The organism is Microbacterium sp. PRF11 (assembly GCF_031844085.1).
Classification (GTDB): Bacteria; Actinomycetota; Actinomycetes; order Actinomycetales; family Microbacteriaceae; genus Microbacterium.
In genome coordinates this window covers 1-57,204 of record NZ_JAUZUP010000006.1, presented here as the reverse complement: position 1 = coordinate 57,204, position 57,204 = coordinate 1, and the positions used below count along the sequence as shown (strand labels likewise).

The 57,204-nt window shown below is 71.4% G+C and carries 49 protein-coding genes and 1 pseudogene (1 of these 50 only partly in view); 33 read left to right on the top strand and 17 right to left on the bottom strand.

Translation table 11 applies throughout. The features are described from left to right. The 3 genes and pseudogenes from Q9R20_RS15215 to Q9R20_RS15995 form a co-directional block, all read left to right on the top strand. Window positions 1–689, top strand: partial view of a ThuA domain-containing protein gene (locus Q9R20_RS15215; protein ID WP_311250129.1) — the 3' portion only. It extends 184 nt beyond the left edge of the window; only the last 689 of its 873 coding nucleotides appear in the window; the start codon falls outside the window, past its left edge; it ends in the stop codon at window positions 687–689. Window positions 690–910: 221 nt separating this feature from the next. Then, window positions 911–1,213 (top strand): annotated as a pseudogene (locus tag Q9R20_RS16000) (Gfo/Idh/MocA family protein); the annotation flags it as partial. Then, a complete protein-coding gene (locus tag Q9R20_RS15995; RefSeq protein ID WP_396653701.1) occupies window positions 1,144–1,896 on the top strand; it encodes a Gfo/Idh/MocA family oxidoreductase in 753 nt (250 codons plus the stop codon). The pseudogene Q9R20_RS16000 and the gene Q9R20_RS15995, both read left to right, overlap by 70 nt. A gap of 107 nt (window positions 1,897–2,003) precedes the next feature. Here Q9R20_RS15995 and Q9R20_RS15200 read toward each other — a convergent pair whose 3' ends face one another. The 5 genes from Q9R20_RS15200 to Q9R20_RS15180 form a co-directional block, all read right to left on the bottom strand. Then, window positions 2,004–2,993, bottom strand: coding sequence for a sugar phosphate isomerase/epimerase (locus Q9R20_RS15200; RefSeq protein WP_311250126.1), 990 nt, complete (start codon window positions 2,991–2,993; stop codon window positions 2,004–2,006). Next, a complete protein-coding gene (locus tag Q9R20_RS15195) occupies window positions 2,990–3,952 on the bottom strand; it encodes a sugar phosphate isomerase/epimerase family protein (protein WP_311250125.1) in 963 nt (320 codons plus the stop codon). Before Q9R20_RS15195 ends, Q9R20_RS15200 begins: the two co-directional genes overlap by 4 nt. After that, the gene (locus tag Q9R20_RS15190) at window positions 3,949–4,959 is read right to left on the bottom strand and encodes a restriction endonuclease subunit R (RefSeq protein ID WP_311250124.1); all 1,011 of its coding nucleotides are present in this window, start codon (window positions 4,957–4,959) and stop codon (window positions 3,949–3,951) included. Before Q9R20_RS15190 ends, Q9R20_RS15195 begins: the two co-directional genes overlap by 4 nt. Continuing rightward, window positions 4,956–5,369, bottom strand: a complete 414-nt coding sequence (locus Q9R20_RS15185) for a hypothetical protein (RefSeq protein ID WP_311250123.1) — start codon at window positions 5,367–5,369, stop codon at window positions 4,956–4,958. Before Q9R20_RS15185 ends, Q9R20_RS15190 begins: the two co-directional genes overlap by 4 nt. Before the next feature lie 73 nt (window positions 5,370–5,442). Then, window positions 5,443–6,723: an ROK family protein gene (locus Q9R20_RS15180; RefSeq protein ID WP_311250122.1), complete on the bottom strand. Its 1,281-nt coding sequence runs from the start codon at window positions 6,721–6,723 to the stop codon at window positions 5,443–5,445. Window positions 6,724–6,834: 111 nt separating this feature from the next. On the opposite strand from Q9R20_RS15180, the gene Q9R20_RS15175 reads away from it, so the two are divergent. The 10 genes from Q9R20_RS15175 (at window position 6,835) to Q9R20_RS15130 (ending at window position 18,224) form a co-directional block, all read left to right on the top strand. Continuing rightward, window positions 6,835–7,881: a Gfo/Idh/MocA family oxidoreductase gene (locus Q9R20_RS15175; RefSeq protein ID WP_311250121.1), complete on the top strand. Its 1,047-nt coding sequence runs from the start codon at window positions 6,835–6,837 to the stop codon at window positions 7,879–7,881. 5 nt (window positions 7,882–7,886) lie between these two features. Further along, window positions 7,887–8,600 carry a hypothetical protein gene (locus Q9R20_RS15170; protein WP_311250120.1) on the top strand — a complete coding sequence of 238 codons (714 nt, stop codon included), beginning with the start codon at window positions 7,887–7,889 and terminating at the stop codon, window positions 8,598–8,600. A gap of 223 nt (window positions 8,601–8,823) precedes the next feature. Next, on the top strand, window positions 8,824–9,840 hold the full coding sequence (locus Q9R20_RS15165; RefSeq protein ID WP_311250119.1) for a VOC family protein: 1,017 nt from the start codon (window positions 8,824–8,826) through the stop codon (window positions 9,838–9,840). Window positions 9,841–9,874: 34 nt separating this feature from the next. Next, window positions 9,875–10,819 carry a fumarylacetoacetate hydrolase family protein gene (locus tag Q9R20_RS15160; RefSeq protein ID WP_311250118.1) on the top strand — a complete coding sequence of 315 codons (945 nt, stop codon included), beginning with the start codon at window positions 9,875–9,877 and terminating at the stop codon, window positions 10,817–10,819. Continuing rightward, window positions 10,816–11,808, top strand: a complete 993-nt coding sequence (locus Q9R20_RS15155) for a cyclase family protein (protein WP_311250117.1) — start codon at window positions 10,816–10,818, stop codon at window positions 11,806–11,808. The genes Q9R20_RS15160 and Q9R20_RS15155 overlap by 4 nt, the downstream gene beginning before the upstream one ends. A gap of 30 nt (window positions 11,809–11,838) precedes the next feature. Continuing rightward, window positions 11,839–12,972, top strand: a complete 1,134-nt coding sequence (locus Q9R20_RS15150; RefSeq protein WP_311250116.1) for an FAD-dependent monooxygenase — start codon at window positions 11,839–11,841, stop codon at window positions 12,970–12,972. After that, window positions 12,969–13,994, top strand: coding sequence for an amidohydrolase family protein (locus tag Q9R20_RS15145; protein WP_311250115.1), 1,026 nt, complete (start codon window positions 12,969–12,971; stop codon window positions 13,992–13,994). The genes Q9R20_RS15150 and Q9R20_RS15145 overlap by 4 nt, the downstream gene beginning before the upstream one ends. Continuing rightward, window positions 13,991–14,965 (top strand): fumarylacetoacetate hydrolase family protein, encoded by a 975-nt coding sequence (locus Q9R20_RS15140; RefSeq protein WP_311250114.1) that lies wholly within the window; start codon window positions 13,991–13,993, stop codon window positions 14,963–14,965. Before Q9R20_RS15145 ends, Q9R20_RS15140 begins: the two co-directional genes overlap by 4 nt. 128 nt (window positions 14,966–15,093) lie before the next feature. Continuing rightward, window positions 15,094–16,599 carry an MFS transporter gene (locus Q9R20_RS15135; RefSeq protein WP_311250113.1) on the top strand — a complete coding sequence of 502 codons (1,506 nt, stop codon included), beginning with the start codon at window positions 15,094–15,096 and terminating at the stop codon, window positions 16,597–16,599. A 17-nt stretch (window positions 16,600–16,616) separates the two neighbouring features. Beyond that, complete coding sequence (locus Q9R20_RS15130; RefSeq protein WP_311250112.1) at window positions 16,617–18,224, top strand: GMC oxidoreductase; 1,608 nt, start codon at window positions 16,617–16,619, stop codon at window positions 18,222–18,224. Between the two features lie 65 nt (window positions 18,225–18,289). Here Q9R20_RS15130 and Q9R20_RS15125 read toward each other — a convergent pair whose 3' ends face one another. From Q9R20_RS15125 to Q9R20_RS15110, 4 genes are all read right to left on the bottom strand, one after another. After that, on the bottom strand, window positions 18,290–18,841 hold the full coding sequence (locus tag Q9R20_RS15125; protein WP_311250111.1) for a hypothetical protein: 552 nt from the start codon (window positions 18,839–18,841) through the stop codon (window positions 18,290–18,292). A 63-nt stretch (window positions 18,842–18,904) separates the two neighbouring features. Continuing rightward, window positions 18,905–20,008 carry a methyltransferase gene (locus Q9R20_RS15120; RefSeq protein ID WP_311250110.1) on the bottom strand — a complete coding sequence of 368 codons (1,104 nt, stop codon included), beginning with the start codon at window positions 20,006–20,008 and terminating at the stop codon, window positions 18,905–18,907. A 34-nt stretch (window positions 20,009–20,042) separates the two neighbouring features. Further along, the gene (locus tag Q9R20_RS15115; protein ID WP_013585971.1) at window positions 20,043–20,192 is read right to left on the bottom strand and encodes a hypothetical protein; all 150 of its coding nucleotides are present in this window, start codon (window positions 20,190–20,192) and stop codon (window positions 20,043–20,045) included. A gap of 24 nt (window positions 20,193–20,216) precedes the next feature. After that, window positions 20,217–21,011: an EI24 domain-containing protein gene (locus Q9R20_RS15110; protein ID WP_311250109.1), complete on the bottom strand. Its 795-nt coding sequence runs from the start codon at window positions 21,009–21,011 to the stop codon at window positions 20,217–20,219. Between the two features lie 92 nt (window positions 21,012–21,103). Between Q9R20_RS15110 and Q9R20_RS15105 the strand changes: the two genes are divergently transcribed. The 4 genes from Q9R20_RS15105 (at window position 21,104) to Q9R20_RS15090 (ending at window position 26,670) form a co-directional block, all read left to right on the top strand. Beyond that, window positions 21,104–21,955: a hypothetical protein gene (locus tag Q9R20_RS15105; RefSeq protein ID WP_311250108.1), complete on the top strand. Its 852-nt coding sequence runs from the start codon at window positions 21,104–21,106 to the stop codon at window positions 21,953–21,955. A 74-nt stretch (window positions 21,956–22,029) separates the two neighbouring features. Next, window positions 22,030–24,546, top strand: coding sequence for an ATP-dependent Clp protease ATP-binding subunit (locus tag Q9R20_RS15100; RefSeq protein WP_311250107.1), 2,517 nt, complete (start codon window positions 22,030–22,032; stop codon window positions 24,544–24,546). 469 nt (window positions 24,547–25,015) lie between these two features. Next, window positions 25,016–25,897 carry an LLM class flavin-dependent oxidoreductase gene (locus tag Q9R20_RS15095; protein WP_311250106.1) on the top strand — a complete coding sequence of 294 codons (882 nt, stop codon included), beginning with the start codon at window positions 25,016–25,018 and terminating at the stop codon, window positions 25,895–25,897. Next, window positions 25,897–26,670 carry an LLM class flavin-dependent oxidoreductase gene (locus Q9R20_RS15090; protein ID WP_295836461.1) on the top strand — a complete coding sequence of 258 codons (774 nt, stop codon included), beginning with the start codon at window positions 25,897–25,899 and terminating at the stop codon, window positions 26,668–26,670. Before Q9R20_RS15095 ends, Q9R20_RS15090 begins: the two co-directional genes overlap by 1 nt. Window positions 26,671–26,686: 16 nt before the next feature. Here Q9R20_RS15090 and Q9R20_RS15085 read toward each other — a convergent pair whose 3' ends face one another. Then, complete coding sequence (locus tag Q9R20_RS15085) at window positions 26,687–27,181, bottom strand: GNAT family N-acetyltransferase (protein ID WP_311250105.1); 495 nt, start codon at window positions 27,179–27,181, stop codon at window positions 26,687–26,689. Between the two features lie 51 nt (window positions 27,182–27,232). Between Q9R20_RS15085 and Q9R20_RS15080 the strand changes: the two genes are divergently transcribed. Beyond that, entirely contained in the window at window positions 27,233–27,640 is a 408-nt protein-coding gene (locus Q9R20_RS15080) for a hypothetical protein (RefSeq protein ID WP_311250104.1), read from the top strand. Window positions 27,641–27,762: 122 nt separating this feature from the next. On the opposite strand, the gene Q9R20_RS15075 is transcribed toward Q9R20_RS15080, so the two are convergent. After that, a complete protein-coding gene (locus Q9R20_RS15075; protein ID WP_311250103.1) occupies window positions 27,763–29,418 on the bottom strand; it encodes a RecQ family ATP-dependent DNA helicase in 1,656 nt (551 codons plus the stop codon). Window positions 29,419–29,635: 217 nt separating this feature from the next. Here Q9R20_RS15075 and Q9R20_RS15070 point away from each other — a divergent pair, with 217 nt between their 5' ends. Together Q9R20_RS15070 and Q9R20_RS15065 are read left to right on the top strand one after the other, a co-directional pair. Next, a complete protein-coding gene (locus Q9R20_RS15070) occupies window positions 29,636–31,180 on the top strand; it encodes an ATP-dependent DNA ligase (protein WP_311250102.1) in 1,545 nt (514 codons plus the stop codon). A 4-nt stretch (window positions 31,181–31,184) separates the two neighbouring features. Further along, on the top strand, window positions 31,185–31,811 hold the full coding sequence (locus Q9R20_RS15065) for a hypothetical protein (RefSeq protein WP_311250101.1): 627 nt from the start codon (window positions 31,185–31,187) through the stop codon (window positions 31,809–31,811). Between the two features lie 238 nt (window positions 31,812–32,049). Here the strand turns inward: Q9R20_RS15065 and Q9R20_RS15060 are convergent, their stop codons facing one another. Together Q9R20_RS15060 and Q9R20_RS15055 are read right to left on the bottom strand one after the other, a co-directional pair. Next, window positions 32,050–32,910, bottom strand: coding sequence for an NYN domain-containing protein (locus tag Q9R20_RS15060; RefSeq protein WP_311250100.1), 861 nt, complete (start codon window positions 32,908–32,910; stop codon window positions 32,050–32,052). A 107-nt stretch (window positions 32,911–33,017) separates the two neighbouring features. Continuing rightward, window positions 33,018–34,001: a Gfo/Idh/MocA family oxidoreductase gene (locus tag Q9R20_RS15055; protein ID WP_311250099.1), complete on the bottom strand. Its 984-nt coding sequence runs from the start codon at window positions 33,999–34,001 to the stop codon at window positions 33,018–33,020. A gap of 116 nt (window positions 34,002–34,117) precedes the next feature. On the opposite strand from Q9R20_RS15055, the gene Q9R20_RS15050 reads away from it, so the two are divergent. From Q9R20_RS15050 to Q9R20_RS15015, 8 genes are all read left to right on the top strand, one after another. After that, on the top strand, window positions 34,118–35,440 hold the full coding sequence (locus Q9R20_RS15050; protein WP_311250098.1) for a M20/M25/M40 family metallo-hydrolase: 1,323 nt from the start codon (window positions 34,118–34,120) through the stop codon (window positions 35,438–35,440). 106 nt (window positions 35,441–35,546) lie between these two features. Further along, the gene (locus Q9R20_RS15045) at window positions 35,547–36,572 is read left to right on the top strand and encodes a LacI family DNA-binding transcriptional regulator (protein ID WP_311250097.1); all 1,026 of its coding nucleotides are present in this window, start codon (window positions 35,547–35,549) and stop codon (window positions 36,570–36,572) included. 313 nt (window positions 36,573–36,885) lie between these two features. Continuing rightward, on the top strand, window positions 36,886–37,989 hold the full coding sequence (gene chvE / locus Q9R20_RS15040) for a multiple monosaccharide ABC transporter substrate-binding protein (RefSeq protein WP_295836531.1): 1,104 nt from the start codon (window positions 36,886–36,888) through the stop codon (window positions 37,987–37,989). 158 nt (window positions 37,990–38,147) lie between these two features. Then, window positions 38,148–39,674 (top strand): multiple monosaccharide ABC transporter ATP-binding protein, encoded by a 1,527-nt coding sequence (gene mmsA, locus Q9R20_RS15035; protein ID WP_295836534.1) that lies wholly within the window; start codon window positions 38,148–38,150, stop codon window positions 39,672–39,674. Further along, window positions 39,661–40,926, top strand: coding sequence for a multiple monosaccharide ABC transporter permease (gene mmsB / locus Q9R20_RS15030; RefSeq protein ID WP_311250096.1), 1,266 nt, complete (start codon window positions 39,661–39,663; stop codon window positions 40,924–40,926). Before mmsA ends, mmsB begins: the two co-directional genes overlap by 14 nt. A gap of 225 nt (window positions 40,927–41,151) precedes the next feature. Then, window positions 41,152–42,567: a sensor histidine kinase gene (locus tag Q9R20_RS15025; RefSeq protein ID WP_311250095.1), complete on the top strand. Its 1,416-nt coding sequence runs from the start codon at window positions 41,152–41,154 to the stop codon at window positions 42,565–42,567. After that, the gene (locus tag Q9R20_RS15020; RefSeq protein ID WP_311250094.1) at window positions 42,555–43,220 is read left to right on the top strand and encodes a response regulator transcription factor; all 666 of its coding nucleotides are present in this window, start codon (window positions 42,555–42,557) and stop codon (window positions 43,218–43,220) included. Before Q9R20_RS15025 ends, Q9R20_RS15020 begins: the two co-directional genes overlap by 13 nt. Further along, window positions 43,217–44,062, top strand: coding sequence for a hypothetical protein (locus tag Q9R20_RS15015; protein WP_311250093.1), 846 nt, complete (start codon window positions 43,217–43,219; stop codon window positions 44,060–44,062). Before Q9R20_RS15020 ends, Q9R20_RS15015 begins: the two co-directional genes overlap by 4 nt. Before the next feature lie 75 nt (window positions 44,063–44,137). Here Q9R20_RS15015 and Q9R20_RS15010 read toward each other — a convergent pair whose 3' ends face one another. Next, on the bottom strand, window positions 44,138–44,998 hold the full coding sequence (locus Q9R20_RS15010; protein ID WP_311250092.1) for a DMT family transporter: 861 nt from the start codon (window positions 44,996–44,998) through the stop codon (window positions 44,138–44,140). 39 nt (window positions 44,999–45,037) lie between these two features. Here Q9R20_RS15010 and Q9R20_RS15005 point away from each other — a divergent pair, with 39 nt between their 5' ends. Further along, window positions 45,038–45,529, top strand: a complete 492-nt coding sequence (locus Q9R20_RS15005) for a MarR family transcriptional regulator (RefSeq protein ID WP_311250091.1) — start codon at window positions 45,038–45,040, stop codon at window positions 45,527–45,529. 64 nt (window positions 45,530–45,593) lie between these two features. Here Q9R20_RS15005 and Q9R20_RS15000 read toward each other — a convergent pair whose 3' ends face one another. Further along, entirely contained in the window at window positions 45,594–49,808 is a 4,215-nt protein-coding gene (locus tag Q9R20_RS15000) for a DUF3418 domain-containing protein (RefSeq protein WP_311250090.1), read from the bottom strand. Between the two features lie 188 nt (window positions 49,809–49,996). Between Q9R20_RS15000 and Q9R20_RS14995 the strand changes: the two genes are divergently transcribed. Both Q9R20_RS14995 and Q9R20_RS14990 read left to right on the top strand, forming a co-directional pair. Beyond that, complete coding sequence (locus tag Q9R20_RS14995; RefSeq protein WP_311250089.1) at window positions 49,997–50,590, top strand: sigma-70 family RNA polymerase sigma factor; 594 nt, start codon at window positions 49,997–49,999, stop codon at window positions 50,588–50,590. Next, window positions 50,556–51,539: a CU044_5270 family protein gene (locus Q9R20_RS14990; protein ID WP_311250088.1), complete on the top strand. Its 984-nt coding sequence runs from the start codon at window positions 50,556–50,558 to the stop codon at window positions 51,537–51,539. Before Q9R20_RS14995 ends, Q9R20_RS14990 begins: the two co-directional genes overlap by 35 nt. An 85-nt stretch (window positions 51,540–51,624) precedes the next feature. On the opposite strand, the gene Q9R20_RS14985 is transcribed toward Q9R20_RS14990, so the two are convergent. After that, window positions 51,625–52,788, bottom strand: a complete 1,164-nt coding sequence (locus Q9R20_RS14985) for a glycoside hydrolase family 3 N-terminal domain-containing protein (RefSeq protein WP_311250087.1) — start codon at window positions 52,786–52,788, stop codon at window positions 51,625–51,627. A gap of 122 nt (window positions 52,789–52,910) precedes the next feature. Next, window positions 52,911–54,155 carry an LCP family protein gene (locus Q9R20_RS14980; protein ID WP_311250086.1) on the bottom strand — a complete coding sequence of 415 codons (1,245 nt, stop codon included), beginning with the start codon at window positions 54,153–54,155 and terminating at the stop codon, window positions 52,911–52,913. Between the two features lie 91 nt (window positions 54,156–54,246). On the opposite strand from Q9R20_RS14980, the gene Q9R20_RS14975 reads away from it, so the two are divergent. Beyond that, a complete protein-coding gene (locus tag Q9R20_RS14975; RefSeq protein ID WP_311250085.1) occupies window positions 54,247–55,083 on the top strand; it encodes an aldo/keto reductase in 837 nt (278 codons plus the stop codon). Between the two features lie 13 nt (window positions 55,084–55,096). After that, a complete protein-coding gene (locus tag Q9R20_RS14970) occupies window positions 55,097–56,914 on the top strand; it encodes a DUF255 domain-containing protein (RefSeq protein ID WP_311250084.1) in 1,818 nt (605 codons plus the stop codon). Window positions 56,915–57,204 lie beyond the last annotated feature (290 nt).

The following is a 57,204-nucleotide window of genomic DNA, read 5'->3' as shown; positions in this document are numbered from 1 at the left end:
ACGTGCTCATCGTCGTCTTCGAGGGCCGCGACGGCTACCACGACATGGCGACCGGCTTCGGCGAGGAGACGGATGCCGCGATCATGCGCTTCGTGCACGACGAGGGCAAGGGGATCGTCTGGTTCCACGGTTCCGCCGCGCAGGAGGACCGCTGGGGTTACCCCGAGGAGTACAACGTCATGCGCGGCGCCAAGCTCAGCGCCTGGGAGACGGGCCTGCGCCCCCGCCCGTGGGGCGAGGCGCAGCTGCACACGGCCGAGCCGCGGCATCCGATCACCGAGGGCATCAACGCCACGTGGACCGTCACCGGCGACGACATCCTCGTCGGCGTGCAGATGTACGAGGGCGCTCAGGTGCTGCTGACGACCTTCGACGACCTCGAGGCCTACGAGAAGGCGCCGGTCTGGCCGATGTCGCACTACCCGGTGGACATCCCGCCGGAGGGCATCGCCGCCCTGCCGGGCATCAACACGGAGCAACCGCTCGCGTGGATCAACGAGTACGGCGCGGGTCGGTCGTTCACGATCACGATCGGCCACGACATCGACACGTTCCGCCGCATCGAGTTCATCCGCATGTTCCCGCGCGGCGTGGAGTGGGCCGCGACCGGCGAGGTCACGCTCACCGGCCCCGACCGCCGCGGGGACCGCCGCATCAACCCCTGGCCGTACTACAACGGCGAGGGGTGAGCTCGGGCGTCGTCGCGCCGGCGCCGTCGGGTGGTGTCGCGGTCGGCCGGGTTGGTCCGGCGCGCGAAGGCGCGGGCGGCGCGCGAGCGTAACGGTGGCCGGGGTTCCGCGCGTCGCTGGGGACCGCCGCACAGACACGCATAAACGCCATCCGTGCGTGTAAACGCGACGAGAGCGTGTTTATGGGCACGGATGGCGTTTATGCATGAGGGAGGACGGGCATGATCCGGATCGGGATCCTCGGGGCGGGCGGTATCGCGGAACGCGCGATGGTCGAGCCCGCGCGCGGCGTCGACGGGGTCGAGGTCGTGGCGATCGGCGCGCGCGACCCGGAGCGGGCGCGGGCGTTCGCCTCGCGGCTGGGGCTCGAGGCGTGGGGAGACTACGACGCGGTGCTGTCGGACCCGCGTGTCGACCTCGTGTATCTCGCGCTTCCGCCGATCGTGCACGCCGAGTGGGCGACGCGGGCGCTCGCCGCGGGCAAGCATGTGCTGTGCGAGAAGCCGCTGTCGGCCAACGGCACGACCGCCGAGCAGATCGCGGATGCAGCGGATGCCGCGGGCCGCCGCGCCTTCGTCGGCTTCCACTTCCGGCTGCACGCGTTCATCCGCGAGCTCCTCGACACGATCGGTTCGGGCGTGCTCGGCGACGTGAAGCTCGTCGAGATCGACTTCAGCATCCCGCACTTCGTCGTGCAGCGGGCAACATCCGCCTCGACGGCGATCTCGCCGGCGGCGCCGTGATGGATGTGGGCTGCTACGCCGTCGACCTGCTGCGCGCGGCCTTCGGCGAGCCCGAGGTCGTGTCGGCGACGGCGCAGACCTACGATGCGGATCCTCGGATCGACCTGCAGACCGACGCGGAGCTGCGTCTGCCGGGCGGGATTACCGCGCTCGTGCGCGCGTCGTTCCTGGGTGACGACAAGGGTGCGATGTGGGTGCGCGTCGACGGTGGTGACGCTTCTCTGCTCGCGACGAGCGTGATCGTCCCGCAGTGGGGAGCGACCCTCACGGTGACGGATGCCGAGGGCGCGCAGCTGCGAGACGTCACCGCCGAGCCGGGCGAGAACAGCTACGCGCGCCAGCTCGAACACGTGCGGGACGTGCTGGCCGACGGGTCGCCCAGCGTCCTCGACGCCCGTCGCGCCGTCGGGACGATGCGCGTGGTCGACGCGATCTACCGCACCGCGGGGTTACAGCCGCGCTGACGGCGTGTCGCCCCGGTGACGGGTGCGCGCCAACGCGTGAGGGGTCAGTCTCTGTCGCTTCCGAGCTCCGAAAGCGACAGAAACTGACCCCTTACGCGTCAGGAGCGTCAGGCCGGGACCCGCGCCCCCTCGAGGATGGGCCGCAGCACCTTCTGCACGTACCAGCCGGCGACCATCGTGCTCTCGGCGGGGTGCGGGCTCTGGTCGGACTCGACGACGATCCAGCCGCGGTAGCCGTGCTCGGCCAGCGCGCCGACGAAGCCCTCGAAGTCGACCAGCGCGCGCTCGTCGCTCGGCTCGTAGAACCAGCGGAGGATCTTCCGCGAACCGCCCTCGGTGCGGATGAACTGCTCCGCATGCGGGGTGCTCGCCTCGGCGTCGTCGACGGTCTCGCGCGCGTCCTTCAGCTGCACGTGCACGACGCGGTCGGCGTGCCGGCGGTAGAACGCGACCGGGTCGATGCCCGCGACGGCGTACTCGGCGGTGTCGATGGCGAGGCCCACCGTTTCGGCATCCGTCGCCTCGAGAAGACGCGAGATGCCGTCGTCGAGCCGGAGCGCCGAGAGGAAGTCGACGTGCAGGCCCAGCGCGACACCGTCGGCCGCGATGGCCGCGCCGACGCTGTTCCACAGGGTCGCGAGCACCTCGATCTGCTCGGCCGACAGCGCACCGGTCTGCCACGCCGACGGCGCGGCCCGCACGACCAGGACGCTGCCGCCCAGGCGGCGGATGGCATCCGCGAACCACCGCGCGGTGCGCACGATCTGCTCGACCGAGGCCGGGTCGAGCGGGTCGGGGCCACGTCCCATCTCGACCTCGAAGCCGACCGAGGGGTCGTAGACGTAGCTGCTCACGGCGTCGATCGCGCACGAGGCGAGGAATTCCCCGAAGCTCTCGACCGAGCCGTAGAGGTCGGCGAGCTGCTGCGGCGTTCCGAGCGGCTCCCAGGCCCCGAAGCTCTCGGCCGTCAACTCGACGCCGGAGAACCCGCTGATGGATGCCGTCTTGAAAGCCCGCTCGTGCTCGCGCTTGCGCACGAACGAGTCGATGTTGGTGTCCCACTGGTTGATGGCATAGGCCCAGCGCACGTCGCTCATCGCGCGACCTCCTCGTTGTAGATCCCGTCGAGCACGTTCTTCGCGTACCACCGGGAGATCGCGGTGCTCTCGGCGTAGTCGCCGCCGAGCTTGTCGGCCTTGTCGTGCTCGACGCTGATCCAGCCGGTGTAGCCGTTGTCGCGCACGGAGCGCATCATGGCCTCGAAGTCGACGAGCCCCTCGTCGGTGCCCATCTCGTAGAACCACTTCTCGGTCGTCTTGGCCGAGACCTCGGCGTCCGGGAACATCCGGTAGTCGTCGTTGACGTCTTTGTGGCGGGTGTCCTTGAAGTGGAAGCCCGTCACGCGCTCGTGGTGCTTCTCGTACACGTCGACCGGGTCGACATCGGCGATGCAGTGCTGCGCGGTGTCGACGAAGAACTTCACGTAGCGCGGGTCGGCGTAGGAGTAGAAGCGGTCGATCTGATCGCGCGTGCGGATGCCGGCGTAGAACTCGTGGTGGCAGGTGAGGTTGACGCCGTACTGCTGCGTGAGCTCGCCGACCTTGCCCCAGATGTCGGCCGCGTGTTTCAGGCCGTCGTCGGGCACGCCCGCCTCGTCGAAGTAGCGCGAGCCGGGCATGACGATGATGTTGTCGAGCTGGATGCCCGACCACATGTCGAGCGTTCGCTTGAAGTCGTCGAGGATCGTCGGGTGCGTCGCCGGCACCTCGGGCGCGTAGCGGTCGGGGGAGTAGTAGACGCCGTGGAACGTGTTCACGATGCGCTCCAGGCCCTGCTCCTGTACGAACTCCTGGTAGTTGGCGACCGAGCCGTACTGCTCGAAGATCTGCCAGATGCGGAAGTCGAACGTGTCGATGGCGTCGAAGCCGACGGCGGCGATCTGCTGCAGGAAGCGCTTCATCGCCAGCTTGGACTGCCACTGGTCGTAGGGTCCGGCAGGACCCTGGGCCCGCCAGTGGTCCATGTAACTCCACTTGATGGGAGGTCGTTCGGTCATCGGGTGCTCTCTTTCTGAAGAGGTGCGGGTAACGGACGGTCGGAGAGGATGCCGGCGGCCAGCGCGAGATGACGGGACGTCATCTCCCACGGGTCGTCGTCGAGCCACTCCTGGCCGCCCCACTCACTGCAGAGCGTGCCGGTGAAACCCGTCGCGGCGAGGGCGGCGCCCACGTCGCGAAGGGGGTCGGAAAGTCGGTGGTCGGCGTCGTCGAGGTCCCAGAACTTCAGATGGATGCCGCCGAGAAGAGGGAGGACGGATGCCAGGTCCTGAACCCGCGATCGCCCGAATCGCACGAGCAGGTTCATGTAGAGGGTGTGCACCGGCCCGGGTACCCTGCCGGTGCGCAGCAGATCGACGACGGCGTCGTGGGTGGCGGGGTCGCGCCACTCCTCGCGGAGGCGACCGACGAGGTCGCCCGGAATGCCGCCGCGCTCGAGCCGCTGCAGGTAGGTGACCGGGAGGGCGGGCATGAGCATGCTGATGTCGAGCAGCAGACGCACGTGCGGGGTGTCGAGGTCGGCGATGCGATCGTAGGCCGCGGGGCGCGCGGCGGGTGTCTCGTGGCCCTGGGCCTCCTCGTAGAGCACGAGGTCGAGCTCTTCGAGCAGGGGCACGAGGTCGTCGAGGATCGCTCCGGCCTGGCCGATCGGCAGGCGCACGCCCGCGGCTCCCACCGAAGCCGCCGCGCGCAGCTGCGGTTCGAGGAACGCCCGGCGCTCGGCATCCGTCCGCCGTCGTCCGCGGTCGTATTCGTCGATGCTCACGCCGACGATGCTGACGCGCCCGCCCGCGGTGGCGAGCCGGTCGCGGAACGCCTCGACCTCGCGTGTCGGCGGCGCCGGGAATCCGCGCCACATCTGACCGAGCTCGATCTCGATGGCCGACGCGATGCCCCGGTCGACGAGGGTGAGCGCGAGATCGGGGGCGGTGCGCTCGGCGCGGATCACCGCGGGGGTGAGGTTGAAGGCGCTGGCGGACAGGGTCCAACCGTCGGTCACGCTCACGCGGCTTCTCCGACGTCGCGCGAGACGGTCGCGGCGGTGGCGCCCGTCTCCAGGGTCCGCGTGACGGCGAACGGCAGACGCAGGGGTGCGTCGGGGCCCGCGGGCAGGTACGGGATCTCGAGCCGGAACGACACCGACACCTCATGGATGCCGGGGGCGACGGCATCCGGGATCTCCAGGACCACGCGGTCCTGCAGGTACCACCAGGCGTGCTCGTCGGGGAGCGCTGCGGCGAGCACCCGGCGCTCACCGAGGGCGACGGCGGGTTCGTGCCGCTCGCCGTCGAGGTGCACGACAGGGTCGAGCAGGCTCGCGAGGGGGAGCGAGCGGATCCAGGGCAGCGAGAGGCGCACCTCGGTCGTACCGTCGCCGACGCGCAGCGCGTCGTCGCGGAGAGCGGAAAGGGTCATGGCGGGCACGTCCTCGTGTCACGGCGCACCCCACGGCGCGCTTCCGCTCACAACATACCGACTAATGTCGAAATTAGGAAGAAGGGGAGCCGCCCAAGCCGTGGACCGCGGCGACCGTCGGACGGCCCTCGCCGAACCACCGGGGAAGGCTCACCTCGAACAGCTGCTCGAGGGCGAGGTCGACGCCGCCGCGCACCGGCTCGCGCGTGTCGTTCTCGCTCGTCTTGATCAGAAGATCGCGTGTCGCCAGGGGGAGCGACAGCTCGTAGACGCGGTGGCGCACCTCGGCGAGGAACAGTTCGCCCGTGGAGGCGACGGCTCCGCCGATGACGATGAGGCTCGGGTTGAACATGTTCACGAGCGCGGCGACGGCCTCGCCGACCTGCCGGGCCGACGCCTGAACGAGCGAGGTTGCGAGGGCGTCGCCTCGGCTGGCCGCGAGAGTGATCTTCTCGAGGCTCAGCATGTCGCCTTCGGCGAAGCTGTCGGCGAGGGTTCCGGTGGCGCCACCGTCGATCGCGGCGCGCGCGTCGCGCACGAGCGCCCATCCTCCGGCGACGGCCTCGAGGCAGCCGATCTTGCCGCAGCGGCAGACGTGCTCCGCTCCCGGAACGCGCACGTGGCCCATGTCGCCGGCCGCACCGTTCGCCCCGCGATGCAGGCGCCCGTGCGAGACGAGCCCGGCACCGATGCCCGTGCCCACCTTGCAGTAGATGAGGTCGACGCCCTCGTCGCGCCGTCGCGCGCGCTCGCCGGCGGCGAGGAGGTTCACGTCGTTGTCGACCCAGACGGGGGCGTCGTAGCGCGTCTCGAACGTGCCCCGTACGTCGAAGCCGTTCCACCCGGGCATGATCGGCGGGGCGACGGGGCGGCCCGTCTCGAAATCGACGGGGCCCGGCAGGCCCACCACGATCGCCCACACGGGGGTGCCGTCTCCCGTGGCCAGCAGGCCGTCGACCATCCCGGTCGCGGTCTTCAAGGTCTCTTCCGGGCCGCGCGAGATGTCCCAGGCGCGGTGGTCCTCATCGAGGATCTCGCCCTCGAGGTCGGTGACGCCGACGTGGATGTGCTGGCCGCCGAGCGCGCAGACGACGATGCGTCCGCGCTCGGCGCGGAAACGCAGGGTGCGCGGGGCGCGTCCGCCGGAGGAGGGGGCGTACTCGGCGTCTTCGAGGAACCCCATCTCGACGGCGCGGTCGACGCGCTGGGCGACGACGCCGCGGCCCAGGCCCGTGACGCGGCCGATCTCGGGGCGGGTCACGGCCTCACCGAGGCGCACCATGTTCACGATGCGCAGCAGACTCGTCACCTCGTCGGTCTGCGCGCCGAAGCGGAGGGTGGAGACGTTCGCCATGCGTTGATCTTCACACAAGGCAGAGCCGGACCAGGCGTTTTCCCCACATCTATGGTTCATTAGTCTCACACTTCAGCTGCATTCATGCTGAAGTTGCGCGAAGGAGCGAGTATGACGTGGGGTGTGGGCATCATCGGGTCCGGGCCGGGGGTCGCCGCACTGCACGCGCCGACTCTCACCCGCACGGGCGGCGACTTCCGTCTCGTCCACGTGAGCGATGCGGGCAGCGGGCGCGCCGCAACCATCGCCGAACGGTTCGGTGCGCGCTCCTCCGCGGGGATCGAGGCGCTCCTCGCCGATCCCGAGGTCGACGTGGTCGCGGTGTGCAGCCCGCCGGCCCTGCACGCGGCGCACGTGCGCGCGAGTCTCGCCGCCGGACGACGAGCGATCTTCTGCGAGAAGCCCCTGGCCGACACGGCCGAGGAGGCCGATCGGCTCGTGGCCGAGTGCGCGGCCGTCGGTGCGCTGCTGGTCGTCGGCACGAACCACCTCTTCGACCCTGCGTGGGTGCGCGCCACTCACCATCTCGCTGCCCTCGACGGGCGCATCTCCTCGGTCGCGGTGACCCTCTGCCTCTCGCCGAACGATCGCTACCACGCGCTCACGATGGGCGAGCCCCTCCCCGCGGGGAAGCCGCCGAAGCGCCCGCCGCTCGACCTCGACGACCCCGCGCAGAGCGCGGGCATCGTGCGCCAGCTCGTCGCCGGCCTCGGCGTGCACGACCTCCCTCTCGTGCGCGATCTCGCGCCCGAGACCCCCGAGCTCGTGTGGGCGCGACCCGTACCGCCCGTCGGCTTCGACCTGGGCTTCCAAGCCGGCGAAGCGCTCGTGCGGTTCACGGCCGTGATGCTCCCCGACGGCGCCGATTCGCTCTGGCGCGTGTGCGTCACCACCGCCGGCGCCCGGGTCGAGGTGGAGTTCCCGCCGCCGTTCGTGCACGTCGGCGGTGCTCGCACGACCGTCCGCGACGCGCAGGGAGTGCACACGGTGTACCCGAGCGACCGTCGCGACGGCTACGAGGTCGAGTGGCGCGCCCTCGCCGCCCTGCTGCGCGGTGAGGCGGCGATGGAGTACGACGAACTGCGCGCCGACGCGGCCTTCGTGCTGGCGATCGCCGACCAGGCGGCGGCGGTCGTGCGGGCGGGCGGGGAGCGATGAGCGCCGTGCGCACCGACCTGGCCGCCTATCGCGCGGCCGTGGCCGAGCTCGCCCCGCGGGCGCGGCCGGGTGAGGGGATCGACGCGATCCGCGTGGTCGAGGGGCGGGGCACCTGGTGGGAGCGGCTGGAGGGGGCGGCGGCGTTCATCGTCGACGAGCCCGACCCCGCTCCCGCTGCGGTGCACGAGCGCCTCGACGGACTCGCCGTGCCGGTCGTCGTCGTGCGCCGACGTCTTCGCCCCGACGTCGTCGCCGACGCGATCAGCGCGTTCGCGACTCCGCGGCACGTCGTCGTGGACGCGTGGGGCGGACGGACGGATGCCGCGACGGTGCTGCGTGACGCGGTGGGCTGGGCGCGCGTGCTCACCGGCGGCCCCGTGCGTGCCTTCGCGAGAGCCGACACCGAACGCGCGACGACCCTCGCCGTGTGGAGCGAGACCGGGGTGGGGGCGAGCATCACCCGCGCGGTCGGCGGCGGCGTGGGCGCGGCGCTCACCGCGACGGCGCTCGGACCGCGGCGCGTCGAGGTGCGCGTCGACAGCGGCTCGCCGCTGCACGAGGTCTCCGTCGACGACGAGGAGGGTCGCCGTACGGCCCGCGTGCGCCGCGAATCCCCGGAGCGTCTGGCCCTACGCCGCCTCCTGGACGCCCGAGAGGGTGTCGTGCTGGGCGACCTCTCCGATCTCGCCGCCGATGACGCCGCCGCAGCTCTCTCCTGACGTTGCCCGGGCGATGCATGTCCCACTTGTGGTGGGTCGGATGCCGCCCAGGTGACCACTTCTGGGACATGCACCGCCAAAAAGGGGACGAGGTACGCAGCGGGAGCGCGAGGAATAAGTGACGCCGATACCTGGCATCCACACAATCGGATTCCCTGATACCGACTTCGGTCGGATAGTGGAAGAAGAGTCGGAACGAGCCGATTCACCGAAAGGATCGAAGATGATCAAGCTTCTCTCTCATCTGTCGTTCGTCGCGATCACGACCCCGGATGTCGAGGCGTCGGTGGACTTCTACGTCAACCAGGTGGGGCTGACCGAGGTCGCTCGCGAAGACGGGCGCGTCTACTTGCGCTGTTGGGGCGACTACTACGCGTACTCCGTGGTCGTGGTCCCGGGCGACGAGCCCGGCATGGAGACCATGGCCTGGCGCACCTCGTCGGCCGAGGCGCTCGAGGAGGCCGCGAAGCGCGTGCAGGCCGCGGGCATCGAGGGCGAGTGGTTCGAGGGCCGCGGCATCGGCCGTGCGTTCCGCTTCACCGGACCCCAGGGCCACCACATGACCCTGCACTGGGACGTCGAGCGTCACCGCGCCGAGCCGCACACCGCCTCGATCTTTCCCGACCGCCCCGAGAAGCGCAGCGGCGTCGCCGGCGCCCCCCGCCAGCTCGACCACGTCACGATCGCCGCGAAGGACGTCGACGCGTTCGTGCAGTGGTACGTCCACACGCTCGGCTTCCGCTTCATGGCGCGCACCGTGCTCGACGAGGCGCCCATCTCGGTGTTCTCCGTGCTGACCACGAACGAGAAGTCGCACGACCTCGGTGTCGTCCTCGACGGCTCCAGCCGCGCCGGACGCATCAACCACTACGCCTTCTGGGTCGACACCCGCGAAGAGCTGCTCATCGCCGCCGACACCCTCATGGAGAATGGCGTGCCGATCGAGTACGGCCCCAACATCCACGGCATCGGCGAGCAGACCTTCCTCTACTACCGCGAGCCCTCGACGCTGCGCATCGAGCTGAACACCGGCGGGTACCGCAACTACGTGCCCGACTGGGAGGCCAACACCTGGAAGCCCTCGCTCGGCTCGAACAACATGTACCGCAACGGCGCCATGCCGATGTCGATGACAGAGTCGTTCCCGCCCGCCGACGGACCCAGCGCCACGGAAGAGGGCGTGCCCGACGAGATCAAGGACGCCCTGCTCAACCCCTACGCCGTCCAGGGCCGGGGCTGACGGACGATCCCGGTCGGGGAACGAGAGGAACACCATGACCACCGCACCGTACGCACTCGCCCGCTATCGCGACGGCGATGCCGTGCGCGTCGGCCTCGTGGCCGGCGACCGCATCCGCGCGCTCGACGGCGACGAGCTGGGCGGGGGTCTGAACGCCTTCCTCTCCGCCCCCGACTGGGATCGCATCGCCGCACTGGTGGAGGCGCCGGGGGAGTGGCATCCGGTCTCGGACGTCACCCTCACCGCTCCCGTCGAGCCGCGGCAGGTGCTGCAGACCGGCGCCAACTACCGCGAACACGTCATCCAGCTCGTGGCCGCCGGCCTGACGCAGAACACCGACCGCACCCCCGAGGAAGCGCACGCCTTCGCCGCCGAGATGATGGACGAGCGCGCCCGCAGCGGCGAGCCGTACTTCTTCATCGGGCTCACCGCGTGCGTGGTGGGCGATGACGTTCCCCTGGTGCTCCCCGCGTACAGCGAGGTGCACGACTGGGAACTCGAGCTCGCCGTCGTGATCGGCCGCGAGGCGTACCGCGTCTCGCGCGAGGACGCCCTCGACCACGTCGCCGGCTACACGATCGTCAACGACATCACCACGCGCGACCTCGTGTTCCGGAAGGACATGAAGGAGATCGGCACCGACTGGTACCGGGCCAAGAACGCGCCCGGATTCCTGCCGACGGGGCCTCTGCTCGTGCCCGCACGCTTCGTCGATCCGGCCGACACCGACGTGCGTCTCGAGCTGAACGGGCAGGTGATGCAGGATGCCAACACCTCCGACCTCCTGTTCGACGTGCCGGCGCTCGTCTCGGCGGCGTCGCAGACGCACCCCCTGCTCCCGGGCGACCTGCTGCTCACCGGCAGCCCCGCCGGCAACGGGCAGCACTGGAAGAGGTTCCTGCGCGACGGGGACGTCATGACCGGGACGATTGGCGCGCTTGGCACGCAGGTCGTGCGGTGCGTGGGGGAGGCGTCGTGAGCCTCCCCTCGGAGGACCCCGCCGACCTCGACCGCCACGACCCCGAGGCCGAGATCGCCGCTCGTGCCGAGGCCTTCCGCAACTGGGGACGCTGGGGCGAGGACGACGTGCTCGGCACCCTCAACTTCATCGACGCCGACAAGCGCCGCCAGGCCGCCGCCCTGGTGCGCGAGGGCGTCTCGATCTCGCTCTCGCAGCGCTTCGACACCGACGGTCCCCAGAAGGGCTGGCGCCGGCGCACCAACCCCGTGCACACGATGACCGACACGGGAACGGATGCCGAGCGCGGCAACCAGGGCTTCCCGCACGGCATCGGCGGGGCCGACGACGTCATCTCGATGCCGCTGCAGTGCTCCACGCAGTGGGACGGCCTGGGCCACATCTTCGACCACGGCTTCGCCTGGAACGGTCGTCGAGCAGGAGACGTCGTCACAAGCGACGGCGACCTGGTCACCGGCATCGAGCACGCGGCATCCGTCATCGTCTCGCGCGGCGTGCTGCTCGACCTCGGTCGTCACCTCGCTCCCGAGACGGGCGAGCTCGCCGACGGGTACGCCATCACCGTCGCCGACCTCGAGGCGTGCGCCGCCGCCGAGGGCGTCGAGGTCGGGCGCGGCGACATCGTGCTCGTGCGCACCGGCCACTACACGCGCGCTCACCGCGACGGCTGGGGCGACTATGCCGGCGGTCCCGCTCCCGGCCTCTCGCTCACGACGGCCGGGTGGCTGCACCGCACCGAGATCGCCGCGATCGCAACCGACACCTGGGGCTTCGAGGTGCGACCGAACGAGTTCGACGTGCCGGCCTTCCAGCCGCTGCACCAGGTCGTCATCCCCAATCTGGGGCTCACGATCGGTGAGATGTGGAATCTCGACGCCCTCGCCGCGGCCTGCGCCGATGCGGGACGCTGGGAGTTCTTACTCGCGGCGCCGCCGTTGCCCATCACGGGGGCCGTCGGGTCCCCGGTGAACCCCCTGGCCCTTCTCTAATCCCCGTCCCCAGAACAGAGAGGTTCTGACATGACCGCCGTTCAGAAAGTCGCGATCGCCGGTGCCGGCGTCGCGGGCCTGGCCACCGCCATCTTCCTCGCGAAGGCCGGTGTCGAGGTCGATCTCTACGACGCCCAGCCCGCGCTGACCACGCGCGGCTCGGGCATCACGTTGCAGGGCAACGCCCTGCGCGTCTTCGACGAGCTCGGCGTGTGGGACGAGGTGGCCGCCGCAGGCAAGGCGTTCGAGGGCCTCAACCTCCGTGCCCCCGGCCCGGGCGCCCCGGTCGTCGCGGCCCTCCCCGACCTCAAGACCGGCGGCCCCGACTACCCCTCCACGATGGGGATGTCGCGCCCCGACCTGGCCCGCATCCTGCTGGCCGAGGCCGAGCGGTCGGGCGCACGCGTGCACTTCGGCACGCGCGTCTCGGGCGTCTCGCCGTCCGACGACGCCGTCGCCGTCGAGGTCGACGGGGAGCCCGCGGGCACGTTCGACCTGCTCGTCGGCGCCGACGGCCTGCACTCGGCGGTGCGCGAGATGATCGGCATCCACGTCTCTCCCGAGCAGACCGGCATGGGCATCTGGCGCACCTTCGTGTCGCTGCCGCCCGAGGTCGACCGCAGCGAGCTGTACTACGGCGGACCCATGTACATCGCGGGCTACACCCCCACCGGCGACGACACCATGTACGCCTTCCTCGTCGAGGCGGCTCAAGACCGCTCGCACGTCTCACCCGAGGACGCCCGCCGCATCATGGTCGAGCAGTCGCGCGCGTACGACGGCCCCTGGAACCACATCCGCGCCGACATCGAGGCCGGAGCCGACGCCAACTACACGTGGTTCACGCGCCACCTCGTCGAGGCGCCGTGGAACCGCGGTCGCGTCGTCGTCATCGGCGACGCCGCGCACAGCTGCCCGCCCACGATCGCCCAGGGCGCAGCGCAGGGCCTCGAGGACGCGGCGGTGCTGAGCGAACTGCTCGTGGACCGGGATGCCGTGGACCAGGGGCTGTGGGCTGCCTTCCACGCCCGCCGGGTCGATCGTGCCAAGGCGATCGTCGACGCCTCCGTGCAGCTCGGGCAGTGGCAGCTCGACGGTGTCCGCGACGCCGACATGGGCGGACTGATGTTCGGTGTCGCGCAGCTGACGGCGGCCCGCGCATGACCGCCGGGGAGCGGCAGGACGTCGTCGACGTCCACGCGCACCTGCTCATGCCGGGCCTCCACGCCGAGGTGGAGCGCCGCGTGCCCGACGAGGTGCAGGCCGCGGCCGACCTCGAGCTGAAGCGCAACGGCCTCGCGAGCCTGCAGGCCTCGGGACGCATGATCGGCGAGCGCTTCCCGCGGCTGACCGACGTGCGCGCGCGCCTGGAGGCGATGGACGCGCAGGGCGTGGACCGACAGTGGGTCAGCCCTTCGCCGAACCACTTCTATCCGTGGGCGAACGAGGGACTCGCCACGTGGGTCACGGGCGAGGTCAACCGCCTCATCGCCGATCACGTCGCCCAGGCACCCGACCGTCTCGTCGGTCTCGGGGTCGTGCCCCTGCAGCACCCGCACCTGGCCGTCGACGCTCTCGACGACGCCGTTCTCGGCCGCGGTCTCGCGGGCGTGGAGATCTCGTCCTTCGCGGGTGACGTCGAGCTGAGCGACGCACGCCTCGAGCCTTTCTGGGCACGGGCGGCCGAGCTGCGCGCCGTGGTCTTCCTGCACCCCTTCGGGTGCTCGCTCGACGAGCGGCTCGACAGCTTCTACCTGTCGAACACCGTCGGACAGCCCACCGAGAACGCCGTCGCCCTCTCGCACGTCATCTTCGCGGGTGTGCTGGACCGGCATCCGGCACTCCGTCTCGTCGCCGCTCACGGCGGCGGGTACCTGCCCACGGCGATCGGTCGCTCCGACCGCGCGTGGACGGTGCGGCCGGAGGCCCGGGGCTGCGCGCACGCGCCCTCGTCCTACCTGTCGAGGATCTGGTTCGACACCGTCGTGCACGACGAGCGGGCCCTCCGCTGGCTCGTCGAGGCGGCGGGTGCGGACCGCGTGCTGCTCGGCAGCGACTTCCCCTTCGACATGGGTCTGGACGACCCCGTCACGTTCGTGCGGGGCGCGGGCCTTCCGGATGCCGAGGTCACCGGCATCCTGGGGGCCAACGCCGCCGAGCTGCTGCGCACGCGGGTGCACGCGTGAGGATCGCGCGCTGGGCCGACGGCGCCGACGTGGGTGAGGGGTTCGTCGACGGAGACGTCGTCGTGCCGTTCCCCGACGGGCTGCGGGTCGCCGAGGTCCTCGCCCAGGGCCTTGCGGCCGCGTCGGCGCTGTTCGAACGCCGCGACCGCGCTGCGGCCCGCCCTCTCGCCGAGGTCCGGCTGCTCGTCCCGCTCGTGCCCGCCTCGATCCGCGACTTCGTGGCCTTCGAGGAGCACGTCGAGGGCGTCAGCGCCTCGGTCGACGGCAAGAGCGAGGTCGTGCCCGAGTGGTACGAGGCCCCGACCTTCTACTTCACCAACCCCCACACCGTGCGGGCGACGGGTGAGGTCGTGACGATCCCCGAGACGCAGCGCCTCGACGTCGAGCTCGAGCTCGCGGTCGTCATCGGCGCGGTGCCCGGTTCCGACGGCGAGAATCTGGATGCCGAGACCGCGGCATCCCACATCTTCGGCTACACCGTCATGAACGACTGGTCGGCCCGCGACCTGCAGTCGCGGGAGATGAAGGTGCGGCTCGGGCCGGCGAAGGGCAAGGACTTCGCGATGACGCTCGGACCGTGGATCGTCACGGCCGACGAGCTCGAACCGTTCCTCGACGACGAGGGTTTCCTCGCGGTACGCGCCGAGCTCTTCGTCAACGGCGAGCTCATCGGCCACGACCTCGTGTCGAACATGGGCTGGCCCTTCCCCGAGCTGGTCGCCTACGCGGCCCGCAACTCGGTCGTGGTGCCGGGAGACGTGCTCGGATCGGGCACGGTCGGCAACGGCGGGTGCCTCGGCGAGCTGTGGGGCCGCCGCGGCGGTCTCGACCCGCGCCCGCTCGAACCCGGCGACGAGGTGCGTCTGGTGATCGAGGGCGTCGGCGAGGTCGTCAATGTCGTGGGGGAGCGGGTGGCCGCGCCGCCCGTCGTCCGGGCGCGGGTCCGGTCTCGCGCTCGCCACGCTCTTTAGTTGCTTTCCAACATAAGTTCGCTATGCTGGAGGGGACGTCGGGGCTCATCGAGTCCGTTCGCCCGGTGAGGACGCCGGAGCGGCACATCCGGTCGCGTCGATCGCCCGGTCGTACGGGCGCCCCACGCATGACACTCTCCCCCGCGCGGCTGCGCGTCCTGGTGGCCGCCCTCCTCTCCGTCTCGTTCCTCGGTGCGCTCGACCACACGGTCGTGAGCACTTCCCTCGCCACCATCGCCGGGGAGCTCGGCGCGCTCGAGCACATGAGCTGGATCATGGTCGGCTACACCATCGCCGCGACCGTCATGCTCCCCGTGCTCGGAAAGCTCGGCGACGTCATCGGTCCGCGCCGGGTCTTCGTCGTCTCGCTCGTGCTGTTCCTCGCGGCTTCGCTCGCGTGCGGCTTCGCGAGCGATCTCGGCTGGCTCATCGCCGCGCGCGTCGTGCAGGGACTGGGATCGGCGGGGCTGCAACTGATGTCGCAGACCATCGTGGCCCGCGTCACGAGTCCGCGCCAGCGTCCGCGGTACATGGCCGTCATCGGCGCCGCCTTCCCGATCGCGATCGTCGTGGGCCCCGTCGTGGGCGGACTCATCACCGATTACTGGAGCTGGCCCTGGGTGTTCTGGATCAACCTCCCGGTCGGCCTCGTCGCCCTGGTCCTCGCGCTCGCCGCGGTGCCGCGCCTGCCGGGCGGCGCGCATCCCCGGTTCGACGTTCCCGGGTCCGCCGTATTCACCGGATCGCTGCTGGCGCTCATCCTGGCCGTCACGTGGGTCGGAGACGACACCCTGCGTCCCGCGGCGATCGCGTGCGCGGCGGCGGCGGGCGCCGGCATCCTGGCCCTCGTCGTGATCGAGCGCCGAGCCGCGGCCCCCATCCTGCCGCCGCGCATCCTGCGCGATCGCACGATCCTCGTCTGCCTCGGCCTCTCGCTCGTCGTGGGGGCGGGGCTGTTCTCGGTCGTCGCCTACATGCCCACGTACGTGCAGATGGCCTACCGGACCACGGCGACCGTCTCGGGCCTCGTCCCCATCGCGACGGTGCTCGGCATGCTCGTGAGCAGTCTGCTGACCGGGTGGCTCGTCTCCCGTTCGGGTCGCTACCGCCTCTATCCGATCGCGGGGACGGCGCTCGCCGCCCTCGGCCTGATCACGATGGCCCTGCTGCCGGCCGGTGTGCCGTTGTGGGTGCCGATGGTCGGCATGGCCGCGGTCGGTATCGGCACCGGAGCGTTCACGAACCTCATCTTCGCGGTCGTGCAGAGCGCCGCCTCCCGGGATGACCTCGGCGCGGTGACCGCGGCGACGAACCTCGTCCGGCAGATCGGCGCGGCCGTGGGAACCGCGGTCGTCGGAGGCGTCGTCGGTTTCGCGGTGGCCGCGGGTCTGCCCGCCGGATTGGATGCCGCGACCCTCACGCCCGCGGTGGCGCGTGCGACCCCCGATGCCGTGCAGGACCGCATCGCCGTGGTGTATCACGACGTCTTCGCCCCCGTCTTCCTGGGCCTGGCGCTCGTGTACGTCTGCGGTGTCGCGATCGCCTCGCTGCTTCCGGCCGCTCGTCTCTCGGACGAGCCGCCCGCGCCCGAGAGGGCGCCCGCCGAGCCCGAGCCGGCGGCCGAGACCCGATGACCAACGAAGGAGAGACCATGTCCGACACCCTCACCGTCGCCATCGTCGGCAGCGGCCCCATCGGGTCCGCCTACGCGCGCGTGCTGCTGGAGGCACTCCCCGAGGCGCGTGTCGTGATGTTCGAGGCCGGACCCCAGGTGACCGAGCGCCCCGGCGAGAGCGTGCGCAACATCGCCGATCCCGACGAGAAGGCCCGCGCGCGCGAACGCTCGCAGGGGCCGCAGGCGGGGGAGTTCAGGGCCTCGCTCGGCCTCCCCGCGGGTGCCGTCGTGGAGGGGATGTTCACGGCGCGCCAGGGTACGCATCTGCTGGATTTCGGAGGAGAGGGATCCGCGCACGCGTCGCAGTTCCCCGCCGCCGCCGCCGCGACGAACGTCGGCGGGCAGGGCGCGCACTGGACCTGCGCGATCCCGCGGCCCGCCTTCAGCGAGAAGCTCCACTTCATCGCGGACGACGAATGGGAGGACCTCGTCTCGACGGCCGAGGAGCTGCTGCACAAGCAGAGCGCGGCGTTCTCGGACTCGCCGGTGGGCGCCGCGATCCGAACCCTGCTCGCGCGCGAATTCGGCGACGAGCTGCCCGAGGGGTACGGCGTCAGTACGCTTCCGGTGGCGGGCGATCCGCAGCCCGACGGCACGATGCGCTGGGCCGGCGCCGACACGGTGCTGGGTCCGTTGATCGAGGAGGGGACCGACAGCGCGGCCCGCTTCGAGCTGCGCGACCTCACGCTCGTCCGCCGTCTCGAGCACGACGGTTCGCGGGTGAGCGGGGTGGTCGTGGAGGACCTTCGCACGCGCGAGCAGTCCTTCGTCGCAGCGGATGCCGTGGTCGTCGCGGCCGACGCCTTCCGTTCGCCGCAACTGCTGTGGGCGTCGGGGATCCGTCCCGCCCCCCTCGGTCGTTACCTCACCGAGCACCACGTGGTCATCAGCACCGTCGCGCTCGACGGCGACCGCATGAGCGAGCTCGTCTCCGACGACGAGCTGCAGACCGAATTGGCGCGCCGGGCGAAGAACCCCTCCGATCCGGTCGCGGCGGTCAATCGCATCCCCTTCTCCGAGCCCGACCACCCGTACTCGGCGCAGATCATGTACGCCGAGACGCCCCCGTTCCCGCTGGATCCATCGCACCCGGCCGCAGGCAACCGCTGGGGGTACGTGAACATGGGCTACGGCGTGCGCAAGTTCCCCCGGGTCGAGGACGGAGTGCGCTTCAGTGACGAGGAGCTCGACTACCGCGGCCTGCCGAACTTCACGATCGACTACGCCCTCGACGCCGTCGAGGAGCGCGAGATCGCGGAGGCGACGGCGCGGCTGCGGCGCGCGGGTGACGCTCTCGGCACGTTCATCGCGGAACCTCGGCTGCTCCCGTTCGGTTCGAGCCTGCACTTCATGGGGACGATGCGGGCGGGGACCGACCCCGAGACGTCGGTCGCTGACCCGTTCTCCCGCGTCTGGGGGTTCGACAACCTCGTCGTGGGCGGCAACGCCCTGATCCCGACGGCGAACACGATGAACCCGACGCTGACGAGCGTGGCGATCGCGGTGCGCGGCGCGCGCCACCTCGCCGACAGTCTCCGCGAGGCGACGGCGGATGCCGGTCGGGAACAGCCCGTGCGGGCCTGAGGGGCGGCGCCGGCGGGCGCCGCAGCAGACTCCGGGGTCGCGCGGAGCCGGCGGCCGCCGCCCGCTCAGCGCAGGTGCACGCGCACGCTCGAGGGGGCGACCCGGCAGCGTGCGGTGAAGGTCTCGACCGTGCCCGAGACGGTGGCCGCCGCGCGTCCGCTGCCGAGGAAGGCCACGGCCGAACCGGTCGCCCCGAGCACCGGCTCGCGCTCGGCGAACCGCCGCATCTGCCCGCCCGCGCGTCCCGAGAAGGCGACGTCGAGTTCGACGTCGAGGATCGGTCCGACCTCGGACGACACGCGCCACCCGATCACGGCGAGACCCCCACCGCGGCTGGTCATCGTGAGGGTCACGGCGCCGCACTCCTCGCCGCCGACGTCCTCGGTGCGCAGCGGCCGGTCGGGGGCGGTCGTGTCAGCTCCGCACAGGCCGATCGCGTGCAGTCGCGCGTACTTGCGAGCGCGGTCGGTGATGCTCGAGCAGTCGGCCAGCAGGGCGGTCACCGTGCTCTCCGACAGCGGGTCGAGGCTGTTGGACGCGGACGCGGGGATCGGGGAGAGCACGCCCGCGAGCAGCAGCGCGGCAACGGACGCCGCCGCCGCACCTCGTGCCCCCATGCCGCACCTCCTCGTCGACGGGAGTGAATCTACGCCCGAGCGGCGCGCGCCGCCACGACCGCGTCAGCGCTTCGTCGACACGGTCACGGTGAACTTGCGGTCGCGCGCGACCTGCCGCGTCGGCCCGACGAGCCGTTCCAGCGCGGGTCGGTACCGCAGGGCGGAGTTCCACACGGTCCACAGCTCCCCGCCCGGCTGGAGCACGCGCGCCGCGTCGGCGAACATGCGCGGGGCGAGGCCCTCATTGACCGCGGCTCCCTCGTGGAACGGCGGGTTGAGCGCGACGAACGAGGCGCTGGCATCCGCCCGCGTGCGCAGCACGTCGTCGCGCACCACCTCGACCCGGTCCGCGACACCGTTGGCTGCGGCGGTCTCGCGCGCGGAGGCGACCGCGACCGCCGACTGGTCGCACGCGAGCACGTGGAGGAAGGGATGCCGCACAGCCAGCGCCGCGGCGACCACGCCGGTCCCGCACGCGAGGTCGATCGCCCGGTCGTCCTTCGGCTCCGGCAGGTGGGCGAGCAGCAGGCGCGTGCCGATGTCGATCGACGCCCCGGCGAAGGCGCCGCCGAAGGCGCGGATCCGGATGCCGTCGATCTCGGCGGCCTCGGGCTCGGGGTCGACGCCGTCGTGCGGTCCCCGGGCGATGAGCACGCGGGACTTCTGCCGCGCGTGCGTGACATCGACGCGCTCGAACCGTTCGCGCAGGACGTCGTTCATCGACAGGGACATGTGCTTCACGCGGCCCCCGGCGACCACGACGACGTCGGGGGCGGCGTAGCGGGCGATCAGTCCCGCGATGTCGGCGAGGGCGCGCAGCGACCGGGGGAGGCGCAGGAGGACGACGCGCGCCCCGCGCACGAGGTCGGCGTCGAGGGGATGAGACCGGTAGACGTCACCGAGACCGGCGTCCGCGGCGTTCGCCGCGAGGGCTTCCTCGCCGAGCAGTTCGTCCTGGTGCACCCGGATGCCGCGCGCCCCGGCATCCGCCGAACCGAGCGTCAGTGCTCCGAACGCGTCGCCGATCACGACGAGCTCACCCGGGGCGAGGCCGTCGCGCAGCGACACGGACTCGTCGAGGATCAAGCGGTCGGCGGCGTCGACGGCCGCCTGCTCCGGACCCTCGAGATCGGGGCGGCGGCGAAGGGCGTCGAACGAGAAGGGCACCGTGACACGCTACCCGGGTGCCGCCCGGCGAGGTTTACCGGGTGCCGAAGTGGAAGGGCAGGGCGAGCGACGCCGAGACGAGGATGATGCCGAGCGCGAAGAACAGGGCGGGAGCGGCGAGCGAGAACGACAGGCCGGTCAGCAGCATGCCGCCGACGAACAGGATGAGCGAGACGATGAACATGAGGATCCCTTCGGTCGCTCCAGGCTATCGTGCCGGGTCGGTCGGTCGGTCCGCGGGTGACGCGCGTCGCGGTGCCGGTGTCCGCGCAGCCGCGGATTCGCCGAGGGCCGCGTGCACCCACAGGGTGCTGCCGGCGACGGCCGCGGGCATGACGGCCACCGCGCCCAGGGGTACGAGGAAGCACAGCTGGGTCGCGACGCCGAACCCGAGCGCGCGGGCGCGGTTCGCAGCGATGACCGTTCGCCGCGCGCGCCGATCGAGCCCGCGTGCCGAGAACGCGCGCGAGGTGAGCTCGTCGGCGAGGAGCCAGCCGGTCAGCAGCACGCCCGAGACGAAGCCCAGCACGCCGCCCACGAAGGGGATGAGACCGATGAGACCGGCGACCGCCGCGGCGAGGACGCCGCGCGCGACCAGGCGCACGCTGTCGCCCACGGCTCGCCAGAACCCGTACTCGACGTCGGGCACGGAGCCGGTGGCGCTGCGCTCGGTGGCCCGCCAGATGCGGTCGTAGAAGGGTTCGCCGACCGCGAGGGTCACCGCGGTGAACGACACGATGGCCAGCAGGACCGCGGCGCCGAACGAGGCGAAGCCGATCGCGAAGCGCACCGCCTCGGCCCAGAAAGGCGCCCACCCGTCGGCGAACGGCGTCCAAGCGTCGACCAGGGCGGGCAGCCAGAGGCCCCAGCCCACGAGCGCCGCACCGAAGACGAGCCCGACGAGCGTCCCCGGGATCAGACCGAACGCCATCGCGCCCGGCGTGCGTCGCCACTGCCCGAGTCCGCGAAGCAGCAGGGCGGCACCGGCCAGGAAGTCGCGCATGCGGGAAGTCTGGCAGACCGGTTCCGCGTCGCGCGCGGACGCGCCACGTGGCGGGCCACCGGGGTGTCGGCGCTCGCTGACAGGATGTGCTCATGCGCATCCGCACGACGTCAACGCAGCGCACATACCGCTACGTGCGTCTCGCCCTCATCGCGGCGACCCTGTTCCTGGCGGTGGGGGTGGGCATCGAGCTCGCCACGGGTGGCTCCCTGCCTTCGGTGAGCGCGGCCTACTACACACCGGCGGGCCCGGTGTTCACGGGGTCGTTGTGCGCGATCGCGCTGGCGCTTCTGGCGTTGTCGGGCCGCAGTCTCGAGCAGGGCCTGCTCGACGTCGCGGCGGTCCTCGCTCTCGCGGTGGCGTTCGTCCCGACGACGCAGGACGCGCTCTGCCCCGACGGGGCCCGATGCGTGCCGGAGGCCGTGCTCCCCACCGTCGTCAACAACGCCGCCGCGGCGGCATCCGTGGTCCTCGTCGGCGCGATCGGGGCCGTGGTCCTGGCGCGGGTGCAGGGCACGGCCGGGCGCGGGACGTTCGTCACGATCGCCGTGATCGTCGCGCTGGTGCTGGGCGGGACGGCATGGGGCGTCGTCGCACCGGAGGCGTTCCTGCGGTCCGCCCACAACCTCGCCGCCGTGTCGTTCTTCGCGATCGTCGCCGCCGTCGCCGGCCTCGCGGCGTGGCGTCCCCACCCCGACGGCAGAGGCGCCCGCGGCGTGCGGGTGGCGTACGCCGTGGTCGCGGTCGGCATCCTCCTGACCCTGGTGGCGCTCGCTGCGGCGATTCTCGGTGGCGCGACGCGCGGCGGTCTCCCGGTCGTGCTGGTGGGGGAGTCGGTGGCGCTGGCCCTGTTCGCGGTGTTCTGGTTCGTGCAGACCGTCGAGCTGTGGAACGACCCGGATCCGCGGTTGCGCGGGGGAGTCGGGAATACCCTACCGGGGTAGGCGTTGAAGTTGATACGTCGACGCTCAAGTAGCAAACTTGAGCGCATCGCACTCACGTATCTCAGGAGACGGAATTGCCCGAAGATTTCACCCCCGCCGACGGCGCTCAGTCCTTCGACGAGTTCCTCGCCCGCTACCTCGCCGGTGAGCAGGCGCGAGCCGAACGCTCGATCGACCTGAGCCGCTTCCTCAGCGCCCGCACGCAGGACGCCCTCCAAGAGGCCGGGCGCTTCGCCCTCGGACGCGGTCAGCGCGAACTCGACGCCCTGCACGTCCTGCACGTGCTCGTCGGTCGTTCCCCGGCCAAGGAGGCCGTCGCGCGTCTCGGCGCGGACCCGGCTGCGATCGCCCGTGCGGCCGAGAGCCGGCTGCCCGCGGCGGCGGCTCCCGCGAACGTCGACGGCGCCGTCGTCGCCGGTTCCGTGCAGCGCGCGCTGTTCCACGCGTTCCAGGTGGCCCGGGCCGCCGGGTCCACCTACGTCGACCCCGACCACCTCTTCTTCGCGCTCGTCCTCGCTCAGGACGCTCCCGCGGGGCAGATCCTCGCGCAGGCCGGAGTGACCGCCGAGGCGCTCACCCAGGGTGTGCGCGAGACCGTCGTCGGCGCCGAGGGCGACGAGGCGCCGGCCGAGTCGGCATCCCCCACCCCGAACCTCGACCGTTTCGGCACCGACCTCACCGCGCGCGCCGAAGCGGGCGAGCTCGACCCGGTCATCGGCCGCGCCGACGAGATCGAGCAGACCATCGAGATCCTCAGCCGTCGCACGAAGAACAACCCCGTGCTCATCGGCGAGGCCGGCGTCGGCAAGACCGCCGTCGTCGAGGGGCTGGCACGCGCCATCGTCGCCGGGGAGGTGCCCGAGCAGCTGCGCGAGACGCGTGTCGTCTCGCTCGACCTCGCCGCGATGCTCGCCGGAGCGCGATACCGCGGCGACTTCGAGGAGCGCCTCACCCAGACGATGGACGAGATCTCGGCATCCGAGAAGCTCGTCGTCTTCATCGACGAGGTGCACACGCTCGTCGGTGCGGGCGGATCGGGCGACGGATCGATGGACGCCGGCAACATCCTCAAGCCGCGCCTGGCCCGCGGCGACGTGCACCTGATCGGCGCGACCACGCTGCGCGAGTACCGCACGATCGAGAAGGACCCGGCCCTCGAACGCCGGCTCCAGCCGGTGCGCGTGGGCGAGCCCTCGATCCCGGATGCCGTGGAGATCCTGCGGGGGCTCCGTTCGGCGTACGAGGAGCACCACGGCATCCGGTACACCGACGAGGCACTGCGCGCCGCCGTCGAGCTGAGCGACCGGTACCTCCCGGACCGTGTGCTGCCCGACAAGGCGATCGACCTGATCGATCAGGCGGGGGCGCGTCTGCGGTTGCGCCTGGGCGTGGCCGTCGACACGACGGCGCTGGTGGAACGCCTCGCCACGCTCGAGGCCGACAAGAACGCCGCCGTCTCGGCCGAGCACTATGAAGAGGCCTCGCGCCTGCGGGATGAGATCGCGGCGGTGCAGTCGCGGCTCGACGAGGCGACGGCCCGCCCGCGGGCGACGGCCGTGGTCGACGAGCCCGAGATCGCGGCGGTCATCAGCCGCGCCACCGGCATCCCCGTCGCGCGCCTCACGGCCACCGAACGCGGCCGCCTCGCCGAGCTCGAGACCGAGCTGCACGCGCGGGTCATCGGACAGGACGACGCCGTCGCGGCCGTCGCCAAGGCCGTACGCCGCAACCGCACGGGCATGGGAGACGAGAACCGCCCAGTCGGCTCATTCCTGTTCCTCGGCCCCACCGGCGTGGGAAAGACCGAGCTCGCGAAGGCCCTCGCGGGGTCGCTGTTCGACGACGACGCGGCGGTGATCCGCTTCGACATGAGCGAGTTCGGCGAGCGTCACACCGTGTCCCGTCTGATCGGTGCCCCTCCGGGATACGTCGGATACGACGAGGCCGGTCAGCTCACCGAGCGGGTGCGCCGCAACCCCTACGCCGTCGTGCTCTTCGACGAGATCGAGAAGGCGCACCCCGACGTGTTCACCCTGCTGCTGCAGGTGCTCGACGACGGTCGCCTCACCGACGGCCAGGGTCGGACGGTGGACTTCCGCAACACCGTCATCGTGATGACCTCGAACCTGGGCGCCGAGTTCCTGGCATCCCGCTCCGGGGCGATCGGCTTCACCACGACCGGACGCGAGTTCGCCGACGACGACCTGCGCGACCGGGTGATGAGCAAGCTGCGCGAGGCGATGCGTCCGGAGTTCCTCAACCGCATCGACGACATCGTGCTGTTCCGCAAGCTCGAGAAGGCGCAGCTGCGCGAGATCGTGGGGCTGCTGCTGGGCGCCACGTCGCGTCGGCTCTCCGCGCGCGACGTCACCCTCGATGTGACCGACGCCGCGGTGGACCGCCTCGCCGAGGTCGGGTACGAGCCCGAGTACGGCGCGCGGCCCCTGCGCCGGGTCATCCAGCGCGAGGTCGACGACCGCATCGCCGACCTGTTCGTCTCGGGCGAGCTCGGCGACGGGGGAGCGGTGACGGTGGATGCCGATACCTCGGGCCTCGTGGTCGCCGCGGCGGCGCGGGCGCTCGCGGCCTGACCTTCGCGAGCGACGCCCCCGGTGCTTCGGCGCCGGGGGCGTTGGCGTGTGCGGGCGGTTTGCGGGGGGCGGGTGGTTGGCATGTGCGGGGGGTCGGGGGCGCGGGTGTGGCGGGTGGTCCGGCGTGGGTGGTGCGGGGTGGCGTGGCGTCATAAACGCTCGGGCAAGTGAAACACGCCGCGGCGGGGCGTTTCTTGCTCGGGGAGGCGTTTCCTGCGCGCGGGTCGTTGGGGCGGCTGGAGCGGCTGGGGGCGGCGGCCGGGGCGTCCAATGGCGGATAAACGCCCGGGCGAGTCAAACACGCTGCGGCGGGGCGTTTCGCCCTCGGGGGAGCGTTTATTCCGGCAGGAGGAACGGAACTCCGGGCCGGCTCAGCGAGCGGGCGACGGGCCCGATGCGCGGGAACGAGCCCTCGGGGCAGCCGCACGTCGCACACCCGGATGTCGGTGGTTCGCGGCAGAGTAGAGCCATGAGTCGTATCGGCACGATCTTCAGCCCGTACCCGCATCCGCCAGAGCAGCTGCGCGATGCCGCCCGCGCCGCCGAAGAAGCCGGGGTCGAGGAGCTCTGGCTGTGGGAGGACTGCTTCCGGTCGTCGGCCTGGGCCGCGGCCGCCGCCGCGCTGGCGGTCACCGACCACCTGCGCATCGGCGTCGGCATCGCTCCGCTGCCCCTGCGCAACGTCGCCGCCTCGGCGATGGAGGTGGCCACGATCGAGCGCATGTTCCCCGGTCGGCTCCTGCCCGGCTTCGGCCACGGCGTGCAGGACTGGATGCGACAGGTCGGCGCCAAAGCGGCTTCCCCGCTCACGCTCATGCAGGAGCAGGTGCCGGCGCTGCGAGCGTTGCTCGCCGGTGAGAGCGTCACCGCCGAGGGCCGTTACGTGAAGCTGCGCGACGTCGCCCTGGACTGGCCCCCGGCCAGCGCACCGCGCGTGTACGCCGCCGCCGAGGGCCCGAAGACGCTCGCGCTCGCGGGCGCCGTCGCCGACGGCGTGGTCCTCGACAGCCGCCACACGGTCGACGAGGTCGCCGCCGCGGTGCGGACGGTTCAGGCGTCTCGAGCAGAGGCCGGGCGTCCCGGCAGCGCCGATGTCGTCGCCTACGTGCTCACGGCCTTCGGTCCGGACGCACGCGAACGCGCCACCGCGGTCCTTTCCGACCGCCCGGATGCCGCCGACCGCGTCCTGGCCGGTTCGGTGTCCGAGGTGGCCGAGGGTGTGACACGCTTCCAGGCGGCCGGCGTCGACGACGTCGTGCTCCTGCCGACCGACGAGGTGGACCTCGCCGCGTTCTACTCGGCAGTGGGACAGGTCGCGGTCGCCGTTCCCGGCGCCGGGGGTGTCTCCTGATGCGCGGCGTCGTCTCGCTCGGCGTCGCCGGATCGCTCGGTCCGGCCGCGATCGCCGAGATCGCGCCCGCGGTCGAGCGGGCCGGTTTCCACACGCTCTGGGTCAACGACACCCCCGACGGCGATGCCCTCGCAGCGCTCGCCGCCGCGGCCCGTGTCACAGAGCGCTTGCGTCTGGCGACCGGCGTGATCCCGGTCGACCGTCGTCCTGCCGACGACATCGCCGATGCCGTGGCATCCCTCGACCTCCCCCTCGACCGCCTCACGATCGGCATCGGTTCCGGCATGGCTCGGCAGGGTGCGCTGGGGCGGGTCCGCGACGCGGCGGAACGTCTGCACGGAGCCGGACTGCCGCGGGTGCTCGTCGGCGCCCTCGGCCCGAAGATGCGCCGCGCGGCCGCCGAGAGCGCCGAGGGTGTGCTGCTCAACTGGGTACCTCCCCGCGAAGCGAAGGAACAGGCCGACGCGCTGCACGCGCTCGCCCCGTCGACCCACGTCGCCGTCTACGTGCGCACGGCGATCGTGTCGGCCGCTCGGGAGCGGCTCGAGGCGGAGACGGCCCGCTATGCCTCCTTCCCCAACTACGCAGCCAACTTCGAACGCATGGGCGTCGATGCGATCGACACGACGATCCGCGACGTCACCGAACTCGGCGCCGCCCTCGACGCGTACACCGCGGCAGCCGACGAGGTCGTGCTGCGCGCGATCGTCCCCGACGACACGGTCGAGGCGTACATCGACTTCGCTCGCCGCACGGCTCCCTCGCCGTTCTGACCGATCCCCGCGCCGCTCAGCGAACCAGACGCACCGTCTCGCCGATCGGACCGAAGCTCGACGTCGTGCCGTCGGCGACGAAGCCGTTGCGGCGGTAGAAGGCGTGGGCGCGGGGGTTGTCGGCGGCGACCCACAGCGACGCGGGCCGGTCGGCGAGCACCGCGTCGAGAAGGGCTTGACCTGCGCCGCTCCCGTGCGCCGCGGCGAGCACGTACAGCATGGTCAGTTCCGCGGGGCGAACGGCGTCGGTCTCCGGCGTCGGTTGCACGGCGCCGAAACCGATGATGTCCCCGTCCTGCACGGCGACGACCGTGGCGAAGGCGTTCTGCTCGAGATTCTGCTGCCACATGCCGATGCGTCGACCGACGTCGAACCACGCACTGGTGTCGGGATCGTCGACGAATCGTCCGTACGTCTCGCGCCATGACGTCGCGTGCACGGTCGCGATGCCCACGGCATCCTCGGTCCGAGCCTCGCGGACCTCGATCCCCCCACTGGTCTGCATCCCCATCCCGTGAGGCTACGCGACCCGCGCGACGCGGCGCGATGGCAGACTGACCGGATGCCACGCCGTCGAGGTCTCACCGTCCGCTCCGTCGCGCGCGGCGCGCTGTCTCTGCTGCTGGTCGCCGCGGGCGTCAGCCACGTCACGTGGGGGCGCCGCGGCTACCGCATCGTCGTGCCGGATTGGGCCACCCGTGTGCTCCGCACGGACAAGGACGCCATCGTCGTGGCATCCGGAGCCGTGGAGGGCATCCTCGGTGTCGCGCTCGTCGCCCTGCCGCTGGAGCGCCGACGTATCGGTACGGCGATCGCCGCGTTCTTCGTGGCCGTGTTCCCGGGCAACGTGCACCAGTGGCGCACCGGCCGCTCCGCGCCGGGATTGTCCACCGACCGAGCGCGTTTCGTGCGGCTGTTCCTGCAGGTGCCGCTCGTCGCGTGGGCGTGGTGGGCGACGCGCGAGCGCTGATACCGGCCACGCCTCCGGTCGATTACAGCCCGGCGGGTGGCGGGACGTGGGCGACGCGCCGACGCTGACACCGGCGGGCTGCCGCCCCGCGCGGATGCAGGGCTCCGCACTCGAATCTTTCGTCAGGCGGCCTCGCCCAGCTCCAAGATGCCGCGCTCGAACGCCGCGCGCGCCAGCACCTTGTACCCGTGCTCGGGGAAGAAGACGGTCAGACGATCTTCCTCGACGCCCATGACGGTGCCGGTCCCGAACTCCTCGTGCTGCACCGTCGAGTCGATGCGGATGCCGTCGGCGCCCGCGTCTGCGTCGGTGGGAGCCTCGATCGGGGCGGCGGCCCCGGCGTCGCAGCGGTCGCACGCCCCGCACTGCTCGGGCGTCTCGACGCCGAAGTACTCCAGCAGGGCCCGCCGACGGCAGTGCGACGTCTCGGCGTAGGAGCGCATGATCTCGATCCGCGACGCGCGGATCCGCTCCTCGGCTTCGTCGCGTTCGCGGACGGCTGCCACGGCGTCGCCCGCCGAGATCTTCTTCTTCAGCGCCCGGATGCCATCGGGCCCGGAGTCCGCCAGTCCGCATGCGACGAGCTGGTTGAGCACCCGGCCGATGGCGCGCGTCGAGCGACCGCCCGCCTCGGCGATCTCTTTCGCGCGCATCGGCGCCTTCGCCGTGCGCAGCACGTCCCACACTCCCGCGACGTCGGCGCGCTTGCTGTGGCCGCCGGCGAAGAACGAGCGCAGCGAGAAGTCCTCAGCGCGGTAGTGCAGGATCGCGCGGGCCGGCTGACCGTCGCGAGCGGCGCGTCCGATCTCCTGCGCGTAGGAGTCGAGCGATTCGGTGACGTCGGCGTGCACGACCAGGCGCACGTCGGACTTGTCGACGCCCATGCCGAACGCCGACGTCGCCACGACCACGTCGAGCTCGCCCGCACTCCAGGCCGTGTGCACCTCGTCGCGCCGCTTCTGCGCCATCGCGCCGTGATAAGCGGCGGCGCGCAGGCCCTGCTCGCGCAACTCGTCGGCGTAGGCGTCGGTCTCTTTGCGCGTCGCCACGTACAGCAGCGCCGGGCCGTCGGTATCCCGCACATCGGCGAGGACCGCGCGGCGCTTGTCGTCGTCGTGCTCGTGACGACGGACGGCGAGGTGGATCTCGGGGCGGTCCATGCCGCGCACCTCGAGGTGCGGGTCGCGCATGCCCAGACTCGCCACGATGTCGTCACGGACGGGAGCGGATGCCGTGGCGGTCAGCGCGAGCACGGGTGGGTGCCCGAGAGCTTCGACGGCGTCGCCGAGGCGCGCGTAGTCGGGACGGAAATCGTGCCCCCACGCGGACACGCAGTGCGCTTCGTCGACCACGATCAGGCGCACGTCGGCGCCCGCGAGCCGGTCGAACACCTCGGGGTTCGCGAGCTGCTCGGGGGCGAGGAAGGCGTACACGGCGTCGCCGCTCTCGATCGCGGCCCACGCGGCCTTCTTCGCCGAAGCGCTGGTGCGCGAGTTCAGTGCCACCGCGGCGGGGGCGTCGGGGGCGGCGTCGATCGAGTCGATCTGGTCGCGCTGCAGAGCCAGCAGAGGCGAGATGACGACGGTGACCCCACCGAGCTCGCACCCCGCGATCTGGTAGACGGCCGACTTGCCGGCGCCGGTCGGGAACACCACGAGGGTGTCGCGACCGCCGACGACGGCGTCGATGGCCTCGGCCTGCCCCGGCAGCAGGTCGTCCCAGCCGAACACCTCACGGGCGGTACGGGCGGACTGTTCGAGCGTGGCGGGAGCGTTCACGAGACCTCATTCCTGGGGGAGGTCTCAGCACACCCCAGACCTCCGACATCGCCGCGGGGGTTGCGGCCGGGCCTGCGATGTGGTCCGCCGTCCGGCGAGTCCCGCCCCGCTCGTGGTCGGGCGGCGGCCGTCGTCGGCATCCCGTCCGGTCGTCGCACGCCCGTCCGCCGGACGCAAGCGCGCGGACGATGTCGGAGGGGGATGCCAGGATGCCGACATGTTCTTCGGCGACATCGAAACAGCGCTCGCGGCGGTGACGAACACCCGCTCGCGGCTGGCGAAGGTCGACGCCCTCGCGGCGGTCCTGCGCGGCCTCGAGCCCGACGAGATCGTCCCGGCCGTGGGGCTGCTCACCGCGTCGCCACGACAGGGTCGCCTCGGGGTGGGGTGGCGCACGCTGTCCTCGCGCGGCGGGTCGCACGCGGAGGCACCCACGCTCACCATCGGCGATGTCGACGAGGCTTTCACCCGCCTCGTCGAGGTGGGCGGTGCCGGCTCCGCCGCCGTCCGCACCTCGCTCCTCGATGCGCTCGCCGAACAGGCGACCGAGGGGGAGTGGAACCTGCTCATCCGCATCATGACCGGCGAGCTGCGCACCGGGGCGCTCGAGGGCGTCCTCCTCGACGCCGTGGCCCGCGCGTCCGACCGCGACGGCGCCGCCGTGCGCCGCGCCGCCATGCTGTCGGGCGATCTCGGCGAGACGGCCCGTATCGCCCTCACCGGCTCCGGCGACGATCTCGCCGCCGTCGGTCTCGTCGTCGGGCGGGGCGTGCAGCCCATGCTCGCCTCGACCGCGACGAGCGTCGCCGACGCCCTGGCCGTCGCCGGCCGGGCCTCGGTGGAGTTCAAGCTCGACGGTGCCCGCGTCCAGGTGCATCGGCACGGAGACGAGGTTCGCGTGTTCACCCGCACGCTCGCCGACGTCACACATCGCGTCCCCGAGATCGTCGAGGTAGCGCGTTCCCTCCCCGTCGACGACGTGATCCTCGACGGCGAGACCCTCTCGCTCGACGACGACGGCGCCCCGCGCCCGTTCCAAGACACCATGGCGCGCTTCGGAGCCGAGACGGCCCGCGAGATCGCGCTGCGTCCGTGGTTCTTCGACGTCCTGCACGTCGACGGACGCGACCTCGTCGACGAGCCGCTGTCGGCACGACTCGACGAACTCGAACGGGTCGCGGGGGCCTTCCGCATCCCGGCTCTGCTCACCGACGACCCCGCCGCCGCCGACACCTTCGCGCGCGACGCTCTCGCCGCCGGGCACGAAGGCGTGATGGTGAAGGGGCTCGACGCCGCCTACACGGCGGGGCGTCGCGGCAAGAGCTGGCTGAAGGTCAAGCCGGTGCACACCTTCGATCTCGTGGTGCTGGGCGTCGAACGGGGCTCGGGCCGCCGCGCCGGGTGGTTCTCGAACCTCCATCTCGGTGCGCGCGATCCTCACGGGCATTTCGGCGAGCCGGGCGGGTTCGTGATGGTCGGAAAGACGTTCAAGGGGCTCACCGACGAACTGCTGGCGTGGCAGACCACCCATTTCTCCGCTCGAGAGGTCGGCGAGGTGCCCGGCGGCATCCGGGTCGTCCCCGACACCGTCGTCGAGATCGCAATCGACGGGGTGCAGCGGTCGGTGCGCTACCCCGGCGGCGTGGCGCTGCGCTTCGCCCGGGTGAAGACCTACCGTTCCGACAAACCCGCGGCCGAGGCCGACACGATCGACACGCTTCGCGCGCTGCTCCCGGGCGGCGACGCGACGACGGAAGGATGACCCGATGAGTCTGGCCCCCTGGCTCGACGGAGAGCTCGGCTACCGCAGCTTCGGCGCTCCGGGAGCTCCCCGAGCGGTGTTCGTGCTGCGCACCGGTGACGTCGCCACAACCGACCCCGACGCCCGCGTGACGGCACTGTTCGACGTGCGGGTGGTCGCGGTTGGGCTCGACGCCCCCGAACTCGAGGACCCGCCCGCGTTCGGCAGTCAGACGCCCGCAGGGCTCACGGTCGAGGCTCTGCAGGCCCTGCTCGAGCGCGAAGCGCCCGGGGCGACCGTGGGGCTCGTGGGCGAGCGTGCGGCCGGGCCGATCGCCGTCCATCTGGCGGCGGCGATGGGACCGATCGTGGACCGCCTCGCGATCGTCGGGGTCAGGAGCCCCTCCGATCCGCTGAGCCGCAACGTGCGTACACCCCTGCTGGACCACCTCGACGCCGAGGCGCTGATCGTGGTCGGCGGCGACGGTCCCGCCGATCACGACGACGCGGCCTGGTACCTCGAGCGCATGCGCTCGGCCGAGGTCGAGGTCGTCCCCGACGATGAGATCGACTCCGTCAACGGTCACGTCACCCTCACGTCGGTGTGGGAGCGCGTGCTCCAGCACGTCGCCCCCGGCGCCGAGCGCGCCTGACCCTCACGGGCGGCGCGCGAAGCGCATCGACAGCGCCGACCGCCTGCCCAGACCGCGCCCGGGCCTCCCAGGCCTGCATAGACCGCGCCCGGCCTCCCAGGCCTGCATAGACCGCGCCCGGCCTCCCAGGCCTGCATAGACCGCGCCCGGCCTCCCAGGCCTGCACAGACCGCGCCCGGCCTTCCAGGCCTGCACAGACCGCGCGGCCGGTCCCGGCGCCGAGCGAGCGAACCCCGGCTCAGCCCCGCCCGAGCGCCTTCACCTGCACCACGTTCGACTCCTCGTCGACCTCGACGTGGTCGGTCTGCGCCTTGAGGAAGTCCGAGAAGCTGCGGAAGCCGAGCGCCTTCTCGCTGAACGACGGGTCCAGCCGCTTCATCAGGTCTTTCACCGCGGAGGCGTGCAGCCACTCCCCGTCCGCGCGTTCGCCCTCGAGCTGCATCGCGCGATCCAGCAGGTCGACCGCGGGATCCTTCGAGCGTTTGCGGGCGCGGGGCCGGGAGGGGGCGGCATCCTTCTTGGTCTCGGCGAGCTTCGGGATGCCGGGGAGCGAGTCGTACGCGTCGAACCGGTCGCACGCGGCGGCGAGGGACTTCGCGGTGGAGCCGGCGACGCCGACGCCCACGACGAAGCGTCCGAGGCGCTTGCACCGCTGCGCGAGGGGGACGTAGTCGCTGTCGCCGGCGACGATGACCACGTGCGACAGGTCGGGCAGTCGGAACATGTCTTCCACGGCGTCGACGGCGAGGCGGATGTCGGCGCCGTTCTTCGCGTAGGCGGCCGCGGGGAACAACTGCACGAGGTCGACCGCGCGGGCGACGAGCTGCGAGCGGTATTCCGCGTTCACCGGCGAGGACCAGTCCGCATAGGCCCGCGTGAGCACGAGCGTGCCGAACGACGCCGCGTAGTCGATGATCGCGCCGACGTCGATGGTCGCCTTGGTCAGACGTTCGGCGATCTCGGGGTCGGTGGGGTTGTCCGCAATCTTCTGCCGATCGCGCGAATACGCGTTGCGCCCGTGGACGCGGTCGTACCACGACATCACGATGTTGTCGAAGTCGAGGTAGACGGCGACGCGGGCGTTCTGAGTATCCGGCATGACTCCAGTCTGACCCGTCGCGAGGGCGCGCGGGTAGCCCGTGCACCCTGCCCCGAGCCGATGCGCAGCGCCTCGGAGGCGAGCACGCACCCCCTGCCGGGGAGGCCTCAGCGCTCCGAGGGGTAGACCACGCCGATCTGACGACGCACCTCGTCGAGCACGCCCATGATGTCGACGGTCTCGTCGATCGAGAGGATGTCGTTCGATCCGGTTCCGGCGGCGACGAAGCGCTCCGCGGCCTGCGCCTGGAACTGCATCCCGCGGCCCTCGACCTCGGTGGTGAACTCCTCGATCACCTCGCCGTCGGGGGAGACCACGCGGAACGACGTCGGGGTGTACCAGACGCGATCGATCTCGATCCGCGCCTCGGTGCCGACGATCTGGGCGACGTCCATACCGGCTCCGCGCGAGGACGACACGGTGGTCGACAGCGCTCCACCGGGGTGCACGAACGCGGTCGCCACCTCGGCGTCGCTGCCGGCATCCGACAGGCGGGCGAGGGCGGTGATCTGCTCGGGCAGGCCCAGCACGTCGATCGCGAACGAGATGGGGTAGATGCCGAGGTCGAGCAGGGCGCCGCCGCCGAGCGCGAGGTCGTTGAGACGGTGGGCGGGATCGGTGGAGATCTTCTGCGTGTGATCGGCCGAGACGACGCGGATCTCACCCAGCGTGCCGGCGGCGAGGATCTCGCGGATGCGCACCATGTGCGGCAGGTACCGCGTCCACATGGCCTCCATGGCGAGCAGGCCCTTCTCGGCCGCGCGGTCGCGGATGGCGGCGGCCTCGGCGGCGTTGAGCGTGAACGGCTTCTCGACGAGCACGTGCTTGCCGTGGTCGAGCGCCGACAGGGCGTTGTCGACGTGGCCCGGGTGCGGGGTGGCGATGTAGACGATGTCGACGTCGGGGTCTGCGACGAGTTCTTCGTACGATCCGTGGACGTTCGGGATGTCGTACTGCGCCGCGAACTCGCGGGCGCTGTCGATGCGACGTGAGCCGACGGCGACGACGTCGAGACCCGCGGTGCGCAGGTCGGAGGTGAAGGCGTGGGCGATGCCGCCCGTCGCGAGGATGCCCCAGTGCAGTCCGGTCATGCGCTCCACCGTATCGGCGTCCGGCGACATCGGCGCCGCGCGAGGCGTTTCGCGCGTGCCGGACACCGCCCGCGCGCATCCGTCGGCTCCGGATTCCGGGCCCCTAGGCTCGCAGCATGACCGCCGTCGAGAGGTTCCGCGAGCTCCTGTCGATTCCGACCGTGTCCCGGGTCGACCCGGCCGAGGTCGACGACGGGGAGTTCGCGCGCTTCCACGCCGCCCTCGAGCGGTTGTACCCGCTCCTGCACGCCTCGCTCGAGCGCGAGGTCGTCGCGGGCCGGTCGCTCTTGTACCGTTGGCGCGGTCGCACCGACGAGGCGCCGCTGCTGCTCCTGGCGCATCAGGACGTCGTTCCCGTCGACGGCCAGCACTGGCGGCATCCCGCCTTCTCCGCCGAGATCACGGGGGAGGGGGCGGATGCCGTGATCCACGCGCGCGGGGCGATCGACGACAAGGGTGCCCTGGTGGCGATCCTCGAGGCGGTCGAGCAGGCGCTCGCCGACGGCGTGACCCCGCGCGCCGACGTGTGGCTCGCCTTCGGCCACGACGAGGAGACGCGCGGGACGGGGGCGCAGGCAATGGCGGCCATGCTCGCCGAGCGCGGCGTGCGGCCCGCTCTCGTGCTCGACGAGGGGGGAGCGGTCGTGGAGGGCGCCGTCCCGGGCGTGGCCGCGCCCACCGCGATGATCGGCGTCGCCGAGCGCGGCGTCGCGACGTTCGACCTCGTCACCCGCGAGGCCGGCGGCCACGCCTCGACCCCGCCGCGCCTTCCCGCGACGGCGCGTCTGGCCCGGGCGATCGACCGGCTGCGCCGGCGGCCCTTTCCGCGGCGCCTCACCCCTCCGGTGCGCGCGATGCTGGCCACCGCCGCACCCCACATCGGCGAGCCGCTCTCGACGCTGTTCCGCCGCACCGCCGTATCGGCGCCTCTGGTGACGACCGCCCTGTCGCTGCTCGGCCCCGAGACGAACGCGCTGGTGCGCACGACGGCCGTCGTGACGCGGCTCGAAGGGTCGGCGGGTGAGAACGTCCTGGCCACGACTGCCCGGGCGAGCGTGAACGTCCGTCTGCTCACCGGTGAGACGCTGTCGGACGTGTCGGTGCATCTGCGCCGTGCGGTCGCCGACCCGGAGGTCGACATCGAACTGCGTCACGGCAGCGACCCCTCTCCCGTCTCGCCGTGGCGCGGCGAGGCGTGGCGACGCCTGGCCGCGGCGGTCTCGCAGACGCTCGGCGGCGACGTCGTGCCCCTGCCGTACCTGCAGCTCGGGGCGAGCGACAGCCGCTTCTACACGGGCCTCACGGATGCCGTGTACCGCTTCGCCCCGTTCCATCTCACGCGCGCGGAACGAGACGCTCTGCACGCCCCCGACGAGCGCATCCGCGTCGACGTCTGGCTGCGCGGCATCCGCTTCTACCGCGCCCTTCTCGAGAGCTGAGGGCCGCCGCGACCCCGCAATAGGCCCGCTGAGACGAAACGCATCGCGTCGGTTATCCTCGTGTGACCGGTCACGTAACAGCGCGTGACCCGCAATGAGGCGGACCATGAGCGACACCGACATCCCGGAGGCGACGGGGCGCGCCCCGAGCATCCGCGACGTCGCCCGGTTGGCCGGGGTGTCGTACCAGACCGTCTCGCGGGTCATCAACAACAGCCCGCAGCTGCGTCCCGAGACGGCCGAGAAGGTGCGCTCGGCGATCGCCGAACTGAAGTTCGTCCCGAACCAGGCGGCTCGCGCCCTCGCGACGAGCAGGTCGCGGCTCATCGGCGTCCTCGGTCCGCGCGCGACGACGCACGGTGTGGCATCCATGGTCCAGGCGGTCGAGTCGGCCGCACGCGCCGCGGGCTACCGCCTGACCCTCACAAATCTCGCCACGAGCGCACCCGACGACGTGCGCTCCTCGATCGACCACCTCATGCAGCAGGGCGTCGAGGGGCTCATCGCGGTCGCCCCGCAGACGCGGGTCCTGCCGATCCTCGACGAGTTGAAGCTTCCCGTTCCCGTGCAGATCGTGTCGTCGACCGGAGTCTCCACCTCGCACAACGACCAGGCCGCCGGCGCCCGCGCGGCCGTACGCCACCTGATCGAGCTCGGCCACACGCGCATCCTGCACATCGCCGGTCCGCGCGACTGGGTCGAGGCGGATCACCGTATGCGCGGCTACCTCGCCGAGATGGATGCCAACGACCTCTCGCCCCGACCGCCGATCCTCGGCGACTGGACGGCGCAGTTCGGATTCGAGGCCGGGATCGAGCTGTTGCGCACGGAGGATGCGACGGCGGTCTTCGCGGGCAACGACCATATGGCGCTCGGGTTCATGCATGCCGTTCGGGCCATAGGCCGCTCGGTCCCCGAGGACATCTCGGTCGTCGGCTTCGACGACGTCCCGGAGTCGGCCCACCTGTGGCCGCCGCTGACGACGGTCCGCCAGGACTTCGTCGGCATCGGTACGCGCGCCGTGACCGACCTGCTGACCTTGCTGGGGGAATCGGCCGGCGAGGGCGCGCTCGTCGAACCCGGCCATTTGCGTCTCATCGTGCGGTCGTCGACCGCGCCGCCGTCGCGCTGATTTCGTCACGTTTCGGCAACGGCGCGAAGTCGCCACGCGGGAGGACTTGACAGGGGCTGATCCCCGCGATGTAGCATCGCACACACAATGTGAACGGTCACATGACCGGGTCACACGGCCGACGGGACTCGCTGCGGAGCGGATCCGTCGAGACGAAGACGTTTCGAACGACGCGGATTGCCGCGCGCCGGACGGCTTGGTTTCGCCCCCGACGCCGTGCGCCCGGGTGTTCCGTCCGCTTTGCCCGTGGTGGGCTCAGGGAGAGCACCGCGACTAACACCCAATGGAGGGAACCAGAGTGAAGAAGCACAGCATGCTCAAGGCGATCGCGGGAGCGGGCGTCCTCGCGCTCGGCATCGGCCTCGCCGGTTGCGCGGGAGACCGCACCGGCAGCGGCTCCGGCGACGCGCAGGAGGCGGGCGGCACCATCGGCGTGGCCATGCCGACGCAGCAGTCCGAGCGCTGGATCGCCGACGGCAACAACGTCAAGTCGCAGCTCGAGGAGCTGGGCTACCAGGTCGACCTGCAGTACGCCAACGACGACATCCCCACCCAGGTCTCGCAGATCGAGAACATGATCACCACGGGCGCCAAGGCCCTGATCGTCGCCTCGATCGACGGCACCACCCTCACCGACGTGCTGCAGCAGGCCAAGGACGCGAACATCCCCGTCATCGCGTACGACCGCCTCATCAACGGCACCGAGAACGTCGACTACTACACGACGTTCGACAACTACAAGGTCGGCGTGCAGCAGGCCACCTCGCTCCTGACCGGTCTGGGCGTCCTCGACGCCTCGGGCAAGGACACCGGCGCCGCCGGTCCCTTCAACGTCGAGCTGTTCGCCGGTAGCCCCGACGACAACAACGCCACGTTCTTCTGGAACGGCGCCATGGACACCCTCAAGCCCTACATGGACAAGGGTGTGCTGAAGGTCCCGTCCGGCCAGACCGAGTTCGGCCAGGCGGCGATCCTCCGCTGGCTGCCCGAGACGGCGCAGAAGCGCATGGAGAACATCCTCACCGTCATCGGCGGCACCAAGCTCGACGGTGTCCTCTCGCCCTACGACGGTCTGTCGATCGGCATCATCTCGGCCCTCACCTCGGGTGGCTACGCCGCCAACGCCCTCCCCGTCATCACGGGCCAGGACGCCGAAGCCGGCTCGATCAAGTCGATCATCGCGGGTGAGCAGTACTCGACGATCTTCAAGGACACGCGCGAGCTCGCGAAGCAGGCCGTGACCATGGTCGACGACATCCGCAAGGGCGAGACCCCCGAGGTCAACGACGAGAAGACCTACGACAACGGCAAGAAGGTCGTTCCCTCGTACCTCCTGCAGTCGACGATCGTCACCAAGGACAACTACAAGGAAGTCCTCATCGACAGCGGTTACTACACCGAGGCCGACCTGGGTTGATCCCCGGAGGGGCACCGAGCCCCTCAACCCCCGCCTCCGCCGCGACCCCGGGTCGCGGCGGAGGCTCCCGCGGGTCAGCGGCATCCCGCACCCGCCCCACATTCCGACCGGCCACGAGCCGGTTCTGCAAGGAGGACCTCGTGAGCACCATCCTCGAGATGCGCTCGATCACCAAGGAGTTCCCTGGCGTCATCGCGCTCGCCGACGTGTCGTTGACCGTCGAGCGCGGGACGGTTCACGCCATCTGCGGCGAGAACGGCGCCGGCAAGTCCACCCTCATGAAGGTGCTCAGCGGCGTGTACCCCGCGGGCGACTACCGCGGCGAGATCGTCTTCGACGGCAACACCGTCGAGTTCAAGGACATCCGCGACAGCGAAGCGGCCGGCATCGTCATCATCCACCAGGAGCTGGCTCTCAGCCCCTACCTCTCGATCGCCGAGAACATCTTCCTCGGCAACGAGATCACGCACCGCGGTCTCATCGACTGGGATGCCACCAACCGCGAGGCCGCCAAGCTCCTCGCCCGCGTGGGACTCGGCGACAGCCCCGACGTGCCGGTCAACGAGATCGGCGTCGGCAAGCAGCAGCTCGTCGAGATCGCGAAGGCCCTGTCGAAGGACGTGAAGCTCCTCATCCTCGACGAACCGACCGCGGCGCTCAACGACGACGACTCCGAGCACCTGCTCGATCTGATCCGCCACCTCAAGGGGCAGGGGATCACCTCGATCATCATCAGCCACAAGCTCAACGAGATCCGCGCGATCGCCGACGAGGTCACGATCATCCGTGACGGTCGCACGATCGAGACCCTCGACGTGGCCACCGGTGGCACGAGCGAGGACCGCATCATCCGCGGGATGGTGGGCCGCGAGCTCGAGAACCGCTACCCCGACCGCGACGTCGAGATCGGCGACGAGGTCCTGCGCATCGAGGACTGGAACGTCAGCCACCCCACGGATGCCAACCGCACCGTGATCCACCAGGCCAACCTGAACGTGCGCGCCGGCGAGGTCGTCGGCATCGCGGGCCTGATGGGTGCCGGTCGCACCGAGCTCGCGATGAGCGTGTTCGGCAAGAGCTTCGGCTCGCGCATCTCGGGCAACGTCTACATCCGCGGTCAGAAGGCCGACACCTCGACGGTCCCCGCTGCGATCCGCAGCGGCCTCGCGTACGTCACCGAGGACCGCAAGGGCGCCGGGCTCAACCTCATCGACACGATCAAGCGCAACATCTCGCTCGCCGGGATGCGCAAGCTCGTCAAGGGCGGTTGGGTCGACGGCGACGAGGAGTACCTGGTCGCCAACCGCTATCGCAAGTCCATGAACATCAAGGCGCCCAGCGTCGACGTGGTCGTAGGCAAGCTCTCCGGCGGCAACCAGCAGAAGGTCGTGCTGTCGCAGTGGCTGTACTCCGATCCCGAGGTGCTGATCCTCGACGAGCCGACCCGCGGCATCGACGTGGGCGCCAAGTACGAGATCTACACGATCATCAACTCCCTCGCGGCGCAGGGGAAGGGGGTGCTGGTCATCTCCTCGGAGCTGCCCGAGCTCCTCGGCATCTGCGACCGCATCTACACCCTCAGCGAAGGCCACATCACCGGCCAGCTGCCCATCGAAGAGGCCACTCCCGAGGCACTCATGGTGCTCATGACGAAGGAAAAGGAAGCCGACCATGTCAGCGCTTGACAACACCGTGACCCCCCAGGGTCCCGCCACGCCGAAGGGGCCCGTCGGCGGCGGTGCCGGCAGCGGTGCCGGCGGCATCGTGCAGTTCTTCACGTCACGCCTGCGCGAGATCGGCATCTTCATCGCGCTGATCGTCATCGTGCTGCTCTTCCAGGCGCTGACCGGCGGCCGTCTGCTCACCGCGGGCAACGTGTCGAACATCATCGTCCAGAACAGCTACATCCTGATCCTCGCGATCGGCATGGTGATGATCATCATCGCCGGCCACATCGACCTCTCGGTCGGTTCGGTCGCCGCGTTCGTCGGTGCCGTCTCGGGTGTGCTCATCGTCCAGTGGGGTCTGCCCTGGTGGCTGGGCATCGTCCTCTCGCTGCTCCTGGGTGCCGTGGTCGGCATGTGGCAGGGCTTCTGGGTCGCCTACATCGGCATCCCCGCGTTCATCGTCACCCTGGCGGGCATGCTCCTGTTCCGCGGTCTGACGCAGATGACCCTGGGCAACACCCAGATCACGCCGTTCCCCACGGAGTACCGTGCGCTCGGCGGTGGCTACCTGTTCCCCGACCTGTTCCCGGCCTCGAGCTCCCCGGCCGAGTGGATCACGGTCGCCCTCGGTGTCCTGACCCTCGTGCTCTTCGTCGTGTCGCAGGTGCGTCAGCGCGCCAAGCGCGCCGCCCTCGAGCTGCAGAACGAGCCGCAGGTCGCCTTCCTCGTCAAGCTCATCGGTGGCGGCGCGCTCATCGCGTACCTCACCTACCTGCTCGGCGTGGCCCCCGGCTCGCGCGGGACGCCCATCGTGCTCGTCGTGCTCGCCCTGCTGATCATCGGCTACTCGACGGTTATGAGCCGCAGCGTCTTCGGCCGCCACATCTACGCGCTCGGCGGCAACCGCACCGCGGCGAAGCTGTCGGGCATCAACACCCGCCGTGTCGACTTCATGCTGTTCGTCAACATGGGCGTGCTCGCGGCCCTCGCCGGCATCGTGTTCACGGGCCGTCTGAACTCCGCCGGTCCCGGCGCGGGAAACCTCTTCGAGCTGGATGCCATCGCGGCATCGTTCATCGGTGGAGCGGCCGTGCAGGGTGGTGTCGGCCGCGTGGTCGGCGCGATCGCCGGTGGTCTGGTCATGGGTGTGCTCAACAACGGCATGTCGCTCATGGGCATCTCGACTGACGTGCAGCAGTTCATCAAGGGTCTCGTGCTGCTGCTGGCCGTGGCCTTCGACGTGTGGAACAAGAACCGCACCCGCGGTTGATCCACGCTCCCCTCGGACGCCCCGTCGCCTCGTGCGGCGGGGCGTCCGTCGTTTTCCCCCCACCCCTTCTCGTGTGAGTCGCCAAGATCTGTCGCTTCGCGGGGGTTCCCGGCGACAAATCTTGGCACCTCGCGCGGGGAGTGGCCGGGGCTTCGGGATAACCCGAACGAACGACGAGGGCTGACCGGGCGGCGCGGCTCGAGGCGGAGTCCTAGCGTGGATGCCATGACCTCGGCATCCGTCCTCCCGCCCCCGCCGCCGCGGCCCGGCGCCTCCGCCCCGCACGAGGCCGACGCCTCGACGGCGTCCGCCGGCGCGAACGACCGCACGCTTCCGCTTCCGCCGCTCGCCGCGAACGACGCCACCCTCCCGCTCCCGCCGGCGACCCCGGCCGCCGTGCCGACCACGGTGCGCATCGCCTCTCCCGGCCGCGTCGCCGGTGCGGCCGCCCATCTCGCCGCCCTCGGCGTCGTCGGCCCCGCCGTCTTCACCGGTCTGTTCGGTCTGTTCGGCTCGGGCTTCGGTCTGCTCCCCGCGCTGCTGATCGGGGTCGTGGTGCTCGTCGGCTTCGTCTACGCGCTGTTCGCGGTCGCGTGGTTCGAGCGCGCTCGCGTCGACGGCCTCTACGGCCTGGGTCTCGCCGGGCTCCGTCCGCGGCGCAGCCCCAAGCCCGGGTTCGTCGGGGTGCTGCACACCATCTGGCTGCAGGCCATCGATCCGCTGCAGTGGCGGGCCGTGGCCTCGTTCGCCATCTCGACCGTGCTGGGCGTGCTCACCATCACCGCGATCGGCGTCGTCTCGTGGGGGATCGGCGTCGCCGTCAGCCCGATCTTCGGCTGGTCCGACACGCGTCTGCTCGGCATCCTGCCGCTGCCGGGGATCGCCGCGCCCCTCACCGGGGTGGCCGCGATCGTCGTCGCTCTGGGGGCCGTCGTGGGTCTGGCCGTGCTGCACGGCGTGATCGTGCGGGCGATGTTCGTGCCCTCCCGGGAGGCGCAGCTGCTCGAGCAGGCCCGCACGTCAGACACCCGGCGGGCCGGTGCCGTCCGTGCCGCCGAGGTCGAGCGCACGCGCATCGAACGCGATCTGCACGACGGCGTCCAGCCGCGCCTCGTGTCCATCGGAATGACGCTGGGTCTCGCGCAGACCAAGATCGACGACGACCCCGAGGCCGCGAAGGCCCTCGTCGCCGAGGCGCACGCCTCGACGAAGTCGGCGATCACCGAACTCCGTCAGCTCGCCCGTGGCATCCACGCCTCGGTGCTCGAGGACCGGGGATTGGATGCCGCGCTCTCGGCCCTGGCATCCCGATCCCACATCCCGGTGACGCTCGACGTGCGGCTGCCCCGTCGCTGCGGGCGCGCCGCCGAGGAGGCCGTGTACTTCGCGATCGCCGAGACCCTCACCAACGCCGCGAAGCACTCCCGCGCCGCCGCCTGCCGCGTCGATGTGCGGGTGCGCGAGGACGGGTCGCTCTGGGCGCGGGTCGAGGACGACGGCCTGGGCGGTGCCCGGATTGTTCCCGGCGGGGGCCTGGACGGCATCGTCAACCGGGTGACCGCGGCCGGGGGCACCGCCCGCATCGACAGCCCCCAGGGCGGCCCGACCACGGTGGAGGTGAACGTCCCGTGCGCGTCCTGATCTGCGAGGACTCGGTGCTGCTGCGCGAGGGGCTCGTGCGCCTGCTCGCCGACGACGGGCACGAGGTCGTCGCCGCGCTCCCGGATGCCGCCGGGCTCGAGGCCGCGGTCGCCGAGAACGCCCCGGAGCTATGCATCCTCGACGTCCGGCTCCCCCCGACCTGGACCGACGAGGGCATCCGCGCGGCGATCGCGCTGCGGTCGCGGCATCCGGGGCTCGCCGTCCTCGTGCTGTCGCAGTACGTGGAGGAGCGCTACGCCAGCGATTTGATCGCCGACGGGCAGGGCGCGCTCGGCTACCTGTTGAAGGATCGGGTGGCCGATGTCGCCGACTTCCTCGCCGCGGTCGCCTCGATCGCGGGCGGAGCCACCGTGCTCGACCCGGAGGTCGTCGCGCAGCTGCTCACCCGACGCCGTCGCGACGAGCGCCTGCAGAGCCTTACGGAGCGCGAGCGCGCGGTGCTGGCACTCATCGCCGAGGGGCGGTCGAACCAGGCGATCGCGAGTGCGCTGTTCGTCTCGGAGGCCAGCGTCGAGAAATACATCACCGCCATCTTCACCAAGCTCGGGCTCGAGCAGGACGAGACCGGCAACCGCCGCGTCATCGCCGCTCTCGTGCACCTGGGCCACGATCACACCGGAGCATCCTCATGACCTCGCACACGTCCTCCCCGGCCTCTCCGACTCCCGGGCCGCCCCGTCGTCGCGGCGCCGCGTTCGCGGTGTCGGCGGTCACGATCGTCGTCGGTTCGGTGGTCGCCCTCGGCACCCTCGTCGGGACCGGCGTGCCGGCCGTCGCGAGCCTGATCGACTGGCGCGGCCAGACGGCCACCTACGACAGCTCGATCGACGACACGACCGAGCAGCTGACCGGCCTCGACATCGACCTCGCGGGCGGCTCCTTGACCGTCGAGTTCGGCGACGTGGAATCCGCGCGCCTCGACGCCGACGATCGGGGTCGGCGCGGCTGGACCTTCCGGCGCGACGGGGATTCCCTCCGCGTCGCTTCGCCTTCGGGCACGTTCGCGGGGTGGGGGCCGGGCTCGCGGGCGACGCTCGTGCTGCCGCGCGATCTCGACGGCGCGGGCCTGCACGCCGACATCCGGGTCACGGGTGGGACGCTCGATGCGACCGGCGACTTCGGCGAGATGGCGGTCGACGTCGCCGGCGGCACGGCCTCGGTCGACGGCGGTGCGCGGGATCTCGACCTGACGGTGACGGGCGGCTCCGCCTCCGCCCGGATCCTGGATGCCGAGACCGCGTCGTTCGAGGTCGCCGGGGGCGAGCTGACGGCACGGCTCAGCGGCGTCACCCCGACCCGCACCGACGTCGAGGTGACCGCGGGCTCCGCCGACGTCACCCTGCCCGACGACGAGTACGACGTCCGCGTCGACGACGGTATGGGCTCGGTCGACAACGCCCTGCGCACCAGCGCCACGGCCTCCGCCGAGGTCGACGTGACTGCGACGATGGGCTCGGTGCGCCTCCGTTCCTGACGCGCTCCGCGCCGGTTGCGTGAGTCGCCAGGATGTGTCGCTTCCGGGCATGCCCGGGCGACAGATCCTGGCGACTCACGCGCGCGTCAGTGCCCGGCCGGGCCGTGTGGCGGCGATGGCCCCCAGCACCAGGAGGATCCCGGCGATCTGTGCGATGCCGAGCGCCTCGCCGGCCACCAGCACTCCGAGGAGCACCCCGGTCACCGGGTTGAGCAGACCAATCAACCCCACCGTCCCCGCGGGGAGGTGTCGCAGGCCCGTGAACCAGCAGACGAACGCCAGAGCCGTCGCGACGACCGCGATGCCCGTGTAGGCGACGATGCCCGTGGCATCCACTCTCGGGGGTGCACCCTCGACGGCGACCGCCGCGACCGTCAGGGCGAGCCCGCCCGCGACCAGTTGCCAGGCGGTGGTCGCGAGCAGAGGGACGTCGTCGCGCCAGCGCGTGGCGAGGATGCCGCCGAGCGAGAACACCACCAGCGCCACCACCGAGATCGCGATGCCGAGAGGGGGTAGGGCTCCCGAGCTCCAGCCCACCACGAGCACGACGCCGACGACTCCGAGCAGGGTGCCGGCGGCCCACCGCAGGGTCGGCCGTTGGCCGAGGAGCGGCCAGGCGAGTCCCGCGAGGGCGAGCGGCGACAGCGCCATCACCGACGACGCGATCGACGAGGGGAGCAGCTGCGCGGCGAGGTAGACGAGCACGAAGAAGGCACCGAAGTTCAGCAAACCCAGCACGGTGGCCTTGCCCCACCAGGCGCCGCGGGGACGGCGGCGGGCGAGCGCCCACAGCAGCAGACCCGCCGGGAGGGCTCGCAGCGCCGCACCCCAGAGCGGAGCGTCGGCCGGCAGGAGATGCCGCGTCACCACGTAGGTCGCCCCCCACGCGACGGGGGCGACGGCGGTGACGGCGGCGAAACGCCATTTATCTTCCATGGAAGGCACTATAGCTTCCACGGAAGATAAGATGAACCCATGGATGCCGATCATGTCGATGAGATCGTCGGGGAATGGGCCGTCGAACGCCCCGACGTCGACGCCTCGCCCATGCAGGTGCTCGGGAGGCTCAGTCGCATCGCGGCTCACCTCGACGCCGAGCTGCTCGCGGTCTTCCGGCGGTTCGGCCTGGGCGAGGGGGAGTTCGACATCCTCGCCACGCTCCGCCGCGGGGGCGAGCCCTTCGCGCGCACGCCGGGAGAGCTGGCGCGTCACACGATGGTGACGACGGGGGCGGTGACGAAGCGCGTCGATCGGCTGGTGGCATCCGGTCTCGTGTCCCGGAGCGCGAGTGACGACGACGGACGCGGCCGGGTGGTCTCGCTCACCCGCGAGGGGCGACGCGTGATCGACGAGGCGCTCGTCGCGCACCTGGCGAACGAGGAACGCCTCCTCTCCGCCCTCGACGCCGATCAGCGCCGATCGCTCGAGGCGCTCCTGCGTGCGTGGGGTGGGGCGCTCGGCGTGTGACCCCTCGCGTGAGTCGCCAGAATTTGTCGCTTCCGGGCATGCCCAAGCGACAAATCCTGGCGACTCACGCGCTCTTCAGCGCCTTCGCGATGCGTTGCGGCGACACCGGCTCGGCGGTGCCGAGGCGCTGGGCGAAGAGGCTCACGCGCAGCTCCTCGAGCAGCCACCGCGTCTGCACGAGGTGGGCGGGCGCGTCGGCAGGAAGCGGAACCGAGCCGCCGGCCTCGACGAAGCCCGCGGCGGCGCGCTCGTACTCGGTCATGCGCTGGCGGTCGCGGCCGGGATTGTCGGAGAGGGTCTTCACCCGCTCGAGCGCACCCGCCAGGTAGCGAGGGAGGTGCTGCAGGCGCGCGAGGCCGGTGCGCGAGAGGAACCCGGGGAAGATCAGCCCCTTCACCTGTCCGCGCACGTCGTTGAGGGCGCCGAGCAGGGTGATCGACGAGGCATCCTTCATCGCACGTTCCACCTCGCGCTGCGCGAGAAGGATCTTCGCCGCGAGCGACACCGTCTGAAAGGTGCGCTCCACCGAAACCGCCGAGAACGCGTCGCGCACCCGCTCGAAGTCTCCCCGGGTGCGCACTGCGCCGTTGCGCCCGAGGATGTCGTCGGCCAGGGCCACGCGCGCATCCTCGATCAGCGCCTTGGCGTTCTGATACGGGGATGCCGCGAGCGCGAGCTTCTCGTTCGCGGTGAGGTGGTCGAGAACGTAGGTGGCGGGGGAGGGAACGGCCAGCAGCATCAGGCGCCGGATGCCGGCCCGGGTGTGGCGTGCAGCGTCCTCTGGGGTCGCCTCGACGTGCAGCGCCACGCTGTCGCCCTCGTCGACCAGGGCCGGATAGCCGCGCACGACACCGCCGGCGACGGGGGTGTCGACGACCTCGGTCAGCTCGTCGAAGTCCCAGGTCGTGAGCTTCGTGCGGGAGGCGAAGGCGGGAGAGGCCTCGGCCACCTTCGCGGCTCTCTGCGCCGGGCGAGCGATCGTCGACTCGACGCTGGACCGGGCCTTGTCGGCGAGACGGCGCTGCAGGGTCGCCAGGTCGCGGTCGCTCCCGACGGCGCGGCCGCGGGCATCCACCGCGCGGAACGACGGCATCAGGTGACCGGGCACCCGCTCGAGCTCGAAGTCGGCGGCGCTCACGCGTTGGTTCGCGACGCGCTGCACGAGGGCGGCGAGGGCGTCGACGAGCGTCGTCTTGGGCAGGCCGTTCGCGTGCTCGGGGCCCCTCTCGGCCAGCTCGGCGCTGAATTTCTCCGCCCAGTCGGCTGCGGGCACGACGTTGCGGCGGATCGTCTTCGGCAGCGCCCTCAGCAGCGCGGTGACGAGTTCGTCGCGCATGCCCGGCACCTGCCAATCGAAGCCGTCGGGTTTGAGCTGGGCGAGCAGGGGCAGCGGCACGACCACCGTCAGGCCGTCGTCGGGTGCGCCCGGCTCGAAGCGGTACGCCAGGTTGAGCGTCTGGTCGCCCTGGCGCCAGCGCGCGGGGAAGGCGCGGTCGTCGCCCTGGGCGCGGTCGCCGGTGAGGTCGGATTCGCGCAGGTCGAGCAGGTGCGGCGTGCGGTGGACGGCATCCTTCCACCAGGCCTCGAAGGAGCGCACGTCGGTGACGTCGGCGGGGATGCGCGCGTTGTAGAACGCGAACACCGCTTCGTCGCCGATGAGGATGTCGCGGCGGCGCTCGCGCTCCTCGATCTTCTCGAGAAGTCGGCGCTGCTCCTGGTTGCGGCGGAGGAACGCCGTCAGCCGCTTGTCGAGCACCGAGGGGTCCCACTCACCCTCGACCAGGGCATGGCGCACGAACATCTCGCGCGCGAGCGGGCGGTCGAAGCGCGCGAGCTGCACGCGCCGACGGCCGACGAGCTCCACCCCGAACAGGGTGACCTTCTCGTAGGCGGCGGCGGAGCCGACATCCTTCGACCAGTGCGGCTCGCTCAGCGAGCGCTTCACGAGGTCGGGGGCGAGGTCTTCCGCCCACGCCGGGTCGACCGCGGCGACGGTGCGGGCGAACAGGCGCGAGGTCTCGACGAGCTCGGCGGCCATGACCGCCGAGGGACGCTTCTTCTTCAGGCCCGAGCCGGGGAAGATCGCGAACCGCGCCCCGCGCGCGCCGATGTACTCGCCCTTGACGGGGCGGGTGTCACCGGAAGCCTTGCGGTCCTTGGTCTGCGCCATCGCGCGCGGATCCAGGATGCCGAGGTGCGACAGCAACCCGGACAGGATCGCGCGGTGAATCGCGTCGCCGGCGGCGTGCCCCTCGGGGGCGGCGCGCTCGCTTGACGCACCGTGTCCCGATTTGTGCGAGCCGTGTCCCGATTTGTGCGGCCTGGAGGGGTCTATCCCAGCCGAAAGTGGGACATGGTTCGTCGAGCCGCGCCCGGCCGCACCACCGCCGCGCCCGCCCTCGCCCGACCCGCGCTCGCCGCCCAGCGAGCGCAGCTGCCGGTGCACGTCGACCCACTCGCGCACGCGCACGTAGTTGAGGTGCTCGCTGCGGCACAGGCGCCGGAACGCGCTCGAGCCGAGTTCGGCCTGCTTCTCCTGCAGGTACTCCCACAGGTTCAGCAGCGACAGGAAGTCGCTGGTCGGGTCGGTGAAGCGCGCATGGAAGCGGTCCGCCTCCTCGCGCCGCTCCTCGGGGCGCTCGCGCACGTCCTGGATCGACATGCCCGACACGATCGCCAGCACCTCGGCCGAGACGTCGTTCCGCCGCGCCTCGATGAGCATGCGGGCGAAGCGCGGGTCGATGGGCAGCCGCGCGATCTCCCGGCCGATCTCGGTGAGCCGGGGACCGCGGTCGTCGTCGCGACCGCCGCGCCCGCGCGAGGGGTCGCGGTCGGGTCGGTCGTCGCGAGACCGCGCGCCCGGGGCCGGCAGTTTCACGGCGCCGAGTTCGACGAGCAGGTCGAACGCCGCCTTGACGCCGCGCGAATCCGGCGGGGTGAGGAACGGGAAGGCCTGGATGTCGCCGAAGCCGAGCGACAGCATCTGCAGGATGACGGATGCCAGCGACGTGCGCAGGATCTCGGGTTCGGTGTACTCCGGGCGGCGCGTGAAATCGTCTTCGGAGTAGAGCCGGATCGCCACACCCGGCGAGGTACGGCCGGCGCGGCCCGAGCGCTGCTGCGCCGAGGCCTGCGACACGGCCTCGATGGGCAGGCGCTGGATCTTCGACCGGTTGCTGTAGCGCGAGATGCGCGCGGTGCCGGTGTCGACGACGTACCGGATGCCGGGGACGGTGAGACTCGTCTCGGCGACGTTCGTGGCGAGGATGACGCGTCGTCTCACGCCGGCGACGGTGGAGCGCTCGAAGACGCGGTGCTGCTCGGCGGCGGACAGACGCCCGTAGAGCGGCAGCACCTCGGTGGGCGCGGCGTCCTTCTGGTACGCCCCCCGGATCGCATCCGCCGCGTCGCGGATCTCGGCCTCGCCGGGGAAGAAGACGAGCACGTCGCCCGCGGGCTCCCGGTCGAGCTCGCGCAGGGCAGCGACGACGGCACCGACCTCGTCGGCGTCGTCGGCGTCGCGTCCGGTCTTGGCGGCGGGCCGCGCCGAACTCCGGACTTTCTGCGGCGCCGACCCCACGCGACCGCGGGGAGACGGGCCGGCCGGGTCCTCGGCATCCGCATCCTCAGGAGTTTCGGCGGCCCCCTCCGCCCCATCGAGCGGCCGGTACCGGATCTCGACCGGGTACGTGCGGCCGGATACCTCGATCACCGGCGCCGGAGTCGGCTCACCGCCGGGCTCGGTGGGGGCCGCGGCGAAGTGGCGCGCGAAGCTCTCGGGGTCGATGGTCGCCGAGGTGACGATGACCTTGAGGTCGGGGCGCTTCGGCAGGATGCGGCGCAGGTAGCCGAGCAGGAAGTCGATGTTGAGCGAGCGCTCGTGGGCCTCGTCGACGATGATCGTGTCGTAGCGGCGGAGCAGACGGTCGCGGTGGATCTCGTTGAGCAGGATGCCGTCGGTCACCAGCGCCACGCGGGTGTCGGCCGACACCTTGTCGGTGAAGCGCACCTTGTAGCCGACGGTCGAGCCGAGGGGGACCTGCATCTCGTCGGCGATGCGCTCGGCGATCGTGCGCGCCGCGATGCGGCGGGGCTGCGTGTGCGCGATCGAGGTGCGCCCGAGCTCGAGGCAGATCTTCGGCAGCTGCGTGGTCTTGCCCGACCCGGTCGCCCCGGCGACGATCACGACCTGGTGGTCGCGGATGGCGCGCGCGATCTCGTCCCGCGCGGCGCTGACGGGCAGCTCGGGCGGGTAGACGATGACGGGTTCGACAGACACAGCCTTCCAGCCTATCGCGGCGGCGCGTCGCAGGCTGCGCCGTGCGGGGTGGCAGCTCGGTGCGGTCTTGCCACCGCTTAGCGAGAAGAAGAGTGAGCGGGCGCGGGATGTCCCCGCACGGGATCCGACCGATGACGGGAGGATCGGAGAAACCGTGAACTCGAACAGGGGAGACGAGCAATACGAGTGTGAGCACAGACAACGAACTGATCGCCCGGTCGCATCTCGACCCGGCCGTCTTCGCGGCGCTGTACGACCGCCACGCTCCGGCGGTGTACCGCTACCTCGCGCAGCGGCTGGGCGACCACACGGCAGACGATGTCATGAGCGAGACGTTTCTCGTTGCGTTCGAGCGACGCGACTCCTATGACCGCGAGGTGACGGACGCGCGTCCGTGGTTGCTCGGCATCGCCACTCGGCTCATGCGCAAGCACGCCCGACTCGAGGCGGTTGCGTGGAAGGGAATGGTCGCCGACATGGCGGCTCAGGTCGCGCCCGACTTTATCGAGCGAGCGGGAGCGCGAATGGATGCCGAGCGACTCACGCGTCGACTGTCGTCGGCCTTGGGCAAGCTCTCGGACACCGATCGCGACACGCTGCTGCTCTACGCGTGGGCGCACCTCGACTACGCAGCGATCGCCGCAGCGACCGAGGTGCCGATCGGCACCGTGCGCTCACGACTCAATCGTGCGCGGCGGGTCCTCCGTCGCGCCGCCGGCACCGACACCCTCGAACAGGAGACGGATCATGGACGAACTGACGTTGCTCCGCAGCACGCGTGACGACACCATCGCCCCGAGCGAGCGGACGTTGGACGCCGGTCGCGCGGCGCTGATGGACCGCATCGCCGCTCCCGCCGCTCTGCCGGCGCACAAGGCGCCACGCGTGCGCAGGCGACGCCCTCTTCGTCGCGCGACATGGGTCGCGGCCGTTGTGGCGGCGGCGCTCACCGGCATCCTGGTCGCCGGCAATATCAATATGGGCGCGCAATCGGCTCAGGCGAGCGAGGTGCTCCGACAGGCCGCCGCCGCGGCGATGCAGTTCTCGGACGTCGTTCCGGGGGAGGGGCAGTACCTGCGCGTCACTCGCCACGAGCAATACCCGTGGTGCGAGGTGAACGCGCAGAACGAGATGGTGTGCCAGGGTACGAATGAAGAGACGACCACCGTCTACGTTCCCGCGGACCGCGACGAGCAGTGGGTACAGGTCCGAGACTGGGGTAATTTCCCCGGCAAGGATGTTCCCGAGACGCACCGTGCCGTCGACGGCGATTTCTACGGTCCGGACGAAGGCGGGTTCTCGACCCCGTCCCCGGAGGAGAAGTTCGCGGATGTCCCGCTCGACGGGGCGGCCGCGTACGACTGGATCCACGCGCAGTACATCGGCGGCTCCGCATCGCCCGACGAGGACGATTTTCAGCGAATCGTCGGTCTGCTGCGTTCAGGGCTGGTCCCCGCACCGCAGCGCGCGGCACTTCTCGACGCGTTGTCGCGCATCCCCGGGGTGAGCTCTCGGGGCGAGGTCCAGAACCTCGACGGTATCTCGGGCATTGCGATCGGCCGGGACGAGCCGATGCGTCTCGGCAACCGCGCCGAGATCATCGTCGATCCCGCCACCGGGCAGATGATCGGTGAGCGCTCCGTCTCGGGAACCACGTTCTTCGGATGGGGTGCGGGCGAGGTCGTCAGTTCCAGCGCGTTGGCGATCGCCGTCGTCGATGTAGCTCCCTGACCCGAGCAGCCCGCGGGCGGGGCTGGACCGCGCCGTCGGATAATCCCTCGGCGGCGGGTCCGGCCCCGCCCCCGCCCCCCCCAGGTCAGGGCATCGCCGCCTTCTGCGCCAGGATGCGCGTGACGGCGGCGTCGACCTGGGCGGCGAAGGCGGGGTCGCTCTGAGCACGGGCGCGCACGGCGTCGCGCATCTCGGGGTACACCGACGCGTCGGCCGACACCAGCAGCAGGTCGACCCCGGCCTCGATCGCGCGGGTCGCCCGGTCGGCGGGGGAGTAAACGCCCACCTGATCGGCGGCGGAGAGGTCGTCGCAGGTGACCACGCCGTCGAAGCCGACCCGGTCGCGCAGGATCCCGACGACGGCCGGCGAGAACGCGGCGGGGGTGTTCGGGTCGATCCCGGCGTAGATGGCCGTCGACATCATGACCACGGCCGGACCCTGGGGCAGCACCGTGGAGTACACGCCCACGTCGGGCCCGTCGGCGGTGACGACGTCGTCGGTCACCTGCGCCGAATAGTCGGTGTTGTCGTCGACGTGCCCGAGACCCGGGAAGTGCTTGAAGGTCGGCAGCACTCCGCCGTCGCGCATCCCCGCGGCGAAAGCGCCGGCCTTGGCGGCGACCGTCGGGCCGTCGTAGCCGTACTCCCGTGCGAGCTGCCCGATCGGCGGGTTGCTCTGGGCGGTGTCGGGGCTCGTGACGATGTCGGCGACGGGGGCGAGGTTCATGTTCACGCCGGCCCGGCTGAGCTGACCGGCCCATGTGCCGGCATCGCCGCGGAGGGTCGCGTCGTCCCGCTGTCCCTGCGCGACCGCGTTGGGGATCTCGTCGAGCCCCGGTCCCGACAGCACCTGCACGGTGCCGCCCTCCTGGTCGGTGGCCACCCACAGGCCCGGTCCTCCGGAGCCGGCGGCCGCGGTGAACGTCGAGACGAGCTGGGCCGTGGCATCCACCCCGGCGTCGGAGCGACCGTGCAGGAAGATGCCGCCGACGCCGTCGTCGCGCACCGCTGCGAGCGTGGTGGGATCGGGCCCCTCGACGGACGTGCCGACCATGAAGAGCTGTCCGACCTTTTCGTCGAGACTCATCCCCGCCAGCGGGTCGGGGGTGGGAGTGGGGGTGGGCGTGGGAGTCGGTGTCGTCGTCGGGGTGGGAGCGGTCGTCGCGGGCGCGGTCCCGGCCGGAGCGCACCCCGCGAGCGCGAGCGTCGCGAGCACCACGAGGGCCGCGAAGCGGGTGACGGTCTTCACCCTGCGATCGTCCCCGACGACTCTGGACGGTCCCCGGGAGCAGGCTCCTCCGCGACGGCCGGTGCGGTGGATGCCGTGCCCGAACGCTCGATCACCACAGCTGCCCGAGCGGCGAGGCGCGATCAGCCGTTGCCCGCCGAGCAGGTCGCCTGGTTGGCCTTGGAGCCGCTGATGTTGCTCGGCAGCTCCACCACGTCGGGCGCCGCGCTCTCTCCGGGCGCCGGGGTGGTGGCATCCGGGGTGGGCTCGGTGGGCGCCTCGGTGGGCACGGACGGGTCGGCGACGACGCCTCCGTTCGCTCCCGCCTCACCGGTGAGCGCCAGCGGGGCGTTCGCCTCGATGGCCTCCCACAGGGTCGCGGCCGCGGCTTCGTCGGGGATGACGCGGTTGTTGTCGTCCGGGTCGTCGACGACGGGGAACTGCACGAAGGTGATGTCCGAGAACGGGACGTCCTTCAGCGTGTAGGCGAGCTGCGCGATGCGGATCGGGTCGGCGAGGCTCTCGCTCGGCTGGATGTTGTTCACCGCCGTGTTCGCCAGGCCGATCAGGGTGCCGGGATTGGACAGCACCTCGTCGCTGCGCAGCTTGTTGATCAGCCGCGACAGGTACTGCTGCTGGTTACCGATGCGGGCGAGGTCGCTGCCGTCGCCGATGCCCTTGCGGGTGCGCAGGAACGCCAGGGCGTCGAAGCCCTTCACGACGCGGGGCCCCGCCTCCCAGTCGATGCCCGCGTCGGGGTCGTCGATGCCGTCGCCGCCGATGCACACCTCGACGCCGCCGATCGCGTCGGTGATGTTGACGACGTTGCCGAAGCTGACTTTCGCCGCGAAGGGGATGCTCTGACCGCTCAGCTCCGACACGGTGTCGGCGACGCAGGTGAGCCCGCCCTTCTCGAACGAGGAGTTGATCGGCGCCTTGGACCAGGCCGACTGCACCTCTCCCTCGGCGGAGGTGCACTCGGGCACGGGGATCTCGAGATCGCGCGGGAACGAGACGACGGTGACGCGCCGAGGGTTCGTCGACACGTGCACGAGCATGTTGACGTCGTTTCGGGCCCCGTCGTTCTCGGGGTCGGTGCAGCGCGCCCCGAACGCACCCGAGACGACGTCGTCGCATTCGTCGGTGCCGACGACGAGAACCGAGAACGGTTCGTCGTAGGCGCTGAGCGCGGGCGGTTCGGCGGGGGCGTCTTTCAGCGGCACCGCCGCCTCCTGCAGGCGCTGCGACAGCGACCAGGCGTAGAAGCCGCCCACCGCGACACCTGCGACGACGACGACCGTCACGGCGATGGCGACGATCTTGGCGAGGCGGCGCCACGTCGAGGCCGGCTCGCGGCGCGCGTGCCGGGCGGGGGGCTTGGACGTCATGCGGTCAGTCAACCACGACCCGGCTTCCGTGCCGAGACATGGCGCGTCAACCCCGAGACATCTGAGAACGGCTCGCGCCTACGCTCGATGCATGACCGTTCCTTCTGTTCAGCTCAACGACGGAAACTCCATCCCCCAGCTCGGCTACGGCGTGTTCCTCGTGCCCGCCGACGACGCCGAGCGCGCCGTGTCCGAGGCCCTCGAGGTCGGCTATCGCCACATCGACACGGCCGCCATCTACAAGAACGAAGAGGGTGTCGGTCGGGCGATCGCCGCCAGCGGCATCCCGCGCGACGAGCTCTTCGTCACCACCAAGCTCTGGAACGACCGCCACGACGGCGAGGAGCCCCTCGCCGCGATCGACGAGAGCCTGCAGAAGCTCCAGCTCGACGCGGTCGACCTGTATCTCATCCACTGGCCCACGCCGAAGAACGACAACTACGTCCACGCGTGGCAGAAGATGATCGAGATCCGCGACTCCGGCAAGACCCGCTCGATCGGTGTCTCGAACTTCCTCGTGCCGCACCTCGAGCGCATCGTCGCCGAGACCGGTGTCACCCCCGTGGTCGACCAGATCGAGCTGCACCCCGCCCTCAGCCAGCGCGAGATCGCTGCCTGGGGCCAGGAGCACGACATGCACATCGAGTCGTGGGGTCCGCTCGGCCAGGGCAAGTACGACCTGTTCGAGCTGCCCGCGGTGAAGGATGCCGCCGAGGCCCACGGCAAGAGCCCCGCTCAGGCCGTGCTGCGCTGGCACATCCAGCACGGCTTCATCGTGTTCCCCAAGTCGGTGCGTCGCGAGCGCCTCGAGGAGAATTTCGACCTGTTCGACTTCGAGCTCACCGCCGACGAGATGGCCGCGATCGACGCGGTCGACCCGGGCGACGGTTCGGGTCGCGTCGGCACGCACCCCGACGACCTCAACTGACGCCGGGCGCGATGTGAACCGCCTCGCGAACGCCTCGAGCCCCTACCTGCGGGCCCACGCCGACAATCCCGTCGCGTGGTTCCCGTGGGGGGCCGAGGCGTTCGCGCTCGCGGCCGAGCGAGACGTCCCGGTCATGGTCTCGATCGGCTACAGCACCTGCCACTGGTGCCACGTGATGGCCCGGGAATCGTTCCAGGACGCCGAGACCGCCGGCATCCTGAACGAGGGTTTCGTCTCGATCAAGGTCGACCGCGAAGAGCATCCCGACGTGGATGCCGCCTACCTCGACGCCGCGTCGGCGTTCACGCCGCATCTCGGGTGGCCGCTCACGGTCTTCGCGAGCCCCGAGGGGCGCGTCTTCTACGCCGGCACCTACTTCCCGCCCGCGCCGCGCCCGCCGCAGCCCTCATTTCGGCAGGTGATCGAAGCCGTCCGTGAGGCGTGGACCGAACGGCGTGGAGAAGTGGATGCCACGGGCTCCTCGCTCCGCGACGCTCTCGCTGCTGCCGCCACGGCCCCCGCCGATGCGCCCCCGACCCTCGATCAGCTCGCCGCCGCGGCGCGCACCGTCGCCGCCCGCGAGGATCGCGAGTACGGGGGCTTCGCCGCAGGCCCGGCCTTCGAGACCCCGAAGTTCCCGAACACCCCGGTGCTCCGCTTCCTGCAGCACCCCGCTCTGGCGTCGGAGGTTCCGGATGCCGCGGACGTGGCATCCCGAGCCCTGTCGGCCATGGCCGGCTCCGAGCTGCACGACTCGGTCGACGGCGGATTCTTCCGCTACGCCACGCGCCGCGACTGGAGCGTGCCGCACTACGAGCGCATGCTCACCGATAACGCCGGTCTCGTCGAGGTCGCGCTCGCCGCGGGCGACGAGGTCGTCGCGACCGACGCCGCACGGTTCCTCGTCGACGTGCTGCAGCTGCCCTCCGGCGGAATCGCGGCCGCTCAGGACTCGGAGTCGATCATCGACGGCGTCCGCAACGAGGGCGGGTACTACCGCGTCGCCGACCGGTCCGGACTGCAGCCCCCGGCTCTGGATGCCAAGGTCGTCACCGGCTGGAACGGACACGCGATCGCCGCCCTCGCCGCTGTCGGAACGCGCGCCGACCCGCGCTTCCTCGAGGCGGCGCGGTGGGCCGCCGACGCCGTGCTCGAGAGCAACACCGCCGACGACGCGACCCTGCGCCGGGCCTCGCTCGACGAGATCCGCTCCGCCGCTCCCGCGACGCTCGAGGACTACGGCGGGCTCGCGCGCGGCCTGCTCGCCCTCGCCCGCGCGACCGGCGAGGTCGCTTACGCCGAACGCGCGCGGTCCCTGATCGATCAGTGCCTGGGCGACGACGGCGTCCATCCTCCCGGCGGGGGAGACCCCGTGCTCGTCGCGCAGGGGATGCAGCCGCACGGCGTGCCCAGCGACGGTGCCTCGCCGTCGGGCCCGTCAATCTTCGCCGCCGCCGCGCTCGATCTGTGGCGCCTCGGAGCGGGCGAGCGCTACCGCACCGCAGCCGAGACGCTCGTGCGGGCGGCGGCTGACGCGGCCCTCGCCACGCCTCTTGCGCACGGGGCGATTCTCGAGGTGGCCGCGGGTCTGGCGACGGCCCCGCGGCAGGTGGTCGTCGTCGGAGAAGCGGATGCCGCCGTCGCCGACGCCGCGCGGCGAGTGGTCGCCGACGTGGTCGCCGTGGTCTCGCCCGAGCAGGCGCGGGCGTTCGCCGCGGCGGGCTTCGAGCTGTTCGCCGGGAAGGACGCGCTGAACGGGGAGGCGACGGCGTACGACTGCCGCGCCTTCACCTGTGCGCTGCCGACGACGGACCCGGCGGCGCTCGTCTGAGATCCATCAGGCGTGACGGGTGCGCCGGCGCGGCTGGTCTGCGACCGGGCGGGCGCGGCGTCTGGTTCGGCTCGTGGGTGATCGGTTGTGCGTGCACGGCGCGCGGACGCAGCGGGTGAGGTTTCGGGTGAGATCCGCCGTCCTGATGCGGTGCAGCATGTATACATGTGGTTGAACTGAGAGGGCACCCGTCTTTCGGCGAGCCCCTGCTCGTCGCCGACCCGACAGGAGGATCCTCCGTGACCACCTTCGTTCCGCACCGTTCGCGCGGTGCAGCATCCCCACCACAC

Excerpts from the sequence above, each read along its gene's own strand:
- Q9R20_RS15165 (WP_311250119.1), top strand. The coding sequence starts at position 8,824 with ATGATCAAGCTTCTCTCTCATCTGTCGTTCGTCGCGATCACGACCCCG.
- Q9R20_RS15080 (WP_311250104.1), top strand. The coding sequence starts at position 27,233 with ATGCCACGCCGTCGAGGTCTCACCGTCCGCTCCGTCGCGCGCGGCGCG.
- Q9R20_RS15125 (WP_311250111.1), bottom strand. The coding sequence starts at position 18,841 with ATGGGGGCACGAGGTGCGGCGGCGGCGTCCGTTGCCGCGCTGCTGCTC.
- Q9R20_RS15005 (WP_311250091.1), top strand. The coding sequence starts at position 45,038 with ATGGATGCCGATCATGTCGATGAGATCGTCGGGGAATGGGCCGTCGAA.
- Q9R20_RS15090 (WP_295836461.1), top strand. The coding sequence starts at position 25,897 with ATGCGCGGCGTCGTCTCGCTCGGCGTCGCCGGATCGCTCGGTCCGGCC.
- Q9R20_RS15175 (WP_311250121.1), top strand. The coding sequence starts at position 6,835 with ATGACGTGGGGTGTGGGCATCATCGGGTCCGGGCCGGGGGTCGCCGCA.
- Q9R20_RS15060 (WP_311250100.1), bottom strand. The coding sequence starts at position 32,910 with ATGCCGGATACTCAGAACGCCCGCGTCGCCGTCTACCTCGACTTCGAC.
- Q9R20_RS15150 (WP_311250116.1), top strand. The coding sequence starts at position 11,839 with ATGACCGCCGTTCAGAAAGTCGCGATCGCCGGTGCCGGCGTCGCGGGC.
- Q9R20_RS14980 (WP_311250086.1), bottom strand. The coding sequence starts at position 54,155 with ATGACGTCCAAGCCCCCCGCCCGGCACGCGCGCCGCGAGCCGGCCTCG.
- Q9R20_RS15085 (WP_311250105.1), bottom strand. The coding sequence starts at position 27,181 with ATGGGGATGCAGACCAGTGGGGGGATCGAGGTCCGCGAGGCTCGGACC.
- Q9R20_RS15070 (WP_311250102.1), top strand. The coding sequence starts at position 29,636 with ATGTTCTTCGGCGACATCGAAACAGCGCTCGCGGCGGTGACGAACACC.
- Q9R20_RS14990 (WP_311250088.1), top strand. The coding sequence starts at position 50,556 with ATGGACGAACTGACGTTGCTCCGCAGCACGCGTGACGACACCATCGCC.
- Q9R20_RS15050 (WP_311250098.1), top strand. The coding sequence starts at position 34,118 with ATGACCGCCGTCGAGAGGTTCCGCGAGCTCCTGTCGATTCCGACCGTG.
- Q9R20_RS15195 (WP_311250125.1), bottom strand. The coding sequence starts at position 3,952 with ATGACCGAACGACCTCCCATCAAGTGGAGTTACATGGACCACTGGCGG.
- Q9R20_RS15045 (WP_311250097.1), top strand. The coding sequence starts at position 35,547 with ATGAGCGACACCGACATCCCGGAGGCGACGGGGCGCGCCCCGAGCATC.
- Q9R20_RS15180 (WP_311250122.1), bottom strand. The coding sequence starts at position 6,723 with ATGGCGAACGTCTCCACCCTCCGCTTCGGCGCGCAGACCGACGAGGTG.
- Q9R20_RS15110 (WP_311250109.1), bottom strand. The coding sequence starts at position 21,011 with ATGCGCGACTTCCTGGCCGGTGCCGCCCTGCTGCTTCGCGGACTCGGG.
- Q9R20_RS15185 (WP_311250123.1), bottom strand. The coding sequence starts at position 5,369 with ATGACCCTTTCCGCTCTCCGCGACGACGCGCTGCGCGTCGGCGACGGT.
- Q9R20_RS15105 (WP_311250108.1), top strand. The coding sequence starts at position 21,104 with ATGCGCATCCGCACGACGTCAACGCAGCGCACATACCGCTACGTGCGT.
- Q9R20_RS15130 (WP_311250112.1), top strand. The coding sequence starts at position 16,617 with ATGTCCGACACCCTCACCGTCGCCATCGTCGGCAGCGGCCCCATCGGG.
- mmsA (WP_295836534.1), top strand. The coding sequence starts at position 38,148 with ATGCGCTCGATCACCAAGGAGTTCCCTGGCGTCATCGCGCTCGCCGAC.
- Q9R20_RS15095 (WP_311250106.1), top strand. The coding sequence starts at position 25,016 with ATGAGTCGTATCGGCACGATCTTCAGCCCGTACCCGCATCCGCCAGAG.
- chvE (WP_295836531.1), top strand. The coding sequence starts at position 36,886 with ATGCTCAAGGCGATCGCGGGAGCGGGCGTCCTCGCGCTCGGCATCGGC.
- Q9R20_RS14975 (WP_311250085.1), top strand. The coding sequence starts at position 54,247 with ATGACCGTTCCTTCTGTTCAGCTCAACGACGGAAACTCCATCCCCCAG.
- Q9R20_RS15160 (WP_311250118.1), top strand. The coding sequence starts at position 9,875 with ATGACCACCGCACCGTACGCACTCGCCCGCTATCGCGACGGCGATGCC.
- mmsB (WP_311250096.1), top strand. The coding sequence starts at position 39,661 with ATGTCAGCGCTTGACAACACCGTGACCCCCCAGGGTCCCGCCACGCCG.
- Q9R20_RS15025 (WP_311250095.1), top strand. The coding sequence starts at position 41,152 with ATGACCTCGGCATCCGTCCTCCCGCCCCCGCCGCCGCGGCCCGGCGCC.
- Q9R20_RS15015 (WP_311250093.1), top strand. The coding sequence starts at position 43,217 with ATGACCTCGCACACGTCCTCCCCGGCCTCTCCGACTCCCGGGCCGCCC.
- Q9R20_RS15055 (WP_311250099.1), bottom strand. The coding sequence starts at position 34,001 with ATGACCGGACTGCACTGGGGCATCCTCGCGACGGGCGGCATCGCCCAC.
- Q9R20_RS15065 (WP_311250101.1), top strand. The coding sequence starts at position 31,185 with ATGAGTCTGGCCCCCTGGCTCGACGGAGAGCTCGGCTACCGCAGCTTC.
- Q9R20_RS15145 (WP_311250115.1), top strand. The coding sequence starts at position 12,969 with ATGACCGCCGGGGAGCGGCAGGACGTCGTCGACGTCCACGCGCACCTG.
- Q9R20_RS15200 (WP_311250126.1), bottom strand. The coding sequence starts at position 2,993 with ATGAGCGACGTGCGCTGGGCCTATGCCATCAACCAGTGGGACACCAAC.
- Q9R20_RS15135 (WP_311250113.1), top strand. The coding sequence starts at position 15,094 with ATGACACTCTCCCCCGCGCGGCTGCGCGTCCTGGTGGCCGCCCTCCTC.
- Q9R20_RS15010 (WP_311250092.1), bottom strand. The coding sequence starts at position 44,998 with ATGGAAGATAAATGGCGTTTCGCCGCCGTCACCGCCGTCGCCCCCGTC.
- Q9R20_RS15115 (WP_013585971.1), bottom strand. The coding sequence starts at position 20,192 with ATGTTCATCGTCTCGCTCATCCTGTTCGTCGGCGGCATGCTGCTGACC.